This is a genomic window from Arthrobacter sp. efr-133-TYG-118, assembly GCF_030209755.1.
Lineage (GTDB): Bacteria > Actinomycetota > Actinomycetes > Actinomycetales > Micrococcaceae > Arthrobacter.
Genome location: NZ_JARVRH010000006.1, coordinates 1 through 57,671, shown reverse-complemented (window position 1 = coordinate 57,671; position 57,671 = coordinate 1). Strand labels below are relative to the sequence as shown.

Annotated in this window: 44 protein-coding genes and 1 pseudogene (1 of these 45 running past the window's edge); 19 read left to right on the top strand and 26 right to left on the bottom strand. The window is 65.0% G+C overall.

Translation table 11 applies throughout. The features are described 5' to 3' along the window. The 4 genes from dxs to QRN59_RS05300 form a co-directional block, all read right to left on the bottom strand. Positions 1–1,848 carry the 5' portion of a 1-deoxy-D-xylulose-5-phosphate synthase gene (gene dxs, locus QRN59_RS05315; protein WP_284981471.1) on the bottom strand. Its footprint begins 126 nt before the window's first position, so only the first 1,848 of its 1,974 coding nucleotides appear in the window; the start codon lies at positions 1,846–1,848; its stop codon lies off the left edge, out of view. A 142-nt stretch (positions 1,849–1,990) separates the two neighbouring features. Next, positions 1,991–4,822, bottom strand: coding sequence for an aconitate hydratase (locus QRN59_RS05310; RefSeq protein ID WP_284981470.1), 2,832 nt, complete (start codon positions 4,820–4,822; stop codon positions 1,991–1,993). 139 nt (positions 4,823–4,961) lie between these two features. Continuing rightward, positions 4,962–6,359 carry a class I SAM-dependent RNA methyltransferase gene (locus QRN59_RS05305; RefSeq protein WP_284981469.1) on the bottom strand — a complete coding sequence of 466 codons (1,398 nt, stop codon included), beginning with the start codon at positions 6,357–6,359 and terminating at the stop codon, positions 4,962–4,964. Next, complete coding sequence (locus QRN59_RS05300; protein ID WP_284981468.1) at positions 6,359–8,332, bottom strand: APC family permease; 1,974 nt, start codon at positions 8,330–8,332, stop codon at positions 6,359–6,361. The genes QRN59_RS05305 and QRN59_RS05300 overlap by 1 nt, the downstream gene beginning before the upstream one ends. A gap of 110 nt (positions 8,333–8,442) precedes the next feature. On the opposite strand from QRN59_RS05300, the gene QRN59_RS05295 reads away from it, so the two are divergent. Both QRN59_RS05295 and QRN59_RS05290 read left to right on the top strand, forming a co-directional pair. After that, on the top strand, positions 8,443–9,117 hold the full coding sequence (locus QRN59_RS05295; protein ID WP_284752024.1) for a potassium channel family protein: 675 nt from the start codon (positions 8,443–8,445) through the stop codon (positions 9,115–9,117). Next, positions 9,114–9,845 (top strand): potassium channel family protein, encoded by a 732-nt coding sequence (locus tag QRN59_RS05290; RefSeq protein WP_284981467.1) that lies wholly within the window; start codon positions 9,114–9,116, stop codon positions 9,843–9,845. Before QRN59_RS05295 ends, QRN59_RS05290 begins: the two co-directional genes overlap by 4 nt. Here QRN59_RS05290 and QRN59_RS05285 read toward each other — a convergent pair. From QRN59_RS05285 to dut, 4 genes are all read right to left on the bottom strand, one after another. Continuing rightward, complete coding sequence (locus QRN59_RS05285; protein WP_284981466.1) at positions 9,815–10,606, bottom strand: DUF3159 domain-containing protein; 792 nt, start codon at positions 10,604–10,606, stop codon at positions 9,815–9,817. The genes QRN59_RS05290 and QRN59_RS05285 overlap by 31 nt on opposite strands. Then, positions 10,603–10,956, bottom strand: a complete 354-nt coding sequence (locus QRN59_RS05280; protein WP_284981465.1) for a single stranded DNA-binding domain-containing protein — start codon at positions 10,954–10,956, stop codon at positions 10,603–10,605. Before QRN59_RS05280 ends, QRN59_RS05285 begins: the two co-directional genes overlap by 4 nt. Then, positions 10,949–11,698: a DUF3710 domain-containing protein gene (locus tag QRN59_RS05275; protein ID WP_284981464.1), complete on the bottom strand. Its 750-nt coding sequence runs from the start codon at positions 11,696–11,698 to the stop codon at positions 10,949–10,951. Before QRN59_RS05275 ends, QRN59_RS05280 begins: the two co-directional genes overlap by 8 nt. Positions 11,699–11,809: 111 nt before the next feature. Next, positions 11,810–12,322 (bottom strand): dUTP diphosphatase, encoded by a 513-nt coding sequence (dut, locus tag QRN59_RS05270; protein WP_284981463.1) that lies wholly within the window; start codon positions 12,320–12,322, stop codon positions 11,810–11,812. A gap of 110 nt (positions 12,323–12,432) precedes the next feature. Between dut and QRN59_RS05265 the strand changes: the two genes are divergently transcribed. Further along, the gene (locus QRN59_RS05265) at positions 12,433–12,933 is read left to right on the top strand and encodes a DUF3093 domain-containing protein (RefSeq protein WP_284981462.1); all 501 of its coding nucleotides are present in this window, start codon (positions 12,433–12,435) and stop codon (positions 12,931–12,933) included. Here QRN59_RS05265 and QRN59_RS05260 read toward each other — a convergent pair. Then, positions 12,930–13,229, bottom strand: a complete 300-nt coding sequence (locus QRN59_RS05260) for a DUF4193 domain-containing protein (RefSeq protein ID WP_078105507.1) — start codon at positions 13,227–13,229, stop codon at positions 12,930–12,932. The genes QRN59_RS05265 and QRN59_RS05260 overlap by 4 nt on opposite strands. A 282-nt stretch (positions 13,230–13,511) precedes the next feature. Here QRN59_RS05260 and sepH point away from each other — a divergent pair, with 282 nt between their 5' ends. After that, positions 13,512–14,882 (top strand): septation protein SepH, encoded by a 1,371-nt coding sequence (gene sepH / locus QRN59_RS05255; RefSeq protein WP_284981461.1) that lies wholly within the window; start codon positions 13,512–13,514, stop codon positions 14,880–14,882. 23 nt (positions 14,883–14,905) lie between these two features. Here the strand turns inward: sepH and QRN59_RS05250 are convergent, their stop codons facing one another. From QRN59_RS05250 to QRN59_RS05235, 4 genes are all read right to left on the bottom strand, one after another. Next, on the bottom strand, positions 14,906–15,622 hold the full coding sequence (locus QRN59_RS05250) for a thymidine kinase (RefSeq protein WP_284981460.1): 717 nt from the start codon (positions 15,620–15,622) through the stop codon (positions 14,906–14,908). Beyond that, the gene (locus tag QRN59_RS05245) at positions 15,615–16,844 is read right to left on the bottom strand and encodes an alkaline phosphatase family protein (protein WP_284981459.1); all 1,230 of its coding nucleotides are present in this window, start codon (positions 16,842–16,844) and stop codon (positions 15,615–15,617) included. The genes QRN59_RS05250 and QRN59_RS05245 overlap by 8 nt, the downstream gene beginning before the upstream one ends. Next, positions 16,844–17,572, bottom strand: a complete 729-nt coding sequence (locus tag QRN59_RS05240; protein ID WP_236817024.1) for a DUF5998 family protein — start codon at positions 17,570–17,572, stop codon at positions 16,844–16,846. The genes QRN59_RS05245 and QRN59_RS05240 overlap by 1 nt, the downstream gene beginning before the upstream one ends. A gap of 67 nt (positions 17,573–17,639) precedes the next feature. Further along, positions 17,640–20,342, bottom strand: coding sequence for a bifunctional acetate--CoA ligase family protein/GNAT family N-acetyltransferase (locus tag QRN59_RS05235; RefSeq protein ID WP_284981458.1), 2,703 nt, complete (start codon positions 20,340–20,342; stop codon positions 17,640–17,642). Between the two features lie 54 nt (positions 20,343–20,396). On the opposite strand from QRN59_RS05235, the gene QRN59_RS05230 reads away from it, so the two are divergent. Next, a complete protein-coding gene (locus tag QRN59_RS05230; protein ID WP_284981457.1) occupies positions 20,397–22,946 on the top strand; it encodes a DNA gyrase/topoisomerase IV subunit A in 2,550 nt (849 codons plus the stop codon). Positions 22,947–22,962: 16 nt separating this feature from the next. Here the strand turns inward: QRN59_RS05230 and QRN59_RS05225 are convergent, their stop codons facing one another. Next, positions 22,963–23,343 carry a VOC family protein gene (locus tag QRN59_RS05225; protein ID WP_284981597.1) on the bottom strand — a complete coding sequence of 127 codons (381 nt, stop codon included), beginning with the start codon at positions 23,341–23,343 and terminating at the stop codon, positions 22,963–22,965. A gap of 125 nt (positions 23,344–23,468) precedes the next feature. On the opposite strand from QRN59_RS05225, the gene QRN59_RS05220 reads away from it, so the two are divergent. Then, positions 23,469–23,987, top strand: coding sequence for a DinB family protein (locus QRN59_RS05220; protein ID WP_284981456.1), 519 nt, complete (start codon positions 23,469–23,471; stop codon positions 23,985–23,987). Positions 23,988–23,995: 8 nt separating this feature from the next. Further along, complete coding sequence (locus tag QRN59_RS05215; RefSeq protein WP_284981455.1) at positions 23,996–25,078, top strand: NAD(P)H-dependent flavin oxidoreductase; 1,083 nt, start codon at positions 23,996–23,998, stop codon at positions 25,076–25,078. Here QRN59_RS05215 and cydD read toward each other — a convergent pair. From cydD to QRN59_RS05200, 3 genes are read right to left on the bottom strand one after another with little or no spacing between them, the layout of a single operon-like run. Then, positions 25,075–28,485 (bottom strand): thiol reductant ABC exporter subunit CydD, encoded by a 3,411-nt coding sequence (gene cydD / locus QRN59_RS05210; protein WP_284981452.1) that lies wholly within the window; start codon positions 28,483–28,485, stop codon positions 25,075–25,077. The two genes, QRN59_RS05215 and cydD, sit on opposite strands and share 4 nt — an antisense overlap. A gap of 3 nt (positions 28,486–28,488) precedes the next feature. Then, positions 28,489–29,586 carry a cytochrome d ubiquinol oxidase subunit II gene (gene cydB, locus QRN59_RS05205; RefSeq protein WP_284981451.1) on the bottom strand — a complete coding sequence of 366 codons (1,098 nt, stop codon included), beginning with the start codon at positions 29,584–29,586 and terminating at the stop codon, positions 28,489–28,491. Positions 29,587–29,606: 20 nt separating this feature from the next. After that, positions 29,607–31,220 (bottom strand): cytochrome ubiquinol oxidase subunit I, encoded by a 1,614-nt coding sequence (locus tag QRN59_RS05200; protein ID WP_284981450.1) that lies wholly within the window; start codon positions 31,218–31,220, stop codon positions 29,607–29,609. Positions 31,221–31,504: 284 nt separating this feature from the next. Here QRN59_RS05200 and QRN59_RS05195 point away from each other — a divergent pair, with 284 nt between their 5' ends. After that, on the top strand, positions 31,505–31,891 hold the full coding sequence (locus QRN59_RS05195) for a BlaI/MecI/CopY family transcriptional regulator (RefSeq protein ID WP_078105520.1): 387 nt from the start codon (positions 31,505–31,507) through the stop codon (positions 31,889–31,891). A gap of 6 nt (positions 31,892–31,897) precedes the next feature. Beyond that, a complete protein-coding gene (locus tag QRN59_RS05190; protein WP_284981449.1) occupies positions 31,898–32,890 on the top strand; it encodes a M56 family metallopeptidase in 993 nt (330 codons plus the stop codon). A gap of 55 nt (positions 32,891–32,945) precedes the next feature. Here the strand turns inward: QRN59_RS05190 and QRN59_RS05185 are convergent, their stop codons facing one another. Continuing rightward, positions 32,946–35,054: a DNA gyrase/topoisomerase IV subunit B gene (locus QRN59_RS05185; protein WP_284981448.1), complete on the bottom strand. Its 2,109-nt coding sequence runs from the start codon at positions 35,052–35,054 to the stop codon at positions 32,946–32,948. A gap of 222 nt (positions 35,055–35,276) precedes the next feature. On the opposite strand from QRN59_RS05185, the gene QRN59_RS05180 reads away from it, so the two are divergent. Further along, positions 35,277–35,498 carry a DUF7455 domain-containing protein gene (locus QRN59_RS05180; protein WP_059389114.1) on the top strand — a complete coding sequence of 74 codons (222 nt, stop codon included), beginning with the start codon at positions 35,277–35,279 and terminating at the stop codon, positions 35,496–35,498. An 85-nt stretch (positions 35,499–35,583) separates the two neighbouring features. On the opposite strand, the gene QRN59_RS05175 is transcribed toward QRN59_RS05180, so the two are convergent. Together QRN59_RS05175 and QRN59_RS05170 are read right to left on the bottom strand one after the other, a co-directional pair. Further along, the gene (locus QRN59_RS05175) at positions 35,584–36,210 is read right to left on the bottom strand and encodes an FMN-binding negative transcriptional regulator (RefSeq protein ID WP_284981447.1); all 627 of its coding nucleotides are present in this window, start codon (positions 36,208–36,210) and stop codon (positions 35,584–35,586) included. A 47-nt stretch (positions 36,211–36,257) separates the two neighbouring features. Next, on the bottom strand, positions 36,258–37,199 hold the full coding sequence (locus QRN59_RS05170) for a DMT family transporter (RefSeq protein ID WP_284981446.1): 942 nt from the start codon (positions 37,197–37,199) through the stop codon (positions 36,258–36,260). Here QRN59_RS05170 and QRN59_RS05165 point away from each other — a divergent pair. Next, positions 37,198–38,610, top strand: a complete 1,413-nt coding sequence (locus tag QRN59_RS05165; RefSeq protein WP_284981444.1) for an aminotransferase-like domain-containing protein — start codon at positions 37,198–37,200, stop codon at positions 38,608–38,610. The genes QRN59_RS05170 and QRN59_RS05165 overlap by 2 nt on opposite strands. A gap of 80 nt (positions 38,611–38,690) precedes the next feature. Here QRN59_RS05165 and QRN59_RS05160 read toward each other — a convergent pair whose 3' ends face one another. From QRN59_RS05160 to QRN59_RS05145, 4 genes are all read right to left on the bottom strand, one after another. After that, positions 38,691–39,989, bottom strand: a complete 1,299-nt coding sequence (locus QRN59_RS05160; RefSeq protein WP_284981443.1) for an RNA polymerase sigma factor — start codon at positions 39,987–39,989, stop codon at positions 38,691–38,693. 313 nt (positions 39,990–40,302) lie between these two features. Then, entirely contained in the window at positions 40,303–41,520 is a 1,218-nt protein-coding gene (locus QRN59_RS05155) for a DUF4192 domain-containing protein (RefSeq protein ID WP_284981442.1), read from the bottom strand. A 103-nt stretch (positions 41,521–41,623) separates the two neighbouring features. Then, positions 41,624–42,982: an MFS transporter gene (locus QRN59_RS05150; RefSeq protein WP_284981441.1), complete on the bottom strand. Its 1,359-nt coding sequence runs from the start codon at positions 42,980–42,982 to the stop codon at positions 41,624–41,626. Positions 42,983–43,017: 35 nt separating this feature from the next. Next, positions 43,018–43,956, bottom strand: a complete 939-nt coding sequence (locus tag QRN59_RS05145) for a proteasome assembly chaperone family protein (RefSeq protein ID WP_284981439.1) — start codon at positions 43,954–43,956, stop codon at positions 43,018–43,020. A 318-nt stretch (positions 43,957–44,274) separates the two neighbouring features. Here QRN59_RS05145 and QRN59_RS05140 point away from each other — a divergent pair, with 318 nt between their 5' ends. From QRN59_RS05140 to QRN59_RS05120, 5 genes are all read left to right on the top strand, one after another. Further along, positions 44,275–45,795, top strand: coding sequence for a leucyl aminopeptidase (locus tag QRN59_RS05140; protein ID WP_284981438.1), 1,521 nt, complete (start codon positions 44,275–44,277; stop codon positions 45,793–45,795). Positions 45,796–46,029: 234 nt separating this feature from the next. Beyond that, entirely contained in the window at positions 46,030–47,412 is a 1,383-nt protein-coding gene (lpdA, locus tag QRN59_RS05135; protein WP_284751995.1) for a dihydrolipoyl dehydrogenase, read from the top strand. Between the two features lie 107 nt (positions 47,413–47,519). Further along, entirely contained in the window at positions 47,520–49,244 is a 1,725-nt protein-coding gene (gene sucB / locus QRN59_RS05130; protein WP_284981437.1) for a 2-oxoglutarate dehydrogenase, E2 component, dihydrolipoamide succinyltransferase, read from the top strand. Between the two features lie 124 nt (positions 49,245–49,368). Further along, positions 49,369–49,740 carry a hypothetical protein gene (locus QRN59_RS05125; RefSeq protein WP_284981436.1) on the top strand — a complete coding sequence of 124 codons (372 nt, stop codon included), beginning with the start codon at positions 49,369–49,371 and terminating at the stop codon, positions 49,738–49,740. A 180-nt stretch (positions 49,741–49,920) separates the two neighbouring features. Beyond that, positions 49,921–50,349, top strand: a complete 429-nt coding sequence (locus QRN59_RS05120) for an OsmC family protein (RefSeq protein ID WP_284981435.1) — start codon at positions 49,921–49,923, stop codon at positions 50,347–50,349. A 76-nt stretch (positions 50,350–50,425) separates the two neighbouring features. On the opposite strand, the gene QRN59_RS05115 is transcribed toward QRN59_RS05120, so the two are convergent. After that, positions 50,426–53,911, bottom strand: coding sequence for a S41 family peptidase (locus QRN59_RS05115; protein WP_284981434.1), 3,486 nt, complete (start codon positions 53,909–53,911; stop codon positions 50,426–50,428). An 84-nt stretch (positions 53,912–53,995) separates the two neighbouring features. Here QRN59_RS05115 and QRN59_RS05110 point away from each other — a divergent pair, with 84 nt between their 5' ends. Beyond that, positions 53,996–54,895, top strand: a complete 900-nt coding sequence (locus QRN59_RS05110) for a TIGR01777 family oxidoreductase (protein WP_284981433.1) — start codon at positions 53,996–53,998, stop codon at positions 54,893–54,895. A gap of 4 nt (positions 54,896–54,899) precedes the next feature. Here QRN59_RS05110 and QRN59_RS05105 read toward each other — a convergent pair whose 3' ends face one another. Then, positions 54,900–56,540: a protein kinase domain-containing protein gene (locus QRN59_RS05105; protein ID WP_284981431.1), complete on the bottom strand. Its 1,641-nt coding sequence runs from the start codon at positions 56,538–56,540 to the stop codon at positions 54,900–54,902. Positions 56,541–56,732: 192 nt separating this feature from the next. Between QRN59_RS05105 and lipB the strand changes: the two genes are divergently transcribed. Together lipB and QRN59_RS05095 are read left to right on the top strand one after the other, a co-directional pair. Continuing rightward, entirely contained in the window at positions 56,733–57,401 is a 669-nt protein-coding gene (gene lipB / locus QRN59_RS05100; protein ID WP_284981429.1) for a lipoyl(octanoyl) transferase LipB, read from the top strand. Beyond that, positions 57,398–57,671: pseudogene (locus QRN59_RS05095) on the top strand (lipoyl synthase); the annotation flags it as partial. The gene lipB and the pseudogene QRN59_RS05095, both read left to right, overlap by 4 nt.

The window sequence follows — 57,671 nt, the reverse complement described above, 5'->3', positions numbered from 1 at the left end:
CCGCTCAAGGACCTGGCTCCTGGTTCCATGGTCGAGGAATTCGACTGGAAGCCCCACTTCGTTAAGGGCCGTGTCCACGCCGGCCGCGCGCATCTCCTGGCGGATCCGGGATCCAACGCCGCCCGCTCGGACGCCGTCTTCGATGCAGATCACCAATCGGTGCCGGGCTGCGAGGGCAATGATGGACTTGCGTACGGGCAGGACCCACCGCGGATCCACCACGGTGGAACTGATGCCTTGGGATCCGAGCCGGGACGCGACGTCGAGGGCGAGCTCGGACATCGCGCCGACGCTGACAATCAGGACATCGTTCTCCGTGGAGCCTTCGGGGCGGCGCGCCAGCACGTCGACGCCGTCGGAAAGCCGTTCGATCGCTTCGATCTCACTTCCGACGCTGCCCTTGGAGAAGCGCACCACGCTGGGTGCGTCGGCGATGGCAACCGCCTCGCGGAGCTCTTCCCGCAGGCGGCTGGCATCGCGCGGAGCCGCGAGATGCAGCCCCGGAACGATCTGGACCATCGCCATGTCCCACATGCCGTGGTGGCTCGCTCCGTCCGGACCGGTCACGCCGGCGCGGTCCAGCACCACCGTCACTCCGGCTTTGTGCAGGGCAACGTCCATGAGGAGCTGGTCGAAGGCGCGGTTCAGGAACGTCGCGTAAACGGCGACGACCGGGTGCAGTCCGCCGAAGGCCATGCCGGCGGCCGAGGTGAGGGCATGCTGTTCGGCGATGCCGACGTCGATCACCCGTTCCGGGTGCCGTTCCGCGAACTTGTGCAATCCGACGGGGATCAGCATGGCCCCCGTGATGCCTACGATGTCTTCGCGCTCGTCGGCAATGTCCGCGATTTCCTCGGCGAACACCGATGTCCACGACCGGGCTCCTCCGGCTTCGGTGGGTTCGCCGGTCTCGGGATCGATGATCCCGACGGCGTGGAACTGGTCCGCCTCGTTGGCGAGGGCAGGCGCGTAACCGTGGCCCTTTTCGGTCATCGCGTGGACGATCACGGGACCGCCGTAATTGCGGGCAGTGGTGAGCGCGTGCTCAAGGGCCCGCATGTTGTGGCCGTCGACAGGGCCGATGTACTTCATGCCGAGGTCTTCGAACATGCCTTGCGGAGCCCACCAATCCTTGATGCCCTTCTTCATGGCATGCAGGCTCTTATAGGTGAACTGGCCGATGGGTCCGCCGCTCTGAAGCTTCTTCTTCCACCAGTCCAACACGACTTCGTAGGTGGGCGCGGCCCGGAGGGAGTCGATCGTGGGGCGCAGTGAAGCGAGGTAGTCTGCCACACCGCCGACGGTGGGGGCATAGGAGCGTCCGTTGTCGTTGACGACGATCACCACGCGGCGCCGTTTATCCGCGGCGATGTTGTTGATCGCCTCCCATGCCATGCCACCCGTCAAGGCGCCGTCTCCGACGACGGCGACAACGCAGCGGTCGCCCTCACCGGTCAACTGGCGGGCGCGGGAGATACCGTCGGCCCAGGACAAGGAAGAGGACGCGTGGGAGCTTTCGACGATGTCATGCTCGGACTCGGCACGATCGGGGTATCCGGACATGCCCCCTTGCTGCCGGAGGGTGCTGAAATCCTGCCTGCCGGTCAGCAATTTGTGGACATAGGACTGATGGCCGGTGTCGAAAACGATGCTGTCGCGCGGCGAATCGAAGACTTTGTGGATGGCCATGGTGAGTTCCACCACGCCAAGGTTCGGTCCAAGGTGACCACCTGTTTGAGCGACGTTGGTGATGAGGAAAGTCCTGATCTCGCCTGCAAGCTGCTCCAACTGCTGACTGGTGAGCTTGCTCAGGTCCTGCGGGTTCCGGATTGTCTCCAAAAGTCCCAACGGCCCCTCCTTAGGGTGATTGACGTGCTATACAACTCTAACGCCTTGGCCGGCACCAAGCCGCAGGAAAGGCTACAGCCCCGGCCGGTCGATGACCAGCCGGGGCTGTAGCTGTTGCCTTTCGGCTTAGGCGTAGTTCGCGCTAGTGTGCCGAGATTTGGCGCAAAACGTACTGCAGGATGCCGCCGTTGCGGTAGTAGTCCGCTTCGCCCGGGGTATCGATGCGCAACACGGCATCGAAGGACTTGGTGCTGCCGTCCTCGGCCGTTGCCGTGACCTTGAGCGTCCTCGGGGTCGTGCCGTTGTTCAGCTCGGTGACGCCCTCGACCGAGAACGTTTCCGTGCCGACCAGGCCCAGCGACGCAGCGGATTCGCCCGCCGGGTACTGCAGCGGGAGCACGCCCATGCCGATGAGGTTGGAGCGGTGGATCCGCTCATAGCTTTCGGCGATGACAGCCTTCACACCCAGAAGCGCGGTTCCCTTGGCAGCCCAGTCACGGGAAGAGCCGGAGCCGTACTCCTTGCCGGCCAGGACCACCAGCGGGGTGCCGGCTGCTTGGTAGTTCTGGGCAGCGTCGTAAACGTAGGCCTGGGGGCCGTCCGCCTGGGTGAAGTCGCGGGTGAAGCCACCCTCGACGCCCGCACCGTCGTTGAAGTCAGCGAGCAGCTGGTTCTTGATGCGGATGTTCGCGAACGTCCCGCGGATCATGACCTCGTGGTTGCCGCGGCGTGAACCGTAGGAGTTGAAGTCCTTGCGCTCCACAGCGTTGGCCAGAAGGTACTGGCCGGCCGGGGTGTCCGACTTGAAGGAGCCCGCCGGGGAGATGTGGTCGGTGGTGACCGAATCGCCGAGCTTCAGCAGCACGCGGGCGCCGGCGATGTCCGTTACGGGTTCCGGCTGCGCCTTCATGCCTTCAAAGTACGGGGGCTTCCGCACGTACGTGGACTTGGCATCCCAGGCGAAGGTGTCGCCTGCCGGGGTCTCGAGCGCCTTCCAGCGGTCGTCGCCGTCGAAGACACCTTCGTAACCGCGGGCGAACATTTCCTTGTCGATCGAGGAATCGATGACCTTCTGGACCTCGACAGGGTTCGGCCAGATGTCCTTCAAGAAGACATCGTTGCCATCCTGGTCCTGGCCCAGCGGATCGGCGTCGAAGTCGAAGTCCATGGTTCCGGCCAGGGCGTAGGCGATGACCAGCGGCGGGGAGGCCAGGTAGTTCATCTTGACGTCCGGGTTGATGCGGCCTTCGAAGTTCCGGTTGCCGGAGAGGACAGCGGTGACGGAAAGGTCGTTGGCCTGGATGGCCTCGGAGATTTCGGCGTCGAGGGGTCCGGAGTTACCGATGCAGGTTGCGCAGCCGTAGCCCACGATGTAGAAGCCGAGCTTCTCCAGGTAGGGAGTCAGGCCGGACTTCTCGTAGTAGTCGGTGACAACCTTGGAGCCGGGAGCGACCGAGGTCTTGACCCACGGCTTGGAGGCGAGGCCCTTGTCCACGGCGTTGCGGGCGAGCAGCGCGGCAGCAAGCATCACGGACGGGTTGGACGTGTTGGTGCAGGACGTGATCGAAGCGATCGAAACGGCACCGTGGTCCAGTTCGAATTCGCGGCCGTCAGCTGTTGTGACGCTCACTTTGTTCGACGGGCGACCGTTCGACTTCGGGCCGTGTGCGTGCGGCGCTACTTCGGCCAGGTGTGTCGTGGAGGCGGTGAACGACGGCGAGTCGGAGGCCGGGAAGCTTTCGTCGATCGCTTCGTCCAGGCTTCCGTCTGCCAGGTCTTCCTTGACGTAGTTGCGCAGGTCCTCGCGGAACTGGGCCTTGGACTCGGTGAGGATGATGCGGTCCTGGGGACGCTTCGGGCCCGAGATGGAGGGAACAACCGTGGACAGGTCCAGCTCGAGGTACTCGGAGAACTTGATCTCGTGCGAGGGATCGTGCCACAGGCCCTGTTCCTTCGCGTAGGCCTCGACCAGGGCGACGTTTTGATCGGAGCGGCCGGTGAGGCGTAAGTACTCGAGGGTGACGTCGTCGATCGGGAACATTGCTGCCGTGGAACCGAACTCCGGGCTCATGTTGCCGATGGTGGCGCGGTTGGCCAGCGGCACAGCCGCAACGCCTTCGCCGTAGAACTCCACGAACTTGCCGACCACACCGTGGTTGCGGAGCTGCTCGGTGATGGTCAGGACGACGTCCGTGGCGGTGGCGCCGGCGGGGATGGAGCCCGTGAGCTTGAAGCCGACAACGCGCGGGATCAGCATGGAGACGGGCTGGCCCAGCATGGCAGCCTCGGCTTCGATGCCGCCTACGCCCCAGCCCAGCACGCCCAGGCCGTTGACCATGGTGGTGTGCGAGTCCGTGCCGACGCAGGTGTCGGGGTAGGCGCGGAGGACCCCGTCAACTTCTCGGGTCATGACGGTGCGTGCCAGGTATTCGATGTTGACCTGGTGGACGATGCCGGTTCCCGGGGGAACAACCTTGAAGTCGTCAAAAGCAGTCTGGCCCCAGCGCAGGAACTGGTAACGCTCCCCGTTGCGCTGGTATTCGATCTCCATGTTGCGCTCGAGGGCGCCGGAGTTGCCGAAGGCGTCGATCTGCACGGAGTGGTCGATGACCATCTCAGCCGGAGCCAGCGGGTTGACGCGCTTGGGGTCGCCGCCGAGGTCCTTGATGGCTTCACGCATGGTGGCAAGGTCAACGACACAGGGAACCCCGGTGAAGTCCTGCATGATGACGCGGGCCGGGGTGAACTGGATCTCGGTGTCGGGCTGGGCATCCGGGTCCCAGCCGGCCAGGGCGCGGACGTGGTCGGCCGTGATATTGGCGCCATCTTCCGTCCGCAGGAGGTTTTCAAGCAATACCTTAAGGCTGAACGGAAGGCTGTCTGCGCCCTCAACGGAGTTCAACCGGAAAATTTCATAATCGGTGCCGGCTACATTCAGTACGCCTTTGGAACCGAAGCTGTCCACAGTGCTCATGGCAGGACTCCTCTCGCAACAGCTTTCATCTTTGTCGCGTGGTTGACCGCTAGCTAGTTAGGCAAGCCTAATCTGGGCATCGAGCGGCCGGTGGAGAAGTGAAGCGCGACGTAGGACTTCTCCACCATCGTAGTGGCGGCTATGCCGCGGGCACCAGCAACGCGACGGTCTCGAGGTGATGCGTGTGCGGATACAGGTCGAAGGCGCGGAGGGATTCAAGGCGCCATCCGCCGTTCCGGAAGTACCCCAGATCACGCGCGAAGGAGGCCGGATCACACGACACATAGGCGATTGCCCGCGGCCCGGACTCGATGAGCTGGCTGACCACGGCTTTGCCCGCGCCGGCCCGCGGCGGGTCGATCACCAAGGCGTCGAAGCTGCGGGGCCGCTGCCGGAGGACACGCTCCACCCTGCCCTGGACGATTTCCACCTGGGTCTCTCCGTGCAGATTCTTGCGGGCATCCCGGCTCGTCCCGGGCGATCCTTCGACGGAGAGCACCGAACCGGTGATCCCCACAGCATCCGCCAAGGGCGCGGTAAACAATCCGGCTCCCGCGTAAAGGTCGGCGACGGCCGATCCCGGAAGGAGGTAGCCGCCGTCGTGCAGGAATCCCGTCACCGCCCCCACCAGGGTCCCGGGCGCATCCTTGTGGATCTGCCAGAACCCTTCTCCCGTTACGCGGTATTCGTGACCGGCAGCCGATTCCTGGACCCACGTCCTGCCGCGCAGCTGCAGGACTTCTCCGCCCACGGGGTCGAAGCTGGCCACCGACACTTCGTGCGGGAGCTGGCCCAGGATCCGGTTGAGGCGCCGGGCATCGGTACCTTCTTCCGGGGCAAGAAGGACAAGCGGACGCGATCCGTTGGCAGGCGCGGCCACTTCCACCCGCGAAATTCCCCGCAGATCGATGTCCCAGAGCCGCAACTCGTTGATGCCCGGCAGTGCCAAAGGCATCTCGTGGACCGGAATCACGACGTCGGAGCGGTGGGCATGCATCCCCAGCCGGCCACCGGGGGTGACGGCAAAGCTGGCACGGGTCCGCCAGCCGAGCCCCGTATCGCCGTCGGACCCTGCAACGCCGCCGGAGCCCGGGTCACCAGCGGCCGCCCGCTCCACCTCGACATAGAGTTCGACGCCGGCGAGCCGCTTCAGTTGCTCGGCGAGGACTTCGGATTTGAGCAGGCGCTGCCGTTCCAGTGTCACGTGTCCCAGTTCGGCGCCGCCCACGGGCGGACCGCCCTTGCGCCAGGCGGCAAGCGAGTCGGCGAGGGGCCAGAAATGGCGCGTCCGGTCGTCTGATGCTTCCAAGACGTCGACGACGTCGGCACGCCAGAAACGCGAAGACTCTCCCGCATCGGTCAGCCGGACCCGGACCTTCTCCCCCGGGATGCCATGCCGGACAAAAATGACCCGGCCCTCGTGCCGTGCGACAAAGTGGCCGCCATGGGCGACGGGGCCGACGTCGACCACCAGCTCCGTGGCAGCTCCGTCCTGGGCCGTGGGCGAGCTGGATTCGGTGTTGCTGGGGTGGGTCATCAGGTATCCTGCAATGCCTTTGCTTCTTCGGAGGACTTCAATTGCCATGGAACGCTCGCCACCATGACGCCGGGTTCAAAGTGGAGCCGGGCCTTGATGCGCAACGCGGTCTGGTTGTGCACGAGCTGTTCCCACCACTTGCCGACGACGTACTCCGGGATGTAGACGACGATCAGGTCGCGCGGGGAATCGCGGCGCATGTTCTTGACGTAGTCCAGGATGGGCGTGACGGTTTCACGGTACGGGCTCGCCAACACGGTCAACGGGACAGGGATGTCCAGCTTGTCCCAGGCCTCGACGGTGTGCGCCGTTTCCTCGTGGTCGATGTCCACGATGATGGCGTCCAGCCGGGACGGCCTCGACGCGCGCGCGTAGGCCAGGGCGCGCAGCACCGGTTTGCGGACATGGGAAACCAGCAGCACGGCATGGACCCGGGTAGGCAATGCACGCGGGGAAGAATCCTCGTCAACGGCCAATTCCTTGGCCACATTGTCGTAGTGGGCGCGGATGCTCCACATGATGAGGAACAGCACGAACATCGCCAGAAGGGCGATCCAGGCGCCCTGCTCGAACTTGGTGATCAGCACGATGGTCAGCACCAGCGCCGTCATTGCGAAGCCGAGCATGTTGATGGTGCGGGACTTCACGATCCTGCGGCGGACGGCTTTGTCCTGCGCAAGTTTGAGTTCCCTGCCCCAATGACGCACCATGCCCAGCTGGCTCATCGTGAAGGAAATGAAGACGCCAACAATGTACAGCTGGATGAGTTTGGTGACATCGGCGTTGAAGGAAATGATGAGCACCAAGGCCCCGGCCGCAAGGGCCAGGACGCCGTTGCTGAAGGCCAGGCGGTCTCCGCGGGTCCGAAGCTGGCGGGGAAGGTAGCCGTCCTGGGCAAGGATGGACCCAAGGACCGGGAATCCGTTGAAGGCAGTGTTGGAGGCGAAGACGAGGATGACGCCCGTGGCAGCGACAACAACGTAGAACGGGATGGACCCGGCGCCGAAGATCGTCTGTGCAATCTGGCTGATGGCAGGGTTCTGGATGTAGTCGTCCGGGAGCGGCTGGCCGTGCAGGAGGAATTCCTTGGCCGGATCCAGCACGATGTGGACCTTGGTGGCGTTGGCAAGGTAGATGATGCCCGCGAGCATGGCCGAGGCGATGACTCCGAGCAGCAAGAGCGTGGTGGCCGCATTCTTGCTCTTGGGCTTCTTGAAGTTCGGCACCCCGTTGCTGATGGCCTCCACGCCGGTCAGGGCGGCGGCGCCGGAGGAGAAGGCCCGCAGGAGCAGGAACGCGCCTGCCAAGCCCACGAGTCCCTGGTCGAATCCCTCTTGCGGGACGATGGTGAAGGCCCCCGAGGGAGCCTGGCCGAGTTGGCCTGTGGCCGCCTGGAAGATACCGACGGCCGTCATGCCCAGGATGGAGAACATGAAGATGTAGGTGGGAACCGCGAAGACACTGCCGGCTTCCTTGATTCCGCGCAGGTTCACCAGTGCCAGGACAACGACGCCGACTGTGGCGATGAGCGCCTGCTGCCCATGAAGCGAGGGGATCGCCGTGGTCAGGTACGCCGCCGCGGAGGACATCGACACAGCGACGGTGAGGACGTAGTCCACCAACAAAGCCGCGGCGACCGTCAGGCCTGCGAACTTCCCCAGGTTGACGTTGGCGATTTCGTAGTCGCCGCCACCTGAAGGGTAAGCGTGGACGTTCTGCCGGTACGAGGCAACAACCGTGAGCAAGACCACCATGACTGCGAGGCCTACCAGCGGCGAAATGGCCACGGCACTCACGCCGGCGAGGGCCAGCGTCAGCAGGATTTCGTCAGGGGCATACGCCACGGAGGACAGGGCGTCCGAAGCGAAAATCGGCAGCGCAATGCGCTTGGGAAGCAGGGTGTGGGCCAGGCGGTCGTTCCGGAACGGCCGCCCCACCAACACCCGCTTCGCGGCGTTGAGAATTGTCAGCACTCCGCAAAGCTACTCTGAATCGAACGCGATGTCATGACGGCGGACTGGCTTCCGCGACTTGCCCCGGTAGAGTCTTACCGAGCGGCATGCATAAGAGTGAAGGAGAAACCGTGGCTCACTTTGTGATCATGGGTTGCGGACGAGTTGGCGCAACGTTGGCGCACACCTTGGAAGACGCCGGCCATTCGGTGGCAATCATCGACCAGGACGACCGTGCCTTCCGCCGCTTGCGCAGCGGATTCACCGGTAGGAAAGTCACGGGCGTCGGATTCGACCGGGACACCCTCAAGCAGGCAGGTTGCGAGGAGGCGTATGCCTTCGCCGCCGTCTCCAGCGGTGACAATTCCAACATCCTCGCCACCCGGGTAGCGCGTGAGACATTCCACGTTTCGCATGTTGTTGCCCGCATCTACGATCCCGGCCGCGCCGAAATCTACCAGCGTCTGGGCATCCCCACGGTAGCCGCCGTGCGTTGGAGCGCGGACCAGGTCCTGCGCCGGATCCTGCCCGAGCAGCATTTGGCAGGCGATTACCGCGAACCCTCGGGTCGGCTGGTTTTGTCCGAAGTCGACCTTGACCAAGGCTGGATCGGGCACCCGTTGACGGCCATCGAAGCAGCATCCGGCATCCGCATCGCTTTCCTTACCCGCTTTGGCGAAGGCGTCCTGCCGCAGGCCGGAACGGCGTACCAGGAGGGCGACACCGTGCACGCCATGTTGAATCTGGACCGCAGCGCCGAGGTGGCGCGCATCCTTTCCAGCGCACCCGCCAAGGAGTCTGAGTGAAAGTCGTTATTGTCGGCGCAGGCAGCGTCGGTTCATCGATCGCGCGGGAACTGCTTGCCCACAAACACGAGATCATGCTGATCGACCTCAAACCGGAGGTCATCGGGCGCAGCGGGCTCCGCGGGGCCCGCTGGCTGGTGGGCGATGCGTGCGAATTGAGCACGCTGCAGGAAGCGAAATTGGAAGGGGCCGACGTCGTCGTGTCCGCGACCGGCGACGACAAAGTCAACCTGGTAGTGTCCTTGCTGGCCAAGACCGAATTCGGTGTAGGCCGCACGGTGGGCCGGGTCAACAATCCCAAGAACGACTGGATGTTCAACGATTCCTGGGGGGTCGACGTCGCAGTCAACACCCCGCAGCTCATGACGGCGCTCGTGGAAGAAGCCGTGGAAATCGGTGACCTCGTCCGTTTGCTGACCTTGCAGACGGGTGTGTCCTCGCTCGTCGAATTCACCGTTCCCCACGACTCGCACATCATCGGGAGCACCGTGGGCGGCATCGAATGGCCCGACGACGCGACCCTGGTGGCGATCCTCCGGGACCACGCGCCGATCACACCAAGCCGCGACGACGTGATCGACGGCGGCGACGAACTGTTCTTCGTCACGACCATTGAGGCCGAAGACGGCCTCAGGGCCCTGCTCTCCCCGTCCGCCGCGGACCACGGTTCAGTTGACGTCGAGGAAGAGTTTTCGGATCAGTCCGACGACGACGGTTTCGACGGCTGAGGATCACGGTTCGGCTTCTGGCCCGGCGCAGGCCGGGTCAGGAGCCAAGCAATCCAGAGACCCAGGATGTACAGCGGAGCGCCCATGATCAGCCTCATGGTAGCGAGCGCAGCCAGGCCGGGTTCGCCCAGGAAATACAGGGGCACCTGGACCACAAGCCGGAGTGCCAGCACGGCGATGACCACCCATGTGCCGATGGCATATGCCCGCAAGCGCTCCGGGTTCTTCCGCCATTCGAAGCCCTCGTTGCGGACGAAGCCGAACAGCAGGCCGGCGATCGGCCACTTGAGCAGGATCGACAGCACCATTCCCACGATGTAGGCGATATTCGTGTAGAAACCCAGGACGTAGAAATCCTCGGCCTTGCCGGTGGTGTTCGCGAGCCAAGCGGAGATGGCGACGCCGGCGATCCCGGCAAGCGCCTGGGTCAACGGGCGCCGTTGGACCAGCCGGACCACGGTGAAAACGGCTGCCGCCGCGAGGGAGGCAATCAGGGACGCCGGAAGGTCGCGGGTGACCATGAAGGCGACCAGGAATACGAGGCCGGGCACGATGCTCTCGGCTATCCCCTGAACACCTCCGGCCGATTTGAGGATGTCCACATGCCCGTGGCTGTTGCGTTGGAGTCCGGCTTTTTCGGCATAGCCGGCGGCGATGTCCGCAACGCTCGGCCCCAGGGCGCCTTGCCGGGACTCCTCCTCCGGGCCAGGTTCTTCCTGGGCTGGCTTTTCGTGGGGGCCGGATCCGTTGGCGACGGTCATTGGTGCTCCTGCCGGGAGAGGATTTCATAGCGCGGATTGAACATGGTGGGCATCCCGTCCCGCTGCGTGACCATGCCCTCGAGCCGCAGGACAGTCCCGGGTTCGATACCGGGCACTTTGCGTCGCCCGAGCCAGATGACGCGCAATCGGGTCAACGGACCCGTGTCGCCCCTGTGCGCAATCCGGTCAACGACGATTGCAGAGAAGTGTGCTTGCTCGTTGGCGGGCTGGTAGGTCACCGACTCGATGAAACCCGTGCAGTCGACCCGGCCCCGGACGGGGAGCTCAGTGAGAGGCAGGGACGCCGGGCTACCTTGGGCGGCAGCGGCACGCGCGGCTTTGTCAGCCAATCTGGGTGATCTCCGGGCCGCGTTCGGGTTGCTTAAGCTCCGGTGTTTCATGGGGAGCACCGTGCTGCCCTGGCGCTACGGCGTCCTTGGGCAGCTTCAGCTGAAGCAGCTCACGGGGCGGCATGGGGTTGTCTCCGCGAATGACCACAACCTTCCGGAAGAGGTTCTCCAGTCCTTCGGCCGCTTTCCTGTCCAAAGCCGCGTTGCCGCCGATGACTCCACGAAGGAACCAGCGGGGTCCGTCGACGCCCATGAACCGGGCAGCCCGGAAGCCACGTCCGCCGTCTGCGGATTCTGTAGGAAGTTTGGCGATGAGTTCCGTGCCGAAGGTGCCGATGATTTCCTCGACTTCGCCTCCTTGGCTGGACACGGATTGGCCGATCTGTTCGCGGATCTCGTCCCACAGCCCTTCGGAACGTGGAGCGGCAAACGCCTGGAGCTGAAGGCTCGAGCCATCGAGGTCCATGGTGACCGCCACTACCCGCTGGGTTGCCTCTTCCACTTCGAGGCGCAATTGAAGGCCTTCGGAAGGTTCGATCAGCAGGGCGCCAAGATCCACGTAGCCATCCTGGCTATCAATTTCGCTGGCATCCAATGGCCCCCTGGACAGGCGGAAGTCGCCCTTGGCGGCTCCACCGGCTACCGGGCCGGCGTCCTGCCGCGTCGTCGCGGCATTGGCCTGCTCAGTACCGTTGTCTTTCGGCTGCTCAGCCTTGGACTTCTTTCCGCGCCCAAAAAGCATCGGGTTGTCTCCTTAGTAGTGGTCTATCCCCCAGTAAACCGCAGACTGCCCGTCAACTCGCGGGCAGCATGGCAATCAGCTCCTTGCAGCGCCGATTGTCGAGGGTTGTTGCTAGCTCACGGCCGGCACGAAGCCTCCGGTGGATCCAAAGCCGCCGGTGCCGCGCGAGGTGTCGGACAACTCTTCCACGGAAACGAACTGCGCATACTCGACGCGCTGGATCACCATTTGAGCAATTCTATCGCCGCGCTTGAGTTCGATTGCGTGGTTTTGGTCGGTATTCAAAAGCGTCACGGAAATTTCACCTCGGTAGCCGGCATCAACCGTTCCGGGAGCGTTCACCACGGTGAGTCCGTGCTTGGTTGCCAGCCCTGACCGGGGGTGGATCAGTGCGACAAAGCCGTTCGGCAGCGCGATTGACACGCCCGTGGGAACGAGCTTCCGCTCTCCCGGCGCGAGCGACACGTCCGCGCGGGCCCGCAAGTCGGCGCCGGCGTCACCGGGGTGGGCGTACGACGGCACTTCCAAACCGGCGTCGAGCATTTTCAGTTGGACCTGAAGGGTCGGCGCACCGTATTCGGCGGAGGTGTCTGCTGGGTTGGCTACTGCTGTCTCGTGGCTCACAGTCACATATTCTATCGCCCACGGAATACTCTCCCGGTTGCGGCCGCAGGTCAGTCGCAGGGCACAAGGCGCGTTAATTCCCGGGGTCACAGTCCCGATAAGCTGGTGGCATGCCTGAATCGACTGCTTCCGTGCCCGTGCCGCACCATTCCTCGAGTGGAACGGGCGTCCTGTTTACGGAAAAGCTCTGGCCCTCCCCCTGGATTTGGATCGTGGTGGTCGGACTGTCCGCCGCGGGCATCCTGATGTTCGCGCCTATCAGCATCACCGCAGGAATCATCGCCGCGCTGGTTCTCTTCGCGATCATGACCACCATGCTCGTGGTGTCCACTCCCGCGATTGTGGTGGACCGTGACACGGTCCAAGTGGGACGGGCCACTATCCAGCGCGAGTTTGTCGGCGCCGTCACGGCATACCGCAAGGACGAAGCCACGGCAGAGCGCGGTACCCGGCTCCACGGACTCGCGTTCCTGTGCCTCCGCGGCTGGATAGATCCCGTGGTCCGCATTGAAATCACCGACCCGGCGGACCGCACCCCGTACTGGCTGACGTCCACGCGCCGCCCCGAAGAACTTGTGGCGGCGCTGGCCAAGCAGGCCTCCCGCGGCTAGCTTTCGCACTCCTTGCAGTACAGATGGCCGTCCTTCTCCCGCGCAATCTGGGAGCGGTGTTTGACCAGGAAGCAGTTGAAGCACGTAAATTCGTCCGCCTGCGGAGGCAGGACCCGGACCAGCAGCTCTTCGCCAGACAAGTCCGCCCCCGGGAGCTCGTAGGCATCTGCCAGGTCAGTCTCATCGATGTCAACAGCCGATGATGACTGTTTCTCGGTGCGATGCGACTTGAGTTCCTCGATCGAGTCCTCGGTGTCTTCTTCCGTCTTCCGAGGGGCATCGTAGTCCGTTGCCATGGTCCCTTCTTCGTTCTCCCTTGTGCTTCACGCAGGGCTTGCGGTCCTGTCGACCAGAGCCTGCTCCGGTCTAAGGGTGTAACGCAGCAGGCCGCATTTTTGTGCCCGATACCGGGCAGATTGTCCTCCCGGCAGACCCGAATGTCCATACCCCGTTCCGATCGCCTGTGCAGGGAATGCCGGAAATCGCGGAATATCGCGGCGCGCCCTTTGTCCTAGTAGGAAAAGGCCGTACCGGGTGGCAGAGTTTCGAATGTCAGATAGGCCATGGTGGAGGATTTTATGCGGGATCTACGGCTGGTTGGCGTCCACGACGACGGCGGACATCTTCTGTTGAGCAGTACCGGCGGCGAGATGTTCCAGCTTCCGATTGATGAGGCGTTGCGGGTTGCAGCGAGCCGGACACCTGCCCAGGTGGCCGCACGCGCTTCCATCACGCCCGTCGCCATGTCCCCCCGTGACATTCAGTCACGGATCCGCAGCGGCGCTACGGCCGCGGAAGTGGCGGAGCTCTCAGGGCTGCCGCTCGCCAACGTGCAGCGCTATGAGGGTCCTGTTCTTGCCGAGCGCGAGTACATCGCCCAGCAAGCCCGCAAAGTCGAAGTCGCCGCCCCGGCCCCCGGCCAGGACACCTACCGCGCAGCGTTCGGCGACGAACCCGCGAGCCTGGGCGAAATGGTTGCACACCGGCTCACGGCCCACGGTATCGATTCCGCTACGGTGGAATGGGATTCCTGGCGCCGGACCGATGGCACGTGGACCGTCGTCGCACGCTTCGAAACCAAGCCGGGCAGCTTGGAGAGCATCGGCGAAGAGCCACCTGCCATGTGGACCTTCCATCCCGCCCGCAAATCCATCCAGAATGCCAACCGCTGGGCCCAGCAGCTCAGCGAACTGGAACCCCTTGACGGACCCGTACCGGCCCGGCGGCTCGCGGCCGTCTCCGACCGGCCCTTTGACTTTGAGGCCGACGCCGGGACCGCCGCCCGTGCGGCCGCTGCCGCTGCGACGAAGGAAGCCGACGGCCTCCTTGACATGTTGCGCTCACGCCGCGGACAGAGGCTGGGACTTGACGAAGACAGTGACGACGCTTTGGCGCTGCTTCTGAGCAGCGGCGTTCCGGCTGCGCATCCGCGGCCCGTCGACGTCGAAGACGGACTTGCGGATACCGAAACAGCCGACAAAGAGCCATCCGACACAGACACGGACGAGCAGGTCGAAGCCGAACCCGCCCCGAGCCGCCGTGACGCGCGCGCGTCCGTGCTGTCGCGGCTGAGCCTGGCCCCGAAGCATGACGACACGGAAGACGATTCCCTCCATCTTCACGACGGCGTCAGCACGGACACCCGTGAAATCACGCTGATCCCCGCGGCCCTGCGCCCCGTGACCATGTTGCGCGGCAGGAACGACAACGACACGCACACCGGCCAGGACGAGGCACGAACCCCGGCAGCAGCATCACCGCGGGCGGGCCTGGACGAACTTCTCGGCGGCGCTCCCCGGCGGGAACGCGAAGAGCCGAAGCCCACCCGGGCCGGGCAGAAGGATGAAGAAACGTCCGACGCCGGGGCGGCCGAACGCCAGCCGTCACGGCCCAAGCGCTCCAGTATTCCGAGCTGGGACGAAATCGTCTTCGGGACCCGCGGAGACTAGGCAGCTTTCAGTTCGTTGCGCCTTCAGCTGGCGCCGTGCCAAAGGCAGGCGTCGACGTCGAACGGCAGCAACTGATCCCGGCTCGCCATGAGGTTGGCCCCGTGTGCCGTCACCCGGCGCATGTAGTGCCTGCGGCATAGGGTCTCGTATCCGACGACCGGGTGCGACCCTTCGGCTTGCTCCGGTGTAGCCTCCGCCATGTCGGGATCCCTGGCAACGTCTCCCACCACGACCTGCTCGCCTTCGACCACCATGAGGCCGTCCACCGTCCGCGCATTGTGTGTTGCCCGGCGGCCGCACCAACAGAGGGCCTCGACCTGCAGGACCTGGACCCTGTCCGCGAGCTCGACGAAACGCTGGGATCCAGGGAAAAGCCGGGTGCGGAAGTCGGACGTGATTCCAAAAGCGAACACGTCGACGCCCATCTCATCGACCACGCGCGCCAGCTGTTCCACTTGCTCCGGTGAGTAGAACTGCGCTTCGTCACAGATCAGGTAGTCCACCCTGAGGCCCGTGGTCCGGCGTCGGACAACTTCGTCCCAGAAATCGGTGGTGTCAATGACTTCCACGGCGTCCGTCTGGAGGCCGAGCCGGCTGGAGATGACGGAACCGCCGGCGCGGTCGTTGCAACTGAATCGGACCCCGCCCCGGCCGCGCGCACGGTGGTTGTAGTCCATCTGCAACGCAAGGGTGGACTTGCCGCAGTCCATGGTTCCGGAGAAGAAAATAAGCTCAGCCACGGCGGCCCTTGGGACCTCCGGCTTGGAAGCAAAGCAGCGGAACTTCGCGCTCCACTTTGGTCAGCGAACCATGTTGCCCCACCACCTCCAAGGCAGTCGGACGGACGCGGCGGACGTCGTAGAGCGCCAAAGTGTCCCGGGCGGCGATCATGAGGTCCCCGATCCTGGGGGAAACCTCTGCTCGAAGAGTCCCGAAGAGTCCGGCGTCAAGGGCCTGCTCGCGGGTGAAGGCCCAGATCCGCCCGTCGAAGCGGGCGCGCCAGGCATCCAACAGCGCTTCCCGGTGACGCTCTCCTGCATCGGGCTCGAGGTACAGGTGGACCATGCGCGGCTCCCCTGCCGTGTGCCGGACCCCGGCGATAAGGGCGGGATCGGCGGAGTAGTCGATGCGCTGCGACTCGGGGACGTCGAGCATTCCATGGTCGCCGGTGAGGAGGATGGTTGTCCCCGCGGGCAATGAGGCAGAGAGCCTTTTGACCGTTGAATCGATTTCTTCCAGCTGGTGCTCCCAGCGATCGGACTGGCAGCCGTAGCGGTGCCCCGCTTTGTCCAGCTCGTTGACGTAGAAATACATGAGCGAGCGGGTTCCCGCGGCCATTTCCTCCCCCGCCGCTGCCGTCCGGGCGTGGAGCGAGCTGCCGCCCACGAACCGGCTCCCCCGGAGCGCCGCGCGGGTCATCGGTGACGCGCCGAACTGGGGCAAGCTCACCGTGACGACGTCGGCGTCAGCAGCCACGCGTTCGAAAATTGTCGGGTACGGCTGCCAGCGCAGGGGGTCGACTCCAGCGTCCCAATTGCCGAGCAGGTTGACTACCTTGTCCTGGTCGGGATCCAGGACGTCATAGCCCACCATGCCGTGTTCACCGGGCGTACGGCCGGTTCCAAGGCTGGCCAAGGACGATGCCGTGGTGGAAGGAAAAGCCGAATCAAGCCACACCGGGACGGCACCCTGTCCCGAATTCGCGATTGACCGCAGAAACGGAGTGTGGGCTGCCTTCTGCTTCAGGAGATTGCGCCCCAGGCCATCAGCGAGAACCACGCACACGCGTTGCGATGCAGGCAATTGCAGCGTGTTTTCGAAGCCGGGCAGGCCCATGCTTGCTGCTGCGCTGGTGAAGACCTCGGCGATCGATTTGCTGCCATACAGCGGCGCGCCTGGAAGCTCAGGAACGGCGCTGGAAACGGGGACGGCTTCCTGGGCGACCGGTTCCGACGTCGCCATCAGCGCTGGTGCCCGCGGCTCAGCCTGTTTCCGAAGACCCCCGAGCGGAGCCGTGGAGCGGAGATGGTACCCGGGTGGACTGAGGGCCCGGGAGCGCCTGTGTTCACTGCCCGCAGGGCGCGGGCAAAGACCTTCGCGTCCTGGACCGCCCTGGGTCCGTCGGCCTCGGAGCTGATCCGCAACACGATGTCCTCCTGGGAGATGGTGCCCGTGTATCCATGGTCGGCCTCGCACTGGGGATCGCCGCAACTGGCAGGTCCCACATCCAGGCGCTGGCCTCCGGACCAGGCAATGGACAGGGTCAGCTCCCTGACAGGGTCGCTTGGAGTGTAGTTCTGCGGCTGCGCATACATGTAGCTGAGGACTACCGAGCGGATTTGTGCCACCGGAACGGACTCCGTGGAAATCTGGGCGACGATCTGCTCGCCGGCTTCGTCAAGCTGCTGGTCGTCGACGTGGGTGATCACCAGCATGTCCTCGGTGAGTACCAGGACCGTGATGTGCCGCCGGACCTCGGCACGGTCGAAATGCGTTTCCAAATGCACCAGGTGCGCAAGGCAGTCGCGCCCGTCCAAGGCATCGGCCACAACATCGGCAACAAGGACGGGATAGAAACCTGCCCGTTGAAGTGCCTGGTCCAGGCTCTGCCCCTGCGAGCTGTGGTTGTGTGCTGCATGGTGCCCGGTGGTAGCCGGACCGGACGGAGGCGTCGGGGACTTCGAGCTCATTCCCCCATTTTCACAGATCGGCTGGGGACTTCATAACCGTCCGGCCCTACGGCGGTCAACTGTCAGCTCAGCTGAGCATCGCACGGCGGGCACTGTCCGTACGCTGTGCGGCGTTCCCGATCCACACCTCGGCGGCAAGGATTTTCACGCCCCGGGTCCCGGCCAGGACGGGATTGAACTCCACCAGGGCAATCTCGGGATGTTCATCCTTGAGGCGGACCAACCGGGCTCCCAGGTCTTCGAGGGCCGCCACGTCCACCGCAGGCAGCCCTTGGTAGCCGAAGAGTTTCAGGGAAGCCCGGGGGGCCCTGATGAAGTCGTGGAGATCGGTGGAGGACAAGGGAGGCACCCGGTGCGCCCAGTCGTCCAGGAGGTTCACGGCGTCTCCCGCCAAACCGAAGGACACCACGGGCCCCAGGAGCGGATCCTCGATGGCCCGGAACGTGCAGGCCTGTCCCACGGAAACCATGGCCTGCACTTCTATGGCCGATGAACCATACGGCTCGAGGACGCGTCGCATCTGCGCGATGTTGCGCCGCAGCGAGTCCGCGTCCTCGATGTCAAGCCGCACACCTCCCAGGTCCAGGCGATGCCGGAGGGCAGGATCAGTGGTCTTGAGCACCACGGGCCAGCCGAGCCGTTCGGCAGCGGCGACCGCTTCGTCGTCGCTTTCGAATACAGCAGAGGGCACCACGGGGATGCCGTAGCGGGACAGCAGCGCGGCCGATTCGCCGTCGTCGAGGCGTACCAATTGTTCCCCCGGGACAGAAGACAGGAGCCGTTCAATGTGTTCGCGGGTACCTTCGCGGTCGCAACCCGCAGGCTCCACGAACATGCCTTGGTCCCGGTCCAGCCACTTCGCGTAACGGACCACTGCCGCCAAGGCCGCCACCGCGCTGCCCGCGCTGGAGTAGCAAGGAAGGGACGGTCCGGGCTCCCCGGACTCACCGTCCGGGGCGAGCAATCCATCCAGTTGCACGGAAGTATCGAGGATCCCCGTGAAAGCAGCCACGACGGGCTTGCCTGCCTCTGCCGCGCATTCGGCGAGCACTCCCGCAATCGCGTCCATCGTGAGGCTGCGGGACGGGACCATCGCCGCCACCACCGCATGCACGGAATCGTCCGCAAGATTCTCCCGGAGGCTACGCCGCAGCCCTTCCCGCGCCGCGGACATCCCGGCGTCCAGGTCCACGTCGGTGACGATCCGGTCCACGATGAGTCCGTGGGGCGCCGCGTTGTCCGCCACGACCTTCCCGAAGGCCGCGGAATTGCTGTACACGGCGAGCGCCGGGCCCTTGGGCAGGGGCTGGCTGGAAACGATTTGCGCTATATCCATGAGCTGTTCGATGGTTTCGACGGCGATGACGCCGGCTTGGCGCATCATCGCGTCCAGGGCCGCCACAGGCGCCAGCGTTGTCCGGACGACATGACCCGGCGGAAGGCGCAGCCCGGTGACATCCGACTTGGCAACGATGACCGGCTTGCTGCGCGACAAGCGCCGGGCCAGGCGGGAGAACTTGCGGGGATTGCCGATCGACTCCAAATAGAGCCCGACGGCGACGGTATCGGGATCGTCTTCCCAGAACTGCATGACGTCGTTTCCTGAGATATCGGCGCGGTTGCCGGCGGACAGGAACGAGGAGAGGCCCAGTCCCCGGCGGCTCGCCGCGGCGTAGACGGAAACACCGATGGCCGCGGACTGCGAAAACAGCCCCAGTCCCCCACGCCGGGGCAGGCTCGGGGCCATCGACGCGTTGAGCGAAACCTCCGGATTCGTGTTCACGATCCCCAGGGACTCGGGGCCGATCACGCGCATCCCATAGGACCTGGCCTGGCGCACCAGCTCTCGCTGCCTCCGCAGCCCCCGCTCGCCGTCGTCGGCATACCCTGCTGTGGCGACCACCAGGCCTTTGACGCCGACTGCCCCGCACTCGTCCACGACTTTCGGCACTTCCTCGTAAGGAACCGCGATGATGGCGAGCTGCACCGGCCCCGGGACGTCGGCGATCCGGGCGAAGGACTTCATGCCTGCCACCTCGAATGCCTCCGGGTTGACCGCATAGACCGCGCCGGTGAAGCCACCCTCCAGGATGTGTTCCAGCAACTGGTGCCCGACGGTCCCCCACCGGCGGCTGGCGCCCACTACAGCGATCGACGACGGCGCCAGCAAGTCCCGTACGCTGCGGGCCTCGGCGCGGTGTTCCCGCGATTCCATGACGGCCAGGGATTTTTCGGTGGGGTCGATATTGAATTCGACGCTGACGACGCCGTCGTCGAATTTGCGCACAAGCTCGTAGCCGGCGTCGGCGAAGACCCGGAGCATTTTGCGGTTCTCCGGCAGGACCTCGGCCGTGAAGCGGCGGATCCCGTTCTCCCGGGCAGCCGCAGCCAAGTGTTCGAGCAGGATGGAGCCGATGCCCCGGCCTTGCTGGACATCGGAAATATTGAAGGCCACTTCGGCCTCGGTGGGGTCATCGAGCCGGTCGTACCGGCCGACGCCCACGATCTCTCCGCCGATGGTGATGACGAACGCCACCCGGTCCTTGTGGTCCACTTCGGTGAAGCGGCGTAGTTCCTTGCTCGAGAGCCTCGATTTGAACGAGAAGAACCGCATGTAGATGGAAGTCTCGGACTGCGCCGTGTGGAAGGCTTGGAGCGCGTCGGCATCTTCGGGTGAGATAGGTCTCAAGTGGGCCGTTCCGCCGTCGCGAAGCACGACATCGGCCTCCCAATATTCCGGATATACGCTGGCGCCGGGCTGATCCACCATAGGCTTAGCCTAGCTAAGTCTTCCGCAGTACACGTTTAAGGATCCACCGACTCCATGGCACGAAGCCAAAGTCCCTCCCGCGCAAACGCGGCCTCGGCCGCCGTCGACGGGGACTTCACCGAGAACATCATCGATATCGACGTCACTTCCGAAATGGAAGGCTCCTTCCTGGAGTACGCATATTCGGTGATCTATTCCCGCGCACTCCCCGATGCGCGCGACGGCCTCAAACCCGTCCAACGGCGCATCTTGTACATGATGAGCGACATGGGCTTGCGCCCGGACCGCGGGCACGTGAAGAGCGCCCGCGTGGTGGGCGAAGTCATGGGAAAGCTGCACCCCCACGGTGATACAGCCATCTATGACGCTATGGTGCGCATGGCACAGGACTTCTCGCTGCGCTTGCCCCTGATTGACGGGCACGGCAACTTCGGTTCGCTCGACGACGGCCCGGCAGCACCGCGTTACACGGAAGCCCGGCTCGCCGCGGCAGCGATGACGATGACCGAGCACCTCGACGAAGACGTGGTGGATTTCGTCCCCAACTACGACAACCAGCTCACCCAGCCGGATGTCCTGCCCGCGGCCTTCCCCAATTTGCTGGTCAACGGCACCACGGGCATTGCCGTCGGCATGGCCACCAACATGGCTCCCCACAACCTCGTGGAAGTCATCGCGGCCGCCCGGCACCTCATCGCCAATCCGGACGCCACGCTGGAAGACGTCATGCGGTTCGTGCCCGGCCCGGACTTGCCCACAGGCGGCAGGATCGTCGGTCTGGACGGAATCCGAGATGCGTACGCTACGGGACGCGGTTCGTTCAAGACCCGCGCCAAGGTGGAGATCGAGCAGCTGACCGCGCGCCGTACCGGCCTTGTGGTCACCGAACTCCCCTACATGGTGGGTCCGGAGAAGGTCATCGAGAAGATCAAGGATGCCGTCAACGCCAAAAAGCTGACGGGCATCAGCGATGTCATGGACCTTACTGACCGCAAGCACGGACTGCGGCTCGTGATCGAGATCAAGAACGGCTTCAACCCCAACGCCGTGCTGCAGCAGCTCTACCGGTTCACGCCGATGGAAGACTCCTTCGGCATCAACAATGTGACCCTGGTGGACGGGCAGCCGCAGACTTTGGGCTTGCTCCAGCTCCTGCAGGTGTACGTCGGCCACCGCCTGTCCGTCGTACGCCGCCGCACGGCCTTCCGCTTGGGAAAAAAGAAGGACCGCCTCCACCTGGTGGAGGGCCTGTTGATCGCGATCGTGGACATCGACGAGGTCATCCAGATCATCCGCTCCTCGGACGAGGCATCGGCGGCCCGCGAACGGCTGATGTCCATCTACGACCTTTCCGAGATCCAGGCCAACTACATCCTGGAACTCCGCCTGCGCCAACTGACCAAGTACTCGCGCATCGAACTCGAGAAAGAGCAGGAAGAACTGCGCCGGGAGATCGCCGAACTCGAAGCGATCCTGGCGTCCGACGTCCTCCTGCGCGGGCTGGTGTCCGGAGAATTGGCCGAAGTGGCCGAGAAGTACGGCACCCCCCGACGCACGGTTCTCCTCGAGTCCGAGGCTGTCTCCCCCACCGTCGCCGCGGCGCTTGCAGCAGCCGTCCCGGCAGGCAAGGGCAAGGCCGCAGCACTCCCGCTTGAGATCCCCGATGACCCTTGCTGGGCTCTCCTCAGCGCCTCCGGCCAGATCGCACGGACCTCCAACCAGGAGCCGCTGGCCGAATCCGGCCCGCGGAGCAAGCATGATGTCTACCGCTCCGTGGTCAAGACAACCGCGCGCGGCGAAATCGGCGCAGTAACCTCGCAGGGCCGCATGCTCCGGGTACAAGTCATGGACATGCCTGCGTTGCCGCCCATGTCCGGCCTGCCCAATCTTGCCGGGGGCGTCGCGGCAAAGGACTTCATCACCCTGCTCAAGGGCGAAACACTCGTGGCGTTCGTGCCGCTGGATGCCGTGTTGGCCATCGGAACGGTCCAGGGCGTGGTCAAGCGCGTCCAGCCGGACTACCCGCTGAACCGGGAAGACTGGGAAATCATTGCCCTCAAGGACAAGGACACTGTGGTGGGCGTGGAGCCCGCCCCCGACGACGACGTCGATCTCGTCTTCGTCACCCGGCTTGCGCAGCTCCTGCGTTTCAGCGCCTCTGCAGTCCGGCCGCAGGGCCGTACCGCGGGCGGCATGGCGGGCATCAAGCTTGCGGACGGCGACGACGTCATCCACTTCGGCACGGTGCGCGCCAACGACCCTGCCGCCGTCGTCGTGACGATCGCGGGTAGCAACGGCGCGCTGCCGGGGACTGCTCCGGGCACGGCGAAGATCACCCCGTTCGAGGAATACCCGGCCAAGGGCCGGGCGACGGGAGGTGTCCGGGCCCACCGTTTCCTCAAGGGTGAAGACACGCTGCTGCTCGGGTGGGCCGGTCACGGTCCGGCGAAGGCGTCATCCAGCGCCGGCGTTGCCCGCGCCCTGCCACAGGAGCACGGCCGCCGTGACGGCTCCGGCGTTCCCCTCTCCCAGCCAGTGGATGCCATTGGTGCGAGCATGGCGTGGGATGAAGGAAGCACGCCGGAAACCGTTGTCGAAGGCTGAGCCCCGAATATCCTGACTACATCGTGGCGATACTGAGGATGTTTCCTTCCGAATCGAGGAACCAGGCTCCGCGATCACCGGTAGGGAAGGTGGCAACGCCGTTCTCGGTTTTCAGGCCCGGGAAGTCGTACTCTTCGAAAACGACTCCGCGCGCCCTGAGATCGGCCATGTCCTGGTCCAAGTCGGTGCTCTGGAATCCCAACTGGGTATTCTTGGCCGTCCCCGCGTTGGGAGTCTCGTAGAGAAGGAAGGCGGTGCCGTTGGCGCACTTGTACATCAGGTTGTCAGCGGCCTCCGGGTTGTCCGGTTCGAGACCGAGCTTGTCGCGGTAGAAGTCGCGGGCGCGGGCGAGATCGCTGGCAGGGAGCACGCCGGCGACGTTTAGATCCTTAAGCATGGCAATTTCACTTTCCAGGCTTCCCCAGCTCATAACCTTACTCCTGATCGGGCTGATCGGGGCCGGGATGGACCTCTCGCCGGGCAGCGTGACCGGATCAGGAATGCGGGCCCTAGACTACTGCCATGCCGATCATTCCCGATGACAAGGACTGGACCTGGGTCCTGTCCACACCCTGTCCCGAATGCGGCTTCGACGCCGCCACTGTGACCCCGTCTACCGTCCCGGGGACAGTCCTGAACATGCTGCCGCGTTGGCGGGCCGTTTTGCGCCGGGAAGACGCGTCCACCCGTCCGGACGAGCACACGTGGTCGCCGTTGGAGTATGCCTGCCACGTCCGGGATGTCTTCAGCCTCTTCGACCAGCGTTTGAACCTGATGCTGCGGGAGGACGACGCCCACTTCGCCAATTGGGACCAGGACAAGGCCGCGATCGACGGCGACTACGCCAATGCGGACCCCGCAGAGGTGGCTGCGCAGCTGGCCGCAGAGGGCACTCAAATTGCCAACTCCTTCGCCGTAGTCCACGAAGATGAGTGGCCCCGCACGGGGGTCCGCAGCAACGGCTCCACGTTCACCGTGCTGACGTTTGCCCAGTACTTCCTGCACGACGTCGTCCATCACCTGCACGACGTGGACGGCTAGGCGCTGCGATGTCGTGGAAAGACACACGGGCAACCCGCCTCTTCAACATTGACCTTCCCATCGTCCTCGGTCCTTTCGGTGGTCTGTCCTCGGTGGAGCTGGCAGCCACAGTCAGCGAGGCCGGCGGGCTGGGTTCCTACGGCCTCTACGGATACGATGCGGAGCGGATTGCCACCACGGCCCGCGAACTCAGGGAGGCCACCGGGAAAGCTTTCGCACTGAATCTTTGGCTCCCCATCGAGGGCGAAGAGCCGCCAACCGTGGACCCCGGGCAGTTCGCCGCCTACGTGGACATCCTCCGGCCGTATTTCGAGCTGGTGGGCGTGGAACCACCCACGCAACCGGACACCTACCTGCCGGATCTGCAGGAACAGATTCAAGCGGCCATCGATGCCCGCCCGGCCGTACTGAGTTTCGTCTTCGGGGTTCCGTCCGAGGCTGTCATCGAGGAGGCCCACCGGAACGGCATTGTGGTGGTTGGTACTGCAACCACTGTTGACGAAGCGGTGGCCTTGGATGCCAGCGGCGTGGACGCCATCGTGGCCACGGGCATGGAGGCCGGCGGACACCGGGTTTCCTTCCTGCGGGCCCCGGAGGACTCGCTCGTCGGGACCATGGCCCTGGTACCCCAGGTGGTGGATGCCGTCCCGGTTCCCGTCATCGCCGCAGGCGGTATCGCTGACGGACGCGGGGTCGCTGCCGCCTTGGTGCTTGGCGCGGACGCGGTCCAGATCGGTTCAGCCTTCCTGGCCACGCGCCAGTCAGCCATCAGTCCCGCGCACCTCGCCGCGATGCGCGGACCCGACGCCGCCCACACTGTCCTGACCCGCGCCCTCAGCGGCCGCTTGGCACGCGGCATCCCCAACCGGATCATCGCCGAGCTTGCCGATCCTGCCACGCATGCCCCGTTCCCGATCCAGAACTGGCTGACGGGCAAGTTCCGGCCCGCCGCGGCGGCACAGGGAATCCCGGGCCTGATGTCCCTATGGGCAGGTCAGTCGACGCCGCTCATCCGGGAAGAGGATGCGCGGAGACTCATGGACAACATCGTCGATTCGGTGCACGCCACCTTCGGACGGCTCCTCGGCTAGTTTCCGGGCACGAGCACCGGGAGCGCCGACGGCGTGCCGAGATCCAACTTGGAGTCTCCCCCGGCGATGTCGGCCGGATTGTGCGTCACCAGGACCACCGTGACGTCCTTCAGCCCGGCACGCAGCTCCGCCATCATGAGGCGTCCGGCCTCGGCGTCGAGATGGGCCGTCGGCTCGTCCAGGAGGAGGACAGCTGCGCCGGTGAGGAGCGTGCGGGCCATGGCGAGCCGTTGGCGTTCGCCGCCGCTCAGGAACGAACCCGAGGGGCCTATGCGGCTGTCAAGGCCACCGGGAAGCCCGGATACCAATCCTGAAAGCCCGACGGCGCCCAAGGCCTGGTACATGTCCGCTTCGGAAGGCTTCCGGCTGGCCGGGCGGGCGAGCAGCAGATTGCCGCGGATAGTGGAGTCGAAGAGGTGGGCCTCCTGGGGACACCAAGCAGCATTTCCGCTGACGTAGGCCCTCCCGGAGGATGCCGGCAGGAAGCCAAGCAGCACGGAGAGCAACGTGGATTTCCCCGAGCCGGAGGGGCCTGTGACCGCAAGCCAGCGTCCGGGGGCCGCTTCGGCGCTGAGCCCGCTGAACACGGGCGCGCCGCCGGGCCATGAAGCCACGAGTCCGTCCAGCTGCAGTCCCGCAGAGCCGTCGGGCCGCTTCGGCAGACTCAGCACACCGCCGTCGGCTTCTGAGGCATCAAAGGCTCCTGACTGGGCGATCCGCCGCAGCACCGCGGCCAAAGCCGGACCCTGCCGCACGGCAGACACTACCGCCCCATAGGGTTCCGCGAGCGCCAGCTGAACCAGGACGACGACGGCGAGCACGGCCGGCGCGACAGTGCCGGATTGCACCGACGGTGCCGCGAGAATGCCGGCAGCCAGCGCTCCCAGGGTGCAGGCCAGCACGGTCAACCCCTGGCCTATGCCGTCAGCCCACGCGGAACGCTGTGCGGCCGCAGTGGCCGCGTTGTCCCTCCGGGTCAAGGAGGACAGAACCGTTCCGGCCACGCCGTTTGCGCTGAGCTCCGCGCGGGCGTCGAGGGCTGCGGCAACGTCGCGCAGCACGAGTGAGCGCAATTGCTGCTCTGAGCGGGCCGCGTTGCGATCCGCCACCAGGGCAAGAAGAGGAGCCAGGACAAGGCCAACCACGGCGCTAGCCACAACTGCCGGCACTGTGGCGGGAACCAGCAGGGCCGAGGCAACCACGGCCGACACTGCGACGGCAAGGGCAGAGAGGGGCGGCAGGACGACGCGCGGCAGCACGTCCCGCAGGGTATCGACGTCGTCCACCACCGCGCCGAGGACATTGCCGCCCTGCAGGAGCCGGCGGAGTGACAGCGCCCGCGCGCTGAGCGCCGCCCAGAGCGCCCCCCGGAGCCTTGTCATCGCGGCGAACACGGTGTCGTGGACGACGAGCCGCTCGGAGTACCGCAGCACCGCTCTGCCAATGCCGAAGAATCGAACGCCCACGATGGCACCGAGCAAGTACAGGATGGGCGGTTGTTCGCTGGCCCGGATGATGAGCCAGCCGGACAGCCCGGACAACGCCACGGCAAACAAGGCGGCGAGCGCCGCGATCAGCACGGCACCGGCGAACTTGTAACGGACGGGCGCCAGGATACGCGCCAGGGCCTTGAGCACGGAGATGGTGGTGGGGGGTTCAATTCCCCCCGTCGGTGTGGTTCCGGGATTCGTGTCCCCTTGGACCGGAGCTGGTGCGGATGCGGCGGCGGCGGATTCCCGGCCCACGGGCCCGGTTTGCTCCTGCGCTGTCCCGCTGTCGACTGTCCCGCCGTCGACTTTAACGACGTTGTCCGCCAGAGTCCGGGTCGCGGTGTCGTGGGCCACCAGGATGACAGTCGCGGCCCCTCGCAGCCCCGTGATGGCCGAACGGATCGCGTCCGCGGATGCGACATCGAGGTGCGCGGTGGGTTCGTCGAGCAGCAGGACGGTGGCTCCCGCGTTGAGCCGCGCCAAACCACGGGCCACGGCCACCCGCCGCACCTCGCCGGGGCTCAATTCGGAAGGATGTTTGAACGCGAGGTGCTCCGCGGCAGACTGCTCCAGGCAACGCATGGCCCTCGCAATGTCCGCGTCCGGAGTGGACCCGGTGTCCATCGACGCGACGTCCTGGTTGCCGCCGTTCAGGTAAAGGACGACCTCGTCCAGCACCGTTCCGGCCACCATGACGGGATGCTGCGGCACCCAAGCCACGGTGCCGGCGCCCAGTCCGTTAACGGAACCTTCGATGGTTGCCAGCGGACCGTCGCCGATCGTTCCGGCGAGGGCGCCCAGGATGGTGCTCTTGCCCGAACCGCTCCGGCCGTCAAGGGCGGTGATCTGTCCCGCCGGTGCCTTGAAGTCGATGGGCCCGACGGCGGCGGCCACCCTTCCCGGATACCTCACCGTCAGTCCGGTGACCACGACGGCGGCGGACTGTTCGGTGCCGGAAACATCGCTCAGCAGACGGCCCGCCGGCGACTCCAGCACGGCGTTGGCTGCGGCCAAGGCCTCGCGCCCGTCGTCGCTGGCGTGGTGTGCTGTGCCCAGCTCGCGCAGGGGAAGATAGCAATCGGGGGCGAGGATGAGGGCCAGCAGGCCTGCTTCCAGTCCCATGTCGCCCGCCACCAGTCGCACGCCGATGAAGACGGCCACGACCGCGACGGAAATGGTGGCTATCAGCTCCAGGGCGAGGGCGGACAAGAAGGCAGTCCGCAGTGTTCCCATGGTGCGCGAGCGGTATTCCTCGGAGAGATCCTCGAGGGCTGCGCGCTGTTCGCCCGCGCGGCCCAGTCCCACCAGCACGGGAAGTCCCTTGGCCAACTCCAGGATGTGTCCCGAGAGCCTCCGCAGCGTGGATTGGGCTTCGTGGACCCGGTCCTCCGTGTGGCGGCCGATCAGCACCATGAACAGCGGGACCAGCGGCAAGGTCAGCACCACAACCACGGCGCTGACCCAATCCGCGAAGAGGATCCGCGCGCCGAGGAGCAGGGGCAACGCCGCACAATTGACCAAGGCGGGCAGGAACTGGGTGTAGTAGTTGTCCAGTGCATCAAGTCCGCGGGTCGCGAGCACGGCGAGCCCGCCGTCGTTCACTTCGCCGACCCGTCCCGCAGCCCCGGCGCCGAGGGCGCGCTCCAGCAGCCTGGACCTCAGCTCTTCCTTGACCCCAAGGGCCGCCCGGCGCGCCGCGACTCCTTGTCCCCAGACCGTCAGCGACCGCAGGACCGCGCCGGCGGCACCCCAGAGGAGTCCTTCGCGCCACCCCATGCCGCCCGCTGCAAGTCCGGACAGCATTCCCGCGATGGCCTGCGCAATCAGGACCAGGGACAAGGCCTTGAGTGAGGACAACAGGCCAAGGAAGTACAAGGCGGATCGGGTGGCAGGTCCGGCGGGCAGCTGGGGCTTCATCCGTTACTCGCCGGCGTCGCGGGGTGCGCGTTTCGCAGCTGGTCCGCCCGGCGCCGCATGGCCGACCAGGACCTTGGCCCCGATGGCCGGCAGGAAGCCATGTGCGGCGGGAATATGTGCCGCGCTCACGCGGCGGCGGAACACCCAGTAGGTCCAGGCCTGGTACGCGATGACGAGGGGCAAGCCGACGGCGGCCACGATGCTCATCAGCCCCAGGGTGTAGGCGGAGGACGAGGCGTTGGAAATGGTGAGGTTGAAGGCGGGGTTCAGTGTGGAAGGGATGACCACGGGGAACGCGGCACCGAAAATGGACGCAGTGGCACACACCAGGAACGCACCAAGGGCTCCGAAGGCCTTGCCCTCGGCCCCCTTGCGGGCGAGTACCCAGGCCCCTGCAGCTGCGAGGACTCCGAGGATCACCAGGATCCACGTCAACGGCTTGCCACTGAGGAGCTGGACGGCCACCATCCATGCCAGCAGCGGCAGCAACGCGAGCGGTGCGAGCCACACAAACCAGCGGCGCGCGCGGTGGCGCACTTCGCCGTCGGTCTTCAGGGCCAGGAACGCCAGGGCATGTACCAGGGCGAACGCGACGACGGCGAATCCGCCCAGCACGGCGTATCCGCTGAACCAGGCAAAGGGGCCGCCCTGGCGGTCGCCGTTCGAGTCGATCGGCAGCCCGGTGGTGGTCAACGCCAGCGCGGCGCCGATGCCGAACGCGGCAATGAACGAGCCCAAGGCTATCGCCCAGTCCCAGACGGTCCGCCAGCGCGGGCTGTCCACTTTGCCGCGGTACTCGAAAGCCACAGCCCGGAAGATCAGGGCCACCAGGACAATCAGGAGCGGCAAGTAGAGCGCCGAAAACAGCGAGGCGTACCACAGCGGGAAGGCCGCGAAGGTGGCACCGGCCGCGGTCAGCAGCCACACTTCGTTCCCGTCCCACACCGGTCCGATCGTGTTCAACAGCACCCGGCGGTCGGTGTTGTTCCGGGCGAAGAGCTTCATGAGCATTCCGACACCGAGGTCGAAGCCCTCCAGGAAGAGGTATCCCGTCCACAGCACGGCGATGGCCACGAACCAGACGGTAGGCAACAGTTCCATTCGAAAGATTCCTCTGCTTCCTAGTAGGCGAATGCCAGGACGTCGTCGCTGTCGCCGGGTTGGCCCGGAGCGCCAGGGGTCCCGCCGTCGTCGTCCTTCTTTTCTTTCTTCCCGCCGTAGCGGGCTTCGGCGAGCTCCGGCATCGCGGACACCACGCCACCCCGGGCGTATTTGACCAGGAGCCGGACTTCCACTACCAGCAGGACCGCATAGATGGAGGCCAACACGACGAGCGAGGTGATGAGCTCAACGGCGGAGACGCCGGGTGAGACGGCCGCGGCCGTGAACATGAACACCTGGTCGACTCCGCTGGCGTCAGGATTGGGCGCTACGACGAACGGCTGCCGGCCCATTTCGGTGAAGATCCAGCCGGCGGCGTTTGCCCCGAAGGGAGCCAGGATGCCGAACACCGCCAGGCGCATGATCCAGCGGGATTGCGGGACCATGCCCTTGCGTGTGACCCAGAGGGCAAGCAGTGCGGCGAGAGCGGCGACCCCGCCGAAGCCGATCATCATGCGGAAGCCCCAGTAGGTCACTTCCATGACGGGTACGTACTGGATTTCCTGGCCTGCCCGATCGCCGTACAGGGGATTGTTCGGCAGGTGGGTGCCGTACTTGGCCTTGTACTCGTCGAGGAGGCTGTTGACGCCCTTCACTTCCGTGTTGAAATCGCCCTTGGCCAGGAAGGAAAGGATGCCGGGAACCTCGATCACGGCTACGATGTCGTTGCAGTTCTTGGACCCGAGGTTGCCGATGCTCAGCACGGAGAAGCCGGTGCCGTCGTGGCAGGCGGCCTCGGCCGCGGCCATCTTCATGGGCTGTTGTTCGAACATCAGCTTGCCCTGAAAATCGCCCGTGATGGCGGTGCCGGCGAAGGAGATCATGGCGACGACGGCGCCGATCCGCAGGGAGTTGATCCACACCTTGTAGTCGGCCTTGTCCCGTCCGGGAATGTCGGCTTCGCCCGCGATGGCCCGGCCGTCCGCTCCGACGGTGTCAATGCCGTCGTGGCGGCGGCGCCAGAGGTGGTACCAGGCGATGCCCAGAAGGAACGCACCGGCGACGGCCAGCGCACCGAAGAGCGTGTGGGGCACGGCCACCATGGCGGTGTTGTTGGTGAACACTGCCCAGGCGTCGGTCATGACGGGGCGCCCGTTGACCATCGTGACACCGACGGGGTGCTGCATCCACGAGTTGGCCACGATGATGAAGTAGGCCGAGAAGACCGAGCCGATCACGGCAATCCAGAGGCACGCAAGGTGGACGCCACGCCTGAGTTGCTTCCAGCCGAAGATCCATAGCCCCAGGAAGGTCGATTCCACAAAGAACGCCAGAAGCGCTTCCAGGGCCAGGGGCGCACCGAACACGTCGCCGACGAATCGGCTGTATTCGCTCCACGCCATGCCGAACTGGAATTCCTGCACGATGCCCGTGGCCACCCCCATGATGAAGTTGATGAGGAAGAGCTTGCCCCAGAACTTGGTCATCCGCAGGTATTCAACTTTGCCCGTGCGGTACCAGAGGGTCTGGATGACGGCGACAACAAGCCCCAGCCCGATGGTCAGCGGCACCATCATGAAGTGGTAGACCGTGGTGATTCCAAATTGCCAGCGTGCGATTTCCAAGGCGTCCATGGCTGTCCTTTTTATCCGGCATTGTCCCGACGCCCGCTTGCGGCGCCCTTTTTCTACGTTGCGTAGAACTGACTTCTTCTACACAGTGTAGAACAAACCCCTGCGATCTCCTCACCACTCTTCCAGTGGCGTAACAGTGCCGCAAGGACACGGCGCGCCGCATGTTCTACCTCACGTAGAATCGCGACCCGAAAAGCGGTAGATTGAGGGTGGAATGTTGGATCATCGCGCTGCCTTCAGCCTAGGAAACGGGGCGGGGAAGCGCGGAAAGTAGGGATGCATTGATGGCAAGTCTTGGCGAACTGGAACGGGCGGTCATGGATCTCCTCTGGGCAGGCCAGGAGGCTGCAACAGCCAACAAGCTTCGTGATCTGCTGGCGCAGGATTCTGCCGCCACGGATGGCATTGCAGGACACCAAGGCAAGGACCTCGCAGTCACCACCGTGCTGACGGTCTTGTCCCGCCTTGAGAAGAAGGGCCTCGTGGAGCGCGAACGCGGCACCCGCCCGCACCGCTACCAGGCCGTTTCGAGCCGCGCCGACCACACTGCGGACCTCATGCATGAGGCCTTGGGTTCCGCCCCGGACCGCGAAGCGGTACTGGCCCGGTTCATTGGTTCCGTGAGCGAGAGTGAAGCCGCCACGCTGCGCAAGCTGCTCGGCAAAAACTAAGCACCCATGTTCTGGACCTCATATTTCCTGGCGGTCCTCGCTTTGGTGCTGGCATGGCCGGTTCCCGTCCTTTTGTCGCGCGCCGAATGGCCGGCACGCGCGCCCTTCATGGCCATGGTCCTCTGGCAAGCCATCGCACTCGCCGGTGGCCTCTCCATGATCGGGGCCATGCTGGTCTACGGGCTTGAGCCCATCGGCGACAACCTCATTGCAGGCCTGCGTTCCTTGGCCGGCATGGTGCTTCACAACGAGCCCACCACGGCACTGGGCTTCTGGCACTTGTTCGCCTTGTCCGCCGCGGCGCTGCTGAGCGCCCATCTCGTGTTCACCCTGCTGCTTACCTACGTCAAGATCGAACGGCAGCGGCGGAGGCACCGCGAACTCCTCGCGCTTCTGGCCTCCCCGTCCGCAGACGGCCCTGGAACCGTGGTCATCAACCACGATTCCCCCGTGGCCTACTGCTTACCCGGCGGCGCACGGTCAGTGACCGTCCTGTCCGACGGCCTGATGGCCGCCCTGGAGCCTGCCGAGCTGAGGGCCGTCCTCATCCACGAAAATGCGCATCTCTCGCAACGCCACGACCTTCTCTTGTGGGCCTTCGCGGCATGGCGCCAGGCACTGCCCTGGTTCCCCACCACGCGACTCGCCCAGGTCGCAGTCAACTCCCTGATCGAAATGCTCGCCGACGATGCGGCCCTGCGCACCGAGAGCAAGGGAACGCTCATCAAGGCGATCGCGATCGTGGCCAGCGGCTCCCCCCGCCCCGCGGAGCAATTCGCGCTTCCCCGAACAAGCGATCCGGACGCTTCCCCCGAAAGCAGCTCCTTGAGCGGCACCGGCGGTGCCGACTCACCGCGTACGACGGCGTCGCGCGTCAGCCGCCTGCTCTCACCCAAGCCGCCGCTTCCGGCAGCTCAGCGCGCATTGGTGCTCGCGGCGTCGGCCATGTTGCTCGCGGTGCCGACAGGCCTGCTGATCGTACCGGGTTTGCTGGGCTGAACAGGGCTGCTGGGCGTGCTTGGCTGGATTGGCCCGCTGACGCAGGAACACTGGATCAGGCGTCGATGCGTTCCCGGTCCAGGTCCGCGGCGCCGGCAATAATGAAGTCCTTGCGCGGGGCGACGTCCGATCCCATCAGCAGGTCAAAGGTGTCCTCCGCCATCTTGGCGTTCTCAATCCCCACCTTGCGGAGGGTGCGGTGGCGCGGATCCATGGTGGTCTCGGCGAGCTGCTCGGCGTCCATCTCACCCAGGCCCTTGTAGCGCTGGATGGGTTCCTTGTAGCGCTTGCCTTCCTTCGCGAGCCTGGCCAGCAGGACGTGCAGCTCAGCCTCCGAGTACGTGTAGATCATCTCGTTGGCCTTCTGGCCGGCGTTGATGACTTCCACACGGTGCAACGGCGGTACCGCAGCGTACACCCGGCCCTCGTCGATCATCGGGCGCATGTACCGGAAGAACAAGGTGAGGAGCAGCGTGCGGATGTGGGCGCCGTCGACGTCCGCATCGGTCATCAGGATCACCTTGCCGTAACGGGCGGCGTCGATGTCGAAGCTCCTGCCCGAACCGGCACCCACTACCTGGATGAGGGCTGCACACTCCGCGTTGGAGAGCATGTCCCCCACCGAGGCCTTCTGCACGTTGAGGATCTTGCCACGGATCGGCAACAGCGCTTGGAAGTCCGAGGACCGCGCCAGCTTGGCAGTGCCAAGCGCGGAGTCACCTTCCACGATGAACAGCTCGGAGCGTCCGACGTCGTCCGTGCGGCAATCTGCCAGCTTGGTGGGCATCGACGACGTCTCCAGCGCATTCTTCCGGCGCTGCGTTTCCTTGTGGACGCGGGCAGAGATGCGGGACTTCATCTCGCTGACGATCTTCTCAAGCAGCAGTGCGGACTGGGCCTTGTCGTTGCGGTTCGCCGAGTTCAGGCGCGCTGTGATCTCTTCCTCGACCACCTTGGCAACGATCGCCCTGACGGCCGAAGTGCCCAGGATCTCCTTGGTCTGGCCCTCGAATTGCGGCTCTGCCAGGCGGACCGTCAGCACTGCCGTCAGGCCGGCAAGGATGTCGTCCTTCTCAATCTTGTCGTTGCCCGCCTTGAGCTTGCGTGCGTTCGTTTCGACGGCCTTGCGGAAGGTCTTCAGCAGTGCCTGCTCGAAGCCTGCCTGGTGCGTGCCGCCCTTGGGCGTGGCGATGATGTTGACGAAGCTCCGCATGGTGGTTTCGTAGCCGATCCCCCAGCGCAGCGCGATGTCCACTTCACAGTCGCGTTCCACTTCGGCGATCTTGCTGTGCCCGTTTTCGTCAAGGACCGGAACGGTTTCCTTGAACTTGCCCGCACCGTGGAGCCGCCAAACATCAGTGACGCCCGAATCCGCGGCCAGGAAGTCGACGAACTCGGAAATGCCGCCGTCGTGGTGGAAGACCTCCTGGTGCGGCCCGTTTTCGCCGGGGGTACCGGGGAGCCGGCGCTCGTCGCGCACCGTGAGCTTGAGGCCCGGAACCAGGAATGACGTTTGGCGGGCGCGCGCCGCAAGATCCTCGAGCGAGAACTTCGCGTCCGGGGTGAAGATCTGCCGGTCTGCCCAGTAGCGGATGCGGGTACCGGTGACACCCCGCTTGGCCTTGCCCACGACGTCGAGCACCGAGTTCTCGACGAACGGTTCGAAGACCGACGTCGGGCTGGGCTTCGAGCCGGTGTCCTTGAATCGTCCCGGCTCGCCCCGGCGGAACGACATCTGGTACGTCTTGCCGCCGCGGTCCACCTGCACGTCAAGGCGGGCAGAGAGCGCATTCACTACGGACGCGCCAACGCCGTGCAAACCGCCGGACGCCGTGTAGGAGCCGCCACCGAACTTTCCGCCGGCATGCAGTTTGGTAAAGACGACTTCGACGCCGGTGAGCCCGGTCTTGGGTTCCAGGTCCACGGGGATGCCGCGGCCGTCGTCGTGGATTTCCACCGAATTGTCCGCGTGCAGGATGATCTGGATGTCATGCCCGAAGCCTGCCAGCGCTTCGTCCACGGAGTTGTCGATGATCTCCCACAGGCAGTGCATGAGGCCGCGTGAGTCCGTGGAGCCGATGTACATGCCCGGACGTTTGCGGACCGCCTCCAGGCCTTCCAAAACTGAAAGGTGCCGGGCGTTGTATTCAGAACTCGGTGCCACGGGCGGGGCGCTCCTTCGGGGGTATAACAGAGGCAAAAAACACTTCTCCTAGGCTAGCCGCCCCGGAGCCAGGACGAGAGCTGCCACTCCCAATCGTGCTGGACGCCACTTCCCGGTGTTACGCACATGTGATACGCGGACAGCGAACGTGACCCATCCTTGCCATGGTTTTGCTTCGAATGCTGGTTATATGGATACACAGAACTACTAAGGAGGCCGAACATGACAACAGCAGTTGCAGACCGCACACTCAATGCACTCGACCGGTGCGACCGTTGCGGGGCCCAGGCATATGTCCGCGTTGTACTCGAGTCCTCCGGCGGTGAGCTGCTCTTCTGCGGCCACCACGCACGTGCAGTAGAGGCCACGCTGCGGCCGATGACCTCGGACTGGCATGACGAGACGGCTCGCCTTCAGGAGAAGGAACCCGTCCTCGCCGACTAGCCATCAGGGGCCGGCCCCAGCGGCAGCCCGGCTGACATAATTTCACAGAGACAGCGGCCCCCTCCGGACGGAGGGGGCCGCTGCGTTAACTTCCCTGCCTGGCCCGGGCTACGTCGGCAGCAATCTCCTTGTGCCCTTGGGCTTCAAGCCCGGCCACGACCCCGTCGATGTCCTTGTCGGGCCGGTTCTGGCTCAGTTTGGCCTTCGCTTCGATACGGGTAATGACCAGCTCGATGCCAACGATCGCCCGCAACTGGCCGGAGACGTAGCGCTCCGGCGCGTCATCCACGGACCACGGTCGCTCGGAGCGGGCTTCGTTGAGGTTGGTCAGCTGCCTGACATGGTTCCCGAGCCACGCGGCATCGTCATGGACGGCAAGCTTGCCGTAGACGTGGGCTGTGGAATAGTTCCACGTCGGGACGACGCGTCCATGCTCTGCCTTCGATGCGTACCAGGAAGGCGAGATGTAGGCGTCCGCTCCTTGGATGATCGCGAGTGATTCTCCGATCGCCGGCTCGGACCATTGGGAGTTGGTTCGGGCGAGGTGTCCGTGGAGCGCGCCGTGTTCGCCGATCGAGGGATCATAGATGAGCGGCAGGAGGGTCACGAGCAGGCCCTGCGACGTCATGGTGACCAGATTCGCCGCACTTGGCCGCGTCAGGAGGTCGTGGATGTCGTCAGGACCGGCCTCGAAATGCGCTGGGATATACATGGTTCTATTCTTCCTATCTTGGGACGGGCGATCTGTTCTGTTGGTCTTCAGCGATTCTGTTTTGGGCGCAGCGGATTGAGCCGGACCCGGACGGCGACGCCGGCGCAGACGATGACGGCCAGCCCACCGACAATCGTGGTCCAGCCCAGGGATTCGCCCAGCAGCAGCCCTGCCCAGCAAATGCTCAGCACGGGCTGGATGAGTTGTACCTGGCTGACTTTGGCCATGGGTCCAATGGCGAGGCCCCGATACCAGGCGAAGAAGCCGAAGAACATGCTGACGACTCCGAGATATCCAAAAGCAGCCCACTGGCCCGGCGAGGCTGACGGTGGCTGCTGGGCCATGGAGAGGGCAGCCAGGCCGGTCATCAACGGCAATGCCAGGACGAGCGCCCAGGATACGGTCTGCCATGCGCCGAGTTCGCGGGCGAGCAGTCCGCCTTCCGCATAACCGATGGCCGCAGCAACGACAGCTCCGAGGAGCAGCACATCCGCCCAGTTCAGCTGCCCGGGCCCGCCTGACTGTGCGAAAGCGAAAACAATGGCCGCAACAGCCCCAACGGCCGTCACCAGCCAGAAGGCGACCGGTGGATGCTCCCGTCCACGGAGTACTGCGGCGGTTGCCGTTGCTGCCGGCAAGAGGGCGATGACGACGGCACCGTGGCTGGCCGGCGCCGTCGTGAGTGCGAACGAGGTGAGCACGGGGAATCCGACAACAATCCCGGCGGCAACCACGGCAAGGCGCGCCCATTGCCTGCCTCGAGGAAGCCGCTGCCTGGTGAGCGAGAGGGCGAATGCCGCGAGTATCGACGCGACGACGGCACGGCCGGAGCCGATGAACAAGGGCGACAGGCCACCAACCGCCACCCGGGTGAAGGGAACAGTGAACGAGAACGCCGCTACTCCCACGAGGCCCCACCAAAGGCCCGTTGCCGGACGGGACGGTATCACTGGGCGAATTATTGTAGTAGCGCTACTATTGTCTCTCATGAACAACGATAGCAGTTCAAGGATTGCGATGCGATTGCGGGAATGGATCGCCGGGGCCGCACCGGGATCCCGGCTGCCGTCCACCCGGTCGCTGGTTGCCGACTACCAGGCCAGCCCTGTGACGGTGCAGAAAGCCTTGCAAGCGCTCACTTCGCAGGGCTTGATCGAGAGCCGGCCCGGCGTCGGCACCTTCGTGCGGGCGATCCGGACAGCACGCCCCTCGGATTACGGTTGGCAAACTGCGGCACTGCGCGCACCGCAAGCGCCTCCGCGCTCAGCCTCCACCACGATGCGGGACACGTCGAACGCCACTATTGCCTTCCATTCCGGATACCCGGACCGGGAACTCCTGCCGGAGCGGCTTGTGCGGGCCGCTCTCGCCCGCGTGGCCCGCGGCGACGCTGCTTTGTCCCGGCCTCCGGCGCCGGGCCTTCCCGAGTTGCAGTCCTGGTTCGCGCACGAACTCGGCAGCGCGACGCCGGCTGGGCTCACCCCGCCAACACCGAGCGACGTCATCGTGCTGCCTGGAAGCCAAGGCGGCCTCAGCTCCATCTTCACCGCATTGGTGGGCCACGGGCAGCCGCTCCTCATGGAATCTCCGAGCTACTGGGGAGCCATCCTTGCCGCGACGCAAGCAGGAGTCCGCATCGTCCCGGTGCCCAGCGGAGCCGATGGGCCGGACCCCGAAGAATTGGCCAGGGCCTTTGAGGATACGGGCGCACGGTTGTTCTACGCCCAACCGAACTATGCGAACCCCACTGGAGCGCAATGGTCCACCCGTCGGGGCGAAGAAGTCCTGGACGTCGTCCGACAGTACGGCGCGTTCCTCGTCGAGGACGACTGGGCCCACGACTTTGGCATCACGTCGACGGCGGTACCCCTCGCCGCCCGTGACGACTCCGGCCACGTGGTCTATCTGCGCTCCCTTACGAAAAGCGTTTCACCCGCTATCCGCGTTGCCGCCGTCATCGCCCGCGGCCCCGCCCGCGAACGCATTCTTTCGGACCGGGCAGCCGAGTCGATGTATGTCAGCGGATTGCTGCAGGCCGCGGCACTCGATGTCGTCACCCAGCCGGCCTGGCAGACGCATCTGCGCAGCCTCCGCCATCAGCTCCAGTCACGCCGCGACCTCCTTGTCTCAAGCCTGCGCGAGCACGCCCCCCAGGCCCATCTCAGCCTCATCCCCAAGGGAGGGCTGAACCTCTGGGCACGCCTGCCCGACGGGACAGACCTCGAAAGTCTGACCCGTGACTGCGAGAGTGCGGGGGTGATGATCGCGGTCGGTACGGAATGGTTCCCGGCCGAACCGGCGGGACCGTTCATCCGGCTCAACTTCGCAGGACCGAACCCCTCCGCCTTCCCGGAAGGCGCCCGCATCCTCGGCAAGGCACTCGAACGGAACAGCCCCTAGACGCAAGAAGTGGACCCCTGGATTTTCCGGGGATCCACTTCTTGACGGGCTGTGCCGGTTAAAGCACGGCGTCCGTTGCTTTAGTCAAGGTAGTCGCGCAGAACCTGCGACCGCGAGGGGTGGCGCAGCTTGGACATCGTCTTCGATTCGATCTGACGAATGCGTTCGCGGGTGACTCCATAGACCTTGCCGATTTCGTCTAAAGTCTTCGGCTGGCCATCGGTAAGGCCGAAGCGCATCGCGACGACGCCTGCTTCACGCTCGGACAGGGTATCGAGCACCGAGTGCAACTGCTCCTGGAGGAGCGTGAAGCTCACAGCGTCCGCCGGCACAACGGCTTCGGAGTCCTCGATGAGGTCACCGAATTCTGAATCGCCGTCTTCGCCAAGCGGGGTGTGCAGCGAGATGGGCTCGCGGCCGTACTTCTGGACTTCAACGACCTTCTCGGGGGTCATGTCCAGTTCGAGGGCCAGTTCCTCAGGCGTAGGTTCGCGTCCAAGGTCCTGCAGCATTTGGCGCTGGACGCGTGCCAGCTTGTTGATGACTTCCACCATGTGCACCGGGATGCGGATGGTTCGGGCCTGGTCGGCCATGGCGCGGGTGATGGCCTGGCGGATCCACCACGTGGCGTAGGTGGAGAACTTGAAGCCCTTGGTGTAGTCGAACTTCTCCACTGCACGGATCAGGCCCAGGTTGCCTTCCTGGATGAGGTCCAGGAACAGCATGCCGCGGCCGGTGTAGCGCTTGGCCAAGGAGACCACGAGGCGCAGGTTGGCCTCGAGGAGGTGGTTCTTGGCCCTCTTGCCGTCGTGGATGATGAATTCGAGCTCACGCTTGAGCTTCGGATCCATGGAGCCGTCGTCGGCGTTGATCTTCTCTTCGGCGAAGAGACCGGCTTCAATGCGGAGCGCAAGGTCGACTTCCTGCTCCGCGTTCAGCAGGGCAACCTTGCCGATCTGCTTCAGATAGTCCTTGACGGGGTCGGCCGTGGCGCCTGCTGACATGACCTGCTGGACAGGCGCATCGTCGTCGTCGGCATCCGAGTAAACAAAGCCGGAACCGGTCGTGGCAGGCTTCTTGCCCTCTTCGCCTTCTTCGACTTCCTCCGTGAGCTCTGCTTCGTCGGGAACCACGGCGTCAAAATCCTCGGCTTCTTCTTCGGAGTCCTCGTCGGTGCCGGCGGACTTGTTGGCTGCTTCGGCAGCGGCCTTGGCGCCGGGCTTGGGCCCGCGCTTCTTAGGTGCCGGCTTCTCTGCACCTGCAGTCGAAGCACTGGCAGCACGCGTTGCCGCACGCTTTGCAGCTGTAGCCGCCTTCTTTTCTTCGGCGGACAGTTCGGCCAGGGCGGCGGGTTCCTTCTCGGCGGAAGACGGGGTCACAGAAAACCTTTCTAGCGGCGGTCTGTGGAATCACCATGGGGGCAACACCACTATGACCCTGTCAAGTCCGTGATCAACATCAAGTGCCATCGCCGACTGCAGAGTCTTTAGGTAAAACTCCCGACGGCGCCTTAATGTTCCCTTAGTTCAGGGGACGTTTACGACACTTGAAACACGGACCCAACCGGGTCTCGGCAACCATTGTCTCACGGTTTTGGATTCCAGGGGGTCGATACCCGCTACCGTGCAGACATTACGCGCCGCACGGATTTCCCTCCACGGCGCACACCCGGAGTCACCTCAGGCCCAGGGGTCATGCTGCCGCCCCACCGAACTTCCGCCACGCCGATGACTTGCTTTTGGCCCAGCCGCACACCGTTCCGCGCCTCACCACCTCGGCGAGCAGTTCCGCGAGCCGATAGCCCTGTTGTTCAGCGTCAGCCTGCGAAAGGAGCTCGTGGGCGAACGAACCGCTCCCACGGCACCACTGAATCCACCCCCGGATCGTGAGCATTGCAGCCCGTGCCTCCCCGCCGCCGCGCCGGGAGAGCATCGCCAGGACCTGATCCAGGCTCGTCAACCGGTTCCAGTCGGGGTTCACCGGGTAGAGGCCCAGGAGCACGTCTCCGTAGCGTAAGACACTGACATCCGCGGCCGCGGTCGGCTTGCCCGCTGCCGGCGCCAGGGAACCGAGCCCGGGCGGAATGACCGCGGGATCCCCTTCATCGTCCTCATCGTCAAAGAAGCCGAAGGCCTCCGCACCGCCGCAGGCGACCTCTTTCCCCGCGGCTGCCAGGACGACCACGGCGTCGCGCCACGCGGGAACCCTCAGGCTCGCCCGGAGGAACGCCGCGGCCTCGCTGTCGAATTCCTCTGGACGGCTGGAATCGAGGACCTTTGTCCACACATCCAGCATTTCTTCGAATGACTTCCTGCTCCGCCACCGCCGGAGCAACTCCTCAAGCACGGCGCCTTCCGCGCCCATGAACTCCGGATCAAGGGCAGGCTGGTCCACGGGCCCCAACCTCCCGGGCGATTCCCTGACGCTGCTCCCCCTGAACACCATTTCCGCGTTGAGCCGGCTGTCCAGGATCTGGTCCACGGGACGCCCGGGAAGAGGACAGCACTCCAGATCGGCGCAGAATGCGCTTCGCCAGTAGTCGGAACCAATGAACCAGGCATCCCGCAGTGCCAAGCCACGCTTGGCCAGGACGGGTTCCAGGGCTTCCAGCAGGCGCAGCTTGTGTGGCACAACGCCGGCATCGTCCCAACCGTCGTCGCTGAAGAATGCCAAAAGCACGCCGTCGGCGTCATGGTCCGCTTCCAGATACTCACCGATCCTCCGTGAGTACGCGGCAAGCACGCGTTCGGATCTCTCGGGCGGAAGGTCCACGCGAAGGGTGGCGCCAAGTGTCTGCCCGCGCAGCGTGATGGCAACGAGGCTCTCCTTCGGCCAGAGTCCCAAGGCATGCGGAATGAAGCCGAGGATGTCCTCGGGCCGGGAGATGGTCACACGGTTGTCTGCTGTCATGAATCCAGCATCGGCAAAATAATGGGTGACGGCAGGCCTCAATTGCCCTATGTGGACAAAGGCGTCCATAAGCGCCTGTGGAGGAACACCGCTGCGAAGCAGGCTAGGGCGTGGAGCTTCGCTGCTTCGCGAGCCGTTCGCGGCGCAATTCCACGCGGCGCCGGCGCTGGTTTGCCAGCGACACGAGGAGCGGCGGGACGTGGACACCCTGGGCCGCCATCTGGCGGCGTACTTTGCGACGGGTCATGAGGATCAAGACCGTACCCACGAGCAGGAACAGGAACTGCACGCTCAAGGCGATGCGGAAGGACGCCAGGCCGTACAGCTCCCCGCCCGAGAAACCGCTGGTATGGAGAAGGTCGAGGATGAGCCCCACCAAGTAGATCGTCAGGAGCGCTGCAACGAAGCCGCCCACGTTGACGATGCCCGTGGCGGTGCCGATCCTGTGGGAAGGATTGAATGTCCGGGCAAAATCAAAGCCGATCATGGACCCGGGGCCGCCGATCGCCAGGGCGACCACCAGCAAGGCAAGCAACCACAGGGGTGCCCTGCCCGGCAACAGCAGCACCGCAGCCCAGGCAAGCGCGGTAGCCGCCGTAATCAGGAGGACCATGGCCGAGCGCCGCATGGGGTGCCTGGCCACGAAGGTCCCAAACAAAGGCCCCACGAGAATGCTGGTGACTACGAAGAGTCCCATCAAGGCGGACACGGTGGCCGGGTTCAGGCCCTGCGCCGATACAAGGAACGGGTAGCCCCAGGACATGGCGAAGACGTTGCCGCTGAACTGGACAGTGAAGTGGCACCAGAGTCCCAAACGCGTCCCGGGCTGCCGCCAGGCACGGGCCAGGGTCACACCCGTGGCGCGTAGCCCTTGGGCGTTCTCCCGGGGCGGGTGACCCGGCGGAACGTCCCTGAGCAAGGCGAGGACCAGGACCACGGCGAGCGCGGACAACGAGCTCAACGCCAGGAAGGCCGTATTCCAGCCCGCCGAATGAAGGACTAAGGCGAACGGCACCACGCTGATGAGCTGGCCCAGCTGGCCCGACATTCCCGTCAGCTGGGTGACAAGAGGAACCCTTGCCGGGGCGAACCAGATCGGCACGAGGCGGATGACGGAGACGAAGGTCATCGCATCGCCGGCGCCGACGAGGACCCGGCCGAGCACGCCCGCCGGAACTGCGTCGGCATAAGCCAACTGGAGTTGGCCGAGGCCCATGAGCACGGCACCGCTGGCAATCATGGCGCGCGAGCCGAAGCGGTCAACCAGGAGCCCGACCGGTATCTGGAGGCCGGCGTAGACCAGCAGCTGAAGCACTGTGAAGAAGGAAATGGCGGCCGCGCTGGCATGGAACCGTTCGGTGGCCTCCAGTCCGGACACACCGAAAGATGTGCGCTGGGCTACTGCCACAAGGTAGGCGAGCACCCCTGTCGTCCAAATGAGCCAGGCGCGGGGTGCGTTCACCCTTCCATTATGCCCGGGGCCGCATTAAAGCTGCTTTATGGGCGCGCATCTTTACGTGCGAGATACGCCTCAACCGCTGCTCCCAGGTCCTCGGCGTTCGGCAGTTCGTCGTTCTCGTCGGCGAGCAGGGAACGGCGTACCGTTCCTTCGGCCTTGTCGTCATAGCGGGACTCCAGTTTTGAAACCACCTGCTGGACGTCCTCGGATGCTTCCACTTGTTCGGCGATCTGCCTGCCTACTTCCCTGCCGGCCTCGCGAAGGCGGTCCGTCGGCAGCATCAGGGACGTGGCTGCCCCCAGGTATTCGAGTCCCGCCACCGCTGCCGGCGGGTACTCGGCATCCGCGAGGTAGTGCGGAACGTGGATGACGTACCCAGCCACTTTCCGCGCGGCTTCGACCAGCCGCAGTTCCAGGATGTGGCCGATGGCTGAAGGAACCTCGACAGTCGGCTTCCATGTGGAAATGCCCTCGATGAGTTCCGGGCGGTTTCCGTGCACCGTCACGCCAACCGGCCGGGTGTGCGGAACAGGCATGGGAATCGAGTGGATCCAGGTCACCAGGTTGACGTCCAGTTTTTCCACGATCCCGACGACGGCGCGCGCGAAACGCTCCCACTGCAGGTCCGGTTCAAAACCGGCAAGCAGCAGGAACGGCTCGCCCAAGCCGTCATTCAGCTTGTAAAGCGCCAGTCGAGGGGCCTTGTAGTCCTCCAGATGGTCTTCGACAAAGCTGATGTGGGGACGGCGCGTGCGGTAGTCGATGAGCTGGTCAGCGTCGAACACAGCCACGGTTTCGACTTCGAGCGTATCCAGCAGTTCCCGGTTGATCTGCTGGACCACGTGTCCGGCATCAGCGAATCCGGTGAAGCCCATCAGCATATTGAGACCCCTGATATCCGGGCTGTGGAAGAGCTCGATGTTGCTCGCGTAGAGCGACTCAGGGTCAAGGAGTGAGCCGGAAATCCGTTCAAACACGGCATGTTCCTTTCGCAGTTTCAAGTTCTTGGAGGAGCAGGCGGCTTCACACCGCAGCAGACGCCTGGGCGGCCGGCCACGCTCCATGTATTGGTACAACGCCCCGGACCGGCCGCGCATTCCTGTCGGCCAATGTGCCGCAACTCTCATTTAATTGCTTTCCCGCGCAGCAGACAGACTACGATCGAGACGTGCCGCCGTGTGCGGACCCAAGCAACCACCGACGTTGTCACAAGCGGACAACCGAGGGGTACCAGGGCCGGGCGCCTAACATGCAGCCCGGCCAAGCCATGCAGAGAGAGATGAGGACAAATCCTCGTGGTGAAGACTACAGACATCACCCTTGGCACGATCGCCAAGGACCTGAAGAAGGCGCCCAGCGACGCGCTCGTGATAGCCGTCGGTCAGGGGGAAGACGGGCCGGTACTGCTCGGGAACCCGCTGGGGGCGAAGGCAGCGGAAACCCTCGCGGCTTCGTTGGGCCTCCTCGGCATCACGGGAGCAGCCGACCAGGTACACCGTCTGCCGGGTCTTCCGGAGACCGGTTCGGGCGTCCTCGTCCTGGCAGGTGTCGGCAAGGTCGCCGACGACGCCCTCCTCGCCGAGGAAACCCTGCGCCGGACCGCAGGATCCGCCGTCCGCCAACTGGCCGGCTTGTCCTCCGTGACACTGGCCCTCCCGACGGCGTCCCTCGCCGACGTCGCGGCCGTCGCCGAGGGCGCCGTGCTGGGTTCGTATTCCTATACGGAGCACCGCTCCAGCAAGGACGGCCTCAAGGATCCGGTCGGCAAGGTCCTGATCCACACGGCGTTTGACGGCAAGGATCTCCAGCCCGCGCTCGATCGGGCATTGCTTGTGGGACGCGCGGTCAACGCCACCCGCACCCTGGTCAACCAGCCTCCGAGCCACCTTTATCCGGAGTCCTTTGCCGAAGCCGCCAAGGAACTCTCCAAGGGACTGCCCGTCAAGGTAACCGTGTGGGACGAAAAGCGCCTCGAAAAGGACGGTTTCGGCGGAATCCTGGGCGTTGGAAAGGGCTCAACCCGCCAGCCGCGCCTCGTCAAGGTGGAGTACGCTCCGGCCAAGGCCACCAAGAAGATCGCGCTCGTCGGCAAGGGCATCACCTTTGACACGGGCGGCATTTCCATCAAGCCGGCCCTCGGCATGGGCGACATGAAGAGCGACATGGCCGGCGCCGCCGTCGTACTTAATACTGTCCTGGCCGTCGCGGGGCTCGGGTTGCCCGTCAAGGTGACCGCGTGGCTCTGCATCGCCGAGAACATGCCCTCCGGCGCTGCACAGCGCCCGGCTGACGTCCTCACCGTGTACGGCGGCAAGACAGTCGAGGTCCTCAACACCGACGCCGAGGGACGCCTGGTCATGGCCGACGGAATCGTCGCGGCCAGCCTCGAGCAGCCGGACGCCATCATCGACGTCGCGACACTGACGGGCGCCCAGCTGATCGCCCTCGGCAACCGCACTGCCGGAGTCATGGGTTCCGACGCCGTCACGGGCGCCCTCAAGTCCGCAGCGGACCGCGCGGGCGAACTCGTCTGGCCGATGCCGCTGCCGGAAGAACTGCGGGCCAGCCTCGACTCGCAGGTGGCGGACATCGCCAACATCGGCGAACGCCACGGCGGAATGATGACCGCGGCAGTGTTCCTGCGCGAGTTCGTCGGCAAAGACGCCGAGGGCAAGCAGATCCCCTGGGCGCACGTCGACATCGCCGGCCCGTCGTTCAACAACGGCAGCCCCTACGGCTACACGCCCAAGCAAGGCACCGGCTGCACCGTCAGGACGCTGCTCGCCTACGTCGAAGACGTGCTGGCCACGGCCTAAGCGGTCCGCAAGTGGGGTCGGTTTATGACCGGCCCCACGGCCCGACGTGAGTCTGGCCACAAGCGCCCCACAAAAGCCTCGGCAGGGTGGAGCATGGATAAGTGGTTCGCTAAGGTGAACCACGGTAGTCACAAATGCAAGAGAACTTCGGTGCTGGCATAATCGCGGCAGTACAAGTTCCAAGACCAGATGACGCGTAGTCGCGTGTCATCGCTCACGCGAGGGAGCGTCCTAGTGGCCGATCAGGCAACTGCGCAAGAATTCGACATCCTGGTACTCGGTGGCGGCAGCGGCGGCTACGCCACGGCTCTGCGTGCCGTTCAGCTTGGTTTCACCGTTGGTCTCGTCGAGAAGGGAAAGCTCGGCGGCACCTGCCTGCACAACGGGTGTATCCCCACCAAGGCCCTGTTGCACTCGGCGGAACTGGCCGACCATGCACGCGATTCCGCCAAGTACGGCGTCAACGTCACGTTGGACAGCATCGACATCACGGCCGTGAACAGCTACAAGGACGGAATCGTCGCCGGTAAGTACAAGGGCCTGCAGGGACTCATCAAGTCCAAGGGCATCACGGTCATCGAAGGCGAAGGCAAGCTGCAGGGCACCGACACCGTCGTCGTGAACGGCACAGCCTACAAGGGCAAGAACATCGTCCTGGCCACGGGTTCCTACTCCCGGTCCCTGCCCGGCCTGGAAATCGGCGGCCGCGTCATCACGTCCGATGAAGCGCTGACCATGGACTACATCCCCAAGAGCGTCATCGTCCTCGGCGGCGGCGTCATCGGCGTCGAATTCGCTTCTGTGTGGAAGTCCTTCGGCGTCGACGTCACGATCGTTGAAGGCCTCCCCTCCCTCGTTCCCAACGAAGACACCGCCATCGTCAAGAACCTTGAGCGCGCCTTCAAGAAGCGCGGCATCAAGTTCAGCACCGGCGTCTTCTTCCAAGGCGTCGAGCAGGACGACAACGGCGTGAAGGTCACGCTGGTTGACGGCCAGACCTTCGAAGCCGATCTCCTCCTGGTTGCAGTGGGCCGTGGCCCCGTCACCGCCAACCTCGGTTATGAGGAAGCAGGCGTGACCATCGACCGCGGCTTCGTCATCACCAACGAACGCCTGCACACCGGCGTCGGCAACGTCTACGCCGTCGGCGACATCGTCCCCGGTGTCCAGCTGGCCCACCGCGGGTACCAGCAGGGCATCTTCGTCGCCGAAGAGATCGCCGGCCTGAACCCGGTGGTCGTCGAAGACGTGAACATCCCGAAGGTCACCTTCTGCGAACCTGAAATCGCCACCGTCGGCTACACCGAAAAGGGCGCCAAGGAGAAGTTCGGCGAGGACCAGGTCCAGACCCAGGAATACAACCTGGCCGGCAACGGCAAGAGCTCCATCCTGGGCACCGGCGGCATCGTGAAGGTCGTCCGCCAGAAGGACGGCCCGGTTGTCGGTATCCACATGATCGGTTCCCGCATGGGCGAGCAGATCGGTGAAGCACAGCTGATCGTCAACTGGGAAGCACACCCGGAGGACGTGGCGCAGTTCATCCACGCACACCCGACGCAGAACGAGACCCTGGGCGAAGTCCACCTCGCACTGGCAGGCAAGCCGCTCCACGGCTAAGTCTTTACGCAAGACACCCGGTCCTGCGCCCGCATGAACTGCGTGCGCGGGACCCCAGCAGGCAACACTCATCCGCACTAAAGATCAATAAGGAGAACGGGGACGACATGTCTGAATCCGTTAACTTGCCCGCCCTTGGTGAAAGCGTCACCGAAGGCACCGTCACTCGCTGGCTCAAGCAGGTTGGTGACCGAGTGGAAGTCGACGAGCCCCTGCTCGAAGTTTCCACCGACAAAGTAGACACCGAAATCCCGTCTCCTATTGCCGGCATCATCGAAGAAATCCTCGTAGCTGAAGACGAGACCGCCGAAGTCGGCGCTCCCCTGGTTCGGATCGGCAGCGGCAGCAACGGCGCTGCAGCGCCCGCAGCCGCACCTGCGGAAGAAGCACCGGCAGCCCCGGCACCTGAAGCTGCACCGGCTCCCGCAGCAGCAGAAGCCGCAGCCCCCGCAGCTTCCGGCGAGGCATCGGGTCACGACGTGACTCTCCCCGCTTTGGGCGAAAGCGTCACCGAAGGCACCGTCACGCGTTGGCTCAAGGCCGTTGGCGACACCGTCGAGGTGGACGAACCGCTCCTCGAGGTCTCCACCGACAAGGTCGACACCGAGATCCCCTCCCCCGTGGCCGGTACTTTGCTCGAGATCCGCGTCAACGAAGACGACACTGCTGAAGTCGGTTCCGTTCTTGCCGTCATCGGCTCCGGCGCCCCAGCCGCAGCAGCACCGGCACCGGCACCCGCCGCCGCTCCGGCACCCGCAGCCGCGCCGGCACCCGTAGCAGCGGCCCCCGCCGCGGCAGCGCCCGTTGTTGAAGCCGTACCCGCTCCGGCAGCACCGGCACCGGCAGCCCCCGCACCGGCAGCAGCACCGGCTGCCGCACCCGCAGCGTCTTCGAGCGAGTCCGGCTACGTCACTCCCCTCGTCCGCAAGCTGGCCAACCAGAGCGGTGTCGACATCACCACCGTGACCGGCACCGGCGTCGGCGGCCGTATCCGGAAGCAGGACGTGCTTGCCGCGGCCGACGCAAAGAAGGCCGCAGCCGCTGCTCCGGCGTCCGCAGCTCCTACGACCCCCGGCAAGCCTGCTGCCACCCCCGTGGCGGCCTCTTCGCTCCGCGGGACCGTGGAGAAGGCCCCGCGCATCCGCCAGGTCATCGCCCGCCGCATGCGCGAGTCCCTCGAAACCTCAACGCAGCTCACCCAGGTGCACGAGGTCGACATGACCAAGATCGCCAAACTCCGCCTCAAGGCCAAGGGCTCCTTCGAGGCCCAGAACGGCGTCAAGCTGACCTTCCTGCCGTTCATCGCCAAGGCCGTGGCCGAAGCCTTGAAGCAGCACCCCAAGCTGAACGCGGCGTACGACGAAGACAAGCAGGAAATCACCTACCACAACGCGGAACACCTCGCGATTGCAGTGGACACCGACAAGGGCCTGCTGGTCCCTGTTATCTCCGACGCCGGCAACCTGAACCTTGCCGGCCTGGCCAGCAAGATCGCCGATGTCGCCGGCCGTACCCGCCAGGGGAAGATCGGTCCGGACGAGCTGTCCGGCGGTACCTTCAGCATCACCAACATCGGATCCGTCGGCGCCCTGTTCGACACGCCGATCATCAACCAGCCCCAGGTGGGCATCCTGGGCACCGGCGCCATCGTCAAGCGACCGGTCGTGGTTGCCGACGAGAACGGCGATGACTCGATCGCCATCCGCTCCATGATGTACCTGTCGCTGACGTACGATCACCGCCTGGTTGACGGTGCCGACGCCGGCCGCTTCCTACAGACCCTCAGGGCCCGCCTTGAGGAAGGTTCCTTCGAAGCCGACCTGGGCCTCTGAATCCAGTTATAGCGTGACGGGAAGGTCCCGACGGGAAACCGCCGGGGCCTTCCCGTTTTTCATGCCCGGATATTGCTCCGTGGCTTTGCTACGGCTCGTAGAAGATTCTGGCTAAGCTGGAGCCATGAGTATCCTCTTCAGCGTCCTGCTGTTCTTGCACATCGTCGGCGCAGCCATGATCGTGGGCTTTTGGATCGCCACCATGAAGCAGCCGACCGTCCACCCACGCCAGCGTGATGGCGCCTTCGTGCAGCTGATAACCGGCATTGCCATGATGGGAGTCCTGCCGGTGCTCCACAATCAAGATCCGGCCCACTTCGGCGAGCCCGACTACTTCAAGCTCGGCATCAAGTTCGCCATCGGTCTCGCAGTCGCCGTGATGGCCGTCATCGGCTCGCGCAAGGTCAAGAAGGGCGAAGCAGTCTCCACCGGATTGGCGCACGGCGTCGGCGGGTTGGCATTGCTCAACATCGCCATCGCCACGATTTGGCCGTAAACCCGCTCGATAAACGGCCGCCCGGACCTTCCGTCCGGGCGGCCGTTGCTGCTTAAACCGTGACAGTCACAATCCTCTGAGAGCGGACAAGCGGTGCGCCGCCGCCGTCGAATCCTTAGGATTGAACCCGGTGGCATCCGGTATCCGGATGCCAATTCGCAACGACGCTGAGGAGTGGACATGGCTACAACACGCACCGCACACACCGTATGGAACGGCAACCTGATCGAAGGCGCCGGCAACACCACGCTGGACAGCTCCGGGCTCGGAACCTTCAACGTCACTTGGAAGGCCCGCGCCGAGTCCGCAGAGGGCAAGACCAGCCCCGAAGAGCTGATTGCCGCCGCACACTCGGCATGCTTCTCGATGGCGTTCAGCAACGGCGTGGCAGGCGCCGGCTTCACGCCGGAAGAGGTCAACACCAAGGCCGACGTCACCTTCCAGCCAGGCGTTGGCATCACGGGCATCCACCTGACCGTGAGCGCACGCATCCCCGGTGTCTCCGAAGAAGAATTCCAGCGCCTCGCCGAAGACGCCAAGGTCAACTGCCCGGTATCCCAGGCACTTCGTGCAACTCCGATCACGCTGGATGCCACGCTCGCTTCCTAGCGGCAACACGTCCAAAGCAGCGAAGTCCCCGCCTTTCCTTCCGGAAGGGCGGGGACTTCTTTCTGCGGGCCTTCAGCTAGCCCTTTTGCGGCCTCGGGGGCAAAGCGGCCGGGCGGACCTTGCGGTAGCCTTCACGCAGCGGTGGCCGGTCCGTGGGTAGTTCCTGGACCATTTCCTTGAGCGCGCCGATCCCGTACTCCAGCTGCGGATCCGTGCCGGCCGCGTAGGCGTGGGGCGGGAACACCACTTCGATGTCAGGCTCAACCCCGAAGTTCTCCACGCTCCAACCGATGCCGCCTGAGAACCACGTGGCATAGCGCGGCTGGGTCACGCCAGTGCCGTCAGCCAGGGAGAAGCGGTTGTCGATGCCTACGACTCCGCCCCAGGTCCGGGTGCCGATAACCGGGCCGATACCGCGGAGTTTGGACACCTGCGTGATGATGTCGCCGTCGGAGCCCGCGAATTCGTCGGCCAGGATAATGACCGGGCCGCGCGGTGCGTGATGCGGGTATGTACGCGGCTTTTCGCCACGGGGCATGCTCCAGCCGGTGACCTTGCGGCCGATCAGTTCAGCCACGAGCTGCGAGGTGTGGCCGCCACGGTTCCGACGCACATCGACAATCAACCCGTCCAATGCGGTCTCGGTGTCGAGATCCCGGTGAAGCTGCGCCCAACCGTTGGCCATCATGTCCGGGACATGCAGATAGCCGAACTTTCCGTCCGAGGCCTCCCGCACGGTGCGCCTGTTGGCGTGCACCCATTCCTGGTACCGCAAGCGTTCCTCATCCTTCACAGGAACCACGGCAATCCGCCGCTGCAGGCCCGCCGCCTCCCCGTGCCCACCGCCATTCAAGATCGTGAGTTCCACGGTCCGGCCCGCTGCGCCCACCAGTTGTTTCGCCGGAGTACGGTCTGCGGAGAGCCCGACGCCGTCGATCGCGAGGATCACGTCGCCCACCTTCGCGTCGGCTCCCGGCCGCGTCAACGGCGAATTGGCCAGGGGGTCGGACGTGTCTCCGGCGAGGATTCGCGTGATCTCCCAACCGGCCTCCGTGAGCTTGAGGTCGGCACCGAGCCTGCCTTGTCCGTTGCTTCCGGGTTCGCCCGCCGCGGCCGGACGCACGTAAGCGTGGGAAGTGCCGAGCTCACCGTGCAGTTCCCACAGGAGGTCCACCAGGTCGTCATGCGAGCCCAGGCGTTCGACGACGGGACGGTACCGTCGGTGCATCGAATCCCAGTCCTGGCCGGCCATGTCTTCGGTCCAGAAGAAGTCCCGCTGCAGCCGCCATGCTTCGTCGAATGCCTGTCCCCATACGGCCAACGGATCCATGACCACCCGGATCCGGTTCAGCTCAACATTGACAAGCTCGCCCGATTCTTCCTCGGCCTTGGCGTCGGAGGGTACGGCGACAACCTTCTTGTCGTTGACGAAGACCAGTTTCTTGCCGTCTCCGGACAGCCGGTAGCGCTCCACCGCGGAGGCGAGTGTGACTTGCTTTTGCTTCGCAAGCTCGTAGCGGACCAAGGCCGGAGCGGGTGCCTTGTCCTGCACCGTGCCGCGGCCATCTCCCGTGACACCTGAGAGCGGGGTGTCGAGCCACAGCAGTGCGCCGCTGGAGGCCGAAAGCGCCGAGTAGTTGCCCTGCGGCACCGGGACGGCGATGACGCGCAACGGCAGCCCCTCACGGTCCACGGATACCGTGACGGCGGTCCCGGCGGGTGGAGCGTCCGTTTCGTCCTCGTCCAGCAGGTCCACTACCGGGCCGAAGGGCGAAGGAGTGGCTGCAGCGAGTGCCACGAGGTACGGCTTGATGGGGCTGGGGAAAGACAAGTCGAAGGCATGGCCGTCGTAGACGGGATCAAAGCTGCGGTTCGAGAGGAACGCGAGGAATTTGCCATCCGGAGTGAAGGCCGGCGATTCGTCGCAGAAGCGGCCGTCGGTGACCTCCACGATGTCTTCCGGGTTGGCGGTGTTGACCATGCGCAACTTGCTCCGTGAACCGAAGGATGTCACAGGTTCGGACCATGCGAGCCATTGTGAGTCCGGCGACCATGCGAGGCCTTCAATGCTGCCGTCCCCCACGCTGACAAGCAGCGACAATGTGCCACTGGCAGTGTCGGCCAGATAGACGTCCCCGAACGCGGTACCCACGGCAAGCCATCGGCCATCGGGGCTGGCTTCGAGGGCGCTTGGACGTGCAGCCCTTGGGAAATCGATCCTCAGGAAGTCGAGCCGTGACTCTTCTGCTCCGCCACCTGTGGAGTTGACCGGGACAGCCTCAGCGTCACCGGACGCCGCCGTCGGCTCCGCGTGCGGTTCCGGCAGTCGAACCTCGGACGTCGCGGGCTGTCCCGCGATGGCCGAAGCCGAGACGGGGCGTGGCAGTTGTCCGGCCCCGTCCTCTTCAGATTCGCGCGGCGCGGGTGCGGCGTCCTGGACCGGAGCCTCGACGGCCGGCCGCGAAAAACGCGGGGCAATCCTCTTGATGTACAACGAATCGACGCCGTCGTGGTCCGCCACATAGGCGATACGACCGTCAATGAGGGGCCGGGGAAGCCTTGCCCGCACGCCGGGAGTCGCTTCGACCACCCGGGAAGGTCCGTCTTTGTGGCGAAGCCAGTGGATGGTTCCGTGGGATTCCACAGCGCTGGCCGAACCCGCAGCGTCGGGGAAGACGTCGCCCAAGTGTGCGGCGACTTTGAGGGGTGCCGGCCGGCGCGACGGGGAGGCCGAGCCCAGGGCGATGTCCAGCCGTACCGCTTCGGCATCGGCCTCGAGCGTCGGCAGGATCCACAACTCGCCTGCCGATTCGAAGATGACCCGCTTGCCGTCGCTCGCAGCGTGCCGCACGTAGAAGTCCTCGTGATCGGTGTGCCGGCGCAGATCCGAACCGTCCGGTTGCACCGAATAGAGATTTCCGTGTCCCTCGTGGTCCGAAAGGAAGGCGATCCGCCCGCCTACCCACAGCGGGTCCGCAAGGTTCCCGTCGAGCTCGGGAAGCAAGCGGGCGAACTCGCCGTTCCCGTCGGCGTCGATCCACAGTTTTCCCGCGGTACCGCCGCGGTACCTCTTCCACCAGGCAGGCTCGCGGGAGAGCACGCTGGCAAGGACAACGGGACGCTCGTCCCCCACTTCCGGGCCGAACGCCACCGATTCGACGGGGCCGAAGGGAAGCTCGACGGCGGGTCCGCCGTCGAGCGGCAAGGCGTAGGCATGCGTGTGCCGCCCCTCGGCCTGTTCGAAAGCCGTGGTGACCACAATGTCGCCCGAGGAGGTGAATCCCTTGACGCGGGTGGTGCCGTGACCGAAGTAGCTCAACTGCCGGTACCCGCCGCCGTCGACCTTCGCTGTCACCACCTCGGGAGCGGCCCCGACGATCGTGGTCCAGACGAGCCGCTTGCCGTCCGGGGTGAAGCGGGGATTGCGTGCAGGGAGCTGCTGGGCCGAAATCCGCCACGCGCGGCCTCCGGCCACGGGCGCAATCCAAACGTCGTCTTCGGCCACGAAAGTGATCAAATCACCGTGCAAATGCGGGAAACGGAAGTAGCTGGAGGAGGTCATTGTTCGATCATAGTCAAAGGAGAAGCGAGCCCTTTTGAGGCCTGCCGTAATGCTGAAGTGATGCTTGCCATGATGAGATGGGGCATGCGAATCGTGATATCGGGTGCTTCAGGATTCATCGGAACCGCGCTCTCCGCGCATCTCCTCGGCAGCGGGCACGAGGTCGTCCGGCTGGTGCGCCGTCCGCCTGCAGGAGCCGGCGAAGCATATTGGGATCCGGCCGCGGGTCAACTGGATGAGGCGGTATTCGACGGCGCAGACGCAGTGGTCAACCTCTCCGGGGCAGGCATCGGGGAGCGCCGATGGACCAAAGCACGCGTGCGGGACATCATCGACTCACGCTTGCGGACAACAAAAACCCTCACTGCGGCCATGGGACGGCTGGGAACTCCGCCCGGAACGTTCCTGAGCCAGTCAGCCTCGGGTTACTACGGCTCGTCCCGTGCCGGCCTGCTCCGCGAGGACGCGGGGCCAGGCAAAGGCATGCTGGCCACCCTGTGCGTCGACTGGGAGGCCGCCGCCCACACGGCACCCGCCGGCGTGCGAGTGGTGACGCCGCGTACGGGTGTGGTCCTCAGCCCTGATGGCGGAGCGCTGGGGCCGCTCCTTCCGTTGTTGAAGATGGGCGTGGGCGGACCGTTGGGAAACGGCCGGCAGTATTGGCCCTGGATTTCCCTCGTGGATGAAGTTTCAGCCTTCGAATACCTGCTCAACTCCTCGCTCGAGGGTCCCGTCAACGTGTGCGCCCCGGAAAGTGCCGACGTCAACGCCATCGTTGCGCAGCTGGCGGCGGCCCTCCACCGGCCGGCGTTTCTTCGCGTACCTGCCCCCGCGCTGCGGCTCGCCCTCGGCAGCCATCTGGCAGAGGAACTTGTCCTTGCCAACCAGCGCATGGAACCGGCAAGGCTGATGGACTCAGGCTTTGCCTGGCAGCACCCCGCGCTGGCGGACGCCGCCCGATGGGTGGCAAGCGGCGGCAAATGATCGCTTAAGACTGCTTTGCCAGGATCTCGGTGATCCTCCACGTGTCCTCGCCACGCAGGAGAACCACCCTGAGTTCCTGTGGTTCGCCCCGGGGACGCGCTCCGACTACCTTTCCTGAAGCGTCCCGTTCTTCATAGGCGGAGGTTTCCACCGTGACAGCGACCGTTGCCCGGTCCGGGCCGGGAGGGCCCTCCACGCTCACGCTGGTCAAAATGGTGGAGAAGCCCGCGAGAACCAAGCCGGCGTCGATCAATTCGTCCCTGAGCTTTCCATCCGAGGCCGCGGCCGCCGAGCCCTGCACATTGACGTTGTCCAGGAGCACGAACTTGCCGGAACTCAACGCTGTGTCCCGGATCGCCGACAGTCCCCTGACGGCTTCCTCGGGGTTTGGGGATCGGATCAGGTTCCGTGCCGCCACCGGAACGTCGTCGAGGACGGTTCCTTGCCCTGTATTGCCCTGCAAGGTATTGCCCTGCAAGCCTGCCTCGTTCCCGCTTCGCCCTTCCTGGCCGGGCGCCGACGCCGGGCCCGGCACCGGCGGACCGGCTGCCGGTCCCCGATCCCCGGCCTGCCACGCTGTGCCAGCCCACCACACTGTGCTTATTGATCCGGCGCCCACAACTATCCCGAGGGCAAGCGCAATGGACGCCACCCGCCGTCGTACGGAAACAGGCGCAACCGCCCAGCGGCGCATTCGTCCTGCTCCCGGCGGACGGAAGCGGTTGAAAAGCGCCGCGATGCGGGCGCGCTTTGAGCGGGGACCTAAAGCCCGACGCCGGGTCATCAGTTCCGGAACAACCGTCGCGTGCACCGAAACGGAAAGGTCCACGGCTTCCGGCGCTGCGCTCCTGTAGACCGCGACACCCAATTCCGCCGCGGAGGGCCGCTGTTGCCCATCGGGATGAAGCCCGGCCTCGATGGCAACTGCCAGGGCGGTAGGGACCGCGGGCACCAGCAATGTCAGGGGCGGCCTGCGTGCCGCAGTGTCCGGAGCGGAACCGGTGAGGCAATACCAGCCAAGGGCGGCGAGGGCGTAGGTATCGCGCTGGGGCTGCAGTTCCGCGGTCCCCCGGACAATCGGATCGGGATCCACGAACCCGGGAGTTCCGGACTCGGGGATCCCGGCAGCGTCCCCCACCACGCGGGAAATGCCCATGTCCGAGAGGAGCGGTTTCCCTTGGGCGGTGAAGAGCACATTCCCGGGCGAAACATCGGAATGTGTCATGCCTTGGCGATGCAGATATGCCAATGCTTGCGCGAGGGGCGTCAGGATAGTCACCGTCTCACCCACGCCAAGACGCCCCCTGCTGGACACCAACTGCCCAAGCGAGCCCCCGGGGGCGTAATCCATCACGACGCCCAAGCCGCCGTCGAAGTACCCTGCCAAATCCACAACGCCGTGGACCTTGATGATGTGCTCGTGGTCCAGCCTGGACAGAAGCCGCACCTCACGGAGCACGGCTGACTTGGCCTCGCTTGGATCCGCCGTCGCCGGGCTCCGGCCACGGCATTTCACGGCGAAATTGTTCCCCGACCGCTGCTCGGTTGCGAGCCACACCGTGGCGCTCCCGCCGCAGCCCAGCTCACGGACCGGAACAAAGCCGGGGATCACAGGTTCGGAAGGTTCGATGTCCAGGGAGGGCATGTCCCCCTCATGGTCCTGACCACTATCGCCCGGCGAATAAGTCTCCATGCCTCAACAAATACCGGAAATCGCGGATTGCCGCAGAAGTTATCCACAGGCCAGAGGGCCGGAGCCCCGCAAGCAAGCCGAGTACGACTGAGAGCTTGGCCACAAAATCATAGCCTGCGTCCAGCGGGGTCTAAGCTTGTCCCCATGACTCTTGAGTTTTCACAGCTGGGTCTTGCCCCGGATTTCGTTGACTACATGCACGGCTGGGATATCCAGCGCGAACTCCACAACAAGGTTGTTGCCGGCGAGAAACCCAGCACTGTCTTGCTCCTTGAACATGCCGCGGTGTACACGGCAGGCAAGCTCACGGAGGACCACGAGCGCCCGTTTGACGGCACGCCGGTTGTTCCCGTCGACCGTGGCGGCAAGCTGACCTGGCACGGACCGGGCCAGCTCATTGCCTACCCCATCCTCAAGCTGAAGAACCGCGCCGGGATCCGTGACTACGTCGAGCGCCTCGAAGCCGTCATGATCGCGATCATGGAGGACTACGGGATCAAGGCCACGAGGGTCAAAGGCCGGGCCGGAGTCTGGGTCCTTGCCGACGACAAGGGTCCGGATCGCAAGATAGCCGCGATCGGCATCCGCGTCCTGGACGGCGTCACCATGCACGGCGTGGCGATCAACTGCAGCAACGACCTCGCTCCCTACGCACAGATCATCGCGTGCGGCATCACGGACGCCAGCGTCACCACCATGTCCATCGAGACCGGCAGGACCATCAATCCGGCCGACATTGCCGAGCGCTTCATCGAAGAGTTCCGCAAGCACGAAGAAGCACTCGTATCCAGCCCCGAAGGAGCACTCCAGTGACCCTGGCACCTGAAGGCCGTAAGCTGCTGCGCGTTGAACAGCGCAACAAAGCCGTCCCGGTCGAACGCAAGCCCGAGTGGATCAAGGCCAAGGTCCAGATGGGCCCGGAGTTCGTGGGCCTGAAGAACCTCGTGAAAAAAGAAGGCCTGCACACCGTCTGCGAGGAAGCCGGCTGCCCGAACATCTTCGAGTGCTGGGAAGACAAGGAAGCGACCTTCCTGATCGGCGGCTCCGAATGCACCCGCCGCTGCGACTTCTGCCAGATCGACA

What these genes read in the sequence shown, in the direction of transcription:
- QRN59_RS05310 (WP_284981470.1), bottom strand. Translation starts at nt 4,822, where the DNA reads ATGAGCACTGTGGACAGCTTCGGTTCCAAAGGCGTACTGAATGTAGCC.
- QRN59_RS05305 (WP_284981469.1), bottom strand. Translation starts at nt 6,359, where the DNA reads ATGACCCACCCCAGCAACACCGAATCCAGCTCGCCCACGGCCCAGGAC.
- QRN59_RS05285 (WP_284981466.1), bottom strand. Translation starts at nt 10,606, where the DNA reads ATGACCGTCGCCAACGGATCCGGCCCCCACGAAAAGCCAGCCCAGGAA.
- QRN59_RS05275 (WP_284981464.1), bottom strand. Translation starts at nt 11,698, where the DNA reads ATGCTTTTTGGGCGCGGAAAGAAGTCCAAGGCTGAGCAGCCGAAAGAC.
- QRN59_RS05265 (WP_284981462.1), top strand. Translation starts at nt 12,433, where the DNA reads ATGCCTGAATCGACTGCTTCCGTGCCCGTGCCGCACCATTCCTCGAGT.
- QRN59_RS05260 (WP_078105507.1), bottom strand. Translation starts at nt 13,229, where the DNA reads ATGGCAACGGACTACGATGCCCCTCGGAAGACGGAAGAAGACACCGAG.
- sepH (WP_284981461.1), top strand. Translation starts at nt 13,512, where the DNA reads ATGCGGGATCTACGGCTGGTTGGCGTCCACGACGACGGCGGACATCTT.
- QRN59_RS05245 (WP_284981459.1), bottom strand. Translation starts at nt 16,844, where the DNA reads ATGGCGACGTCGGAACCGGTCGCCCAGGAAGCCGTCCCCGTTTCCAGC.
- QRN59_RS05240 (WP_236817024.1), bottom strand. Translation starts at nt 17,572, where the DNA reads ATGAGCTCGAAGTCCCCGACGCCTCCGTCCGGTCCGGCTACCACCGGG.
- QRN59_RS05235 (WP_284981458.1), bottom strand. Translation starts at nt 20,342, where the DNA reads ATGGTGGATCAGCCCGGCGCCAGCGTATATCCGGAATATTGGGAGGCC.
- QRN59_RS05230 (WP_284981457.1), top strand. Translation starts at nt 20,397, where the DNA reads ATGGCACGAAGCCAAAGTCCCTCCCGCGCAAACGCGGCCTCGGCCGCC.
- QRN59_RS05225 (WP_284981597.1), bottom strand. Translation starts at nt 23,343, where the DNA reads ATGCTTAAGGATCTAAACGTCGCCGGCGTGCTCCCTGCCAGCGATCTC.
- QRN59_RS05220 (WP_284981456.1), top strand. Translation starts at nt 23,469, where the DNA reads ATGCCGATCATTCCCGATGACAAGGACTGGACCTGGGTCCTGTCCACA.
- QRN59_RS05215 (WP_284981455.1), top strand. Translation starts at nt 23,996, where the DNA reads ATGTCGTGGAAAGACACACGGGCAACCCGCCTCTTCAACATTGACCTT.
- cydD (WP_284981452.1), bottom strand. Translation starts at nt 28,485, where the DNA reads ATGAAGCCCCAGCTGCCCGCCGGACCTGCCACCCGATCCGCCTTGTAC.
- cydB (WP_284981451.1), bottom strand. Translation starts at nt 29,586, where the DNA reads ATGGAACTGTTGCCTACCGTCTGGTTCGTGGCCATCGCCGTGCTGTGG.
- QRN59_RS05200 (WP_284981450.1), bottom strand. Translation starts at nt 31,220, where the DNA reads ATGGACGCCTTGGAAATCGCACGCTGGCAATTTGGAATCACCACGGTC.
- QRN59_RS05195 (WP_078105520.1), top strand. Translation starts at nt 31,505, where the DNA reads ATGGCAAGTCTTGGCGAACTGGAACGGGCGGTCATGGATCTCCTCTGG.
- QRN59_RS05190 (WP_284981449.1), top strand. Translation starts at nt 31,898, where the DNA reads ATGTTCTGGACCTCATATTTCCTGGCGGTCCTCGCTTTGGTGCTGGCA.
- QRN59_RS05180 (WP_059389114.1), top strand. Translation starts at nt 35,277, where the DNA reads ATGACAACAGCAGTTGCAGACCGCACACTCAATGCACTCGACCGGTGC.
- QRN59_RS05175 (WP_284981447.1), bottom strand. Translation starts at nt 36,210, where the DNA reads ATGTATATCCCAGCGCATTTCGAGGCCGGTCCTGACGACATCCACGAC.
- QRN59_RS05165 (WP_284981444.1), top strand. Translation starts at nt 37,198, where the DNA reads ATGAACAACGATAGCAGTTCAAGGATTGCGATGCGATTGCGGGAATGG.
- QRN59_RS05170 (WP_284981446.1), bottom strand. Translation starts at nt 37,199, where the DNA reads ATGAGAGACAATAGTAGCGCTACTACAATAATTCGCCCAGTGATACCG.
- QRN59_RS05155 (WP_284981442.1), bottom strand. Translation starts at nt 41,520, where the DNA reads ATGACAGCAGACAACCGTGTGACCATCTCCCGGCCCGAGGACATCCTC.
- sucB (WP_284981437.1), top strand. Translation starts at nt 47,520, where the DNA reads ATGTCTGAATCCGTTAACTTGCCCGCCCTTGGTGAAAGCGTCACCGAA.
- QRN59_RS05125 (WP_284981436.1), top strand. Translation starts at nt 49,369, where the DNA reads ATGAGTATCCTCTTCAGCGTCCTGCTGTTCTTGCACATCGTCGGCGCA.
- QRN59_RS05120 (WP_284981435.1), top strand. Translation starts at nt 49,921, where the DNA reads ATGGCTACAACACGCACCGCACACACCGTATGGAACGGCAACCTGATC.
- QRN59_RS05115 (WP_284981434.1), bottom strand. Translation starts at nt 53,911, where the DNA reads ATGACCTCCTCCAGCTACTTCCGTTTCCCGCATTTGCACGGTGATTTG.
- QRN59_RS05110 (WP_284981433.1), top strand. Translation starts at nt 53,996, where the DNA reads ATGCGAATCGTGATATCGGGTGCTTCAGGATTCATCGGAACCGCGCTC.
- QRN59_RS05105 (WP_284981431.1), bottom strand. Translation starts at nt 56,540, where the DNA reads ATGCCCTCCCTGGACATCGAACCTTCCGAACCTGTGATCCCCGGCTTT.
- lipB (WP_284981429.1), top strand. Translation starts at nt 56,733, where the DNA reads ATGACTCTTGAGTTTTCACAGCTGGGTCTTGCCCCGGATTTCGTTGAC.